Raw genomic sequence first — 57,671 nt, 5'->3', positions numbered from 1 at the left:
CGGGCGGGGCCGTTGATGCGAGTTGCCGAGCTACTACGCTTGCTCATTGCTACCAGTCCTCACGAATCGAGACCGGGTAGCGGGGCGCCCGCCGTGTGTTTCCGCCAAGAATCCATCTCGGCGGGCACCCCACCACCCGGGTGGTCACTTCTGTGCGCGCAACGCGCCGCGCGCCGAATCCAGATGCACGGTCAACACGGCGACGTCGCGGGCGAGGTTGTCGTGGGTGTTCTTGAACCCACCCGTGCGATACGGGATCCCGTGCAGGGACCGGCGCAACTCCCGCATCGCGGCGTCCAACTCCTCGACGGTGCGGTCGACGGCCTTGGACATGTCACTTCCTCCACTCCCGGGAGACCAGTTCGGCCTCCCACTTCTTCGCCGAACTGGCCATCACCTTCAGCGAGCTGTGCGACTTCTTCGCCGCCGCCGAGATCTCGTCCGGGGAGGCGTGCGACCAGTGCTGGCCGTCGCCGCCGGCCTTCGCTGACGTGCCCTTGCCGGCGGTCCGGCCTTGCTTGCCCCTGCCGCTGTCGCCTGCCTTGGCGGCGACCTTCTCTGCGTCGGTCAGGGCGTCGCCGACCAGCTGCAGGGCCCGCCAGAACTCGCCGTACTTGCGCAGCGCGCGCCGGTTGACCTTCGGCAGGGTTTTGATCCGGTCCCGCGGCCCGAGGCTGAGCGCCATGACCTCAGACCCCCTTGCGGATCGCGACCTGGGCCAGCCGGAGGCCCTCGGCGACCCCGGCCTGCCACGCCTGCTCGGTCGGGATCACCGGATGGTCATGACGCGACCAGCGACGCCGCTCGATCTCCAGGCGTCGCACGAGGCGTCCGACACCGGTGGTGGCGCGGGGACGGGTCTTCGTGGTCGTGGTCATCGCAGTACCTCCTCCATCTCGCTGTTCTTGGTTTCGGTGGTCAGGTCGACGTGTCCCCAGCAGTGCGGACACACCCCCGACCCGCCGCATTCGCCGCACTCGTCACCGGCGATCGAATGGCCGTAGCCATCACATTCGTCGCAAGCCCGGCTACCGCTGCATTCCGTGCACGTCATTGGTGCTCACCCCTTGATGTGAGGACACAGGTGTCCCCGTCTTGGAACTGCCATGGAGTCGCCGGAAAGCACTCCGGCCGGAAGGAATGGGCCGGGTCAGGCGGCCGGTCCGCTGATCGCGCGGACCCCGATCTTCTGCTGCTGTTCGGTCAGGTCCTGCTCGGCCTGCTCCAGCACCCCGCGTAGGCGGGTGATCTCCGGACGGTCGAGGAACAGCGTCACCGTGCCGCCCGACCCAGCCGCGTCGACGGTGACTCGGTCGTCGTCCGGGTAGAGGTGCGTGGCGAACGTCGTGGTCTCGTACAAGTGCATCCCGACCGAGACGGTGGAGGAGGGCAGGAAGTCCGGGCGGTCGGTCACGACTCGCCCCCGTCGTCCTTGCCCCGCCGTGCCGGCATCGGGGCCGGGGTGGCGTGCTTGAGCCCCATCGCCTTGAACGCGATCCCGGAGACCGTGCGCCCGTCCGGCGACTCGATCGAGTACGGGTTGATCTTCGCGTCGATCAGCTGCACTCGCGCGTCCTCCGGGAACCCCTCGCCCGGGTCGGCGGTCAGGGTCACCTTGATCTCCTCGCCCTTCGGGGCCCGCTGGCCCGCCTGGACCTGGAGCTTCGCGAACAGCGACACCACGAACTGCGTAACGCCGTCCCGGTCGGTCACCGGCACTTCGGCGCCGTTCGCGTCCTGCCGGGTCTTGGGTGCGGGTGGCTCCACCACCGTGAGCTTGAAGCCGTCGAGCACCACCGGAAGATCCCTCATCACTCACTCCTTCGTTAACCTGACCAGCTTGGCTAGCCATATCAGGGTGACTGGCCTGACTAGTCATGTCAACCGTGGATAAGGAAGATGGCTAGCCGGGCTAGTCAGCAGACCGATACCGTGGTGACATGAGCACGCCAGCCGAGTTCCTCGCGCATCTGGACCCGGAGGATCCGCGCACCCCGTCGCAGCAGATCTCCAACCAGATCCGCGCCGCGATCAAGCTCGGCAAGCTCAAGGCGGGGGAGAAGCTGCCCTCGCAGCCTGACCTCGCCGAGCGCTACGGCGTCGCCCGCGAGACCGTGAAGGCAGCGCTGCGTCCCCTCTATGCCGAGCGGCTGCTCATCAGCCGGCAGGGGAGTGGGGTGTTCGTCCGCGCCCAGACCGAGCTACCGGTGGGGCTGCGCCCGCACATCGAAGCCGCGTTCGAGCGCCCCGACGTGCGCATCGACTTCGCCGGGTTCTCCGGCGAGACCCTCGCGGGCACCCTGTCCGAGGTCCTGGACAAGGTTCGCGCCGGACGACTCACCCCGGAGTCCATCGCTATCCGGATCATGCTGTCCGACCCCGGCGCACCTCTCGCCCTGCCGTGCCGGGCGGACACCGCCGCCGACGACCCCGCCGTCCGCACGCGCGCAGACCGCATCACCCGCCGCGCCGTGGACAGCATCACCGACGGCGTGCAGGAGCTTGCCGGCCTCGGGCTCGTGAAGACCGCGACGGCCCAGGTCCGCGCGCACAGCGCAGCACCCCTGTTCAAGCTCTACCTGCTCAACGACGAGGAAGCGTTCTTCGGCTTCTACCCCGTCCTGGAACACACCGTCACCATCGACAAGGAACAGGTGCCGATCTTCGACCCGATGGGCAAGGACGCGACCCTGTTCCACTTCTCCACCGGTGACGACGCCGAGACCAGCAACGGCCCCCAGTACGTCACCCAGGCACGCACCTGGTTCGACTCCGTGTGGAACACGATCACCCGGGAGTATCCACGGTGACCCTCCCGACCGGAACCCACACACAGCTTGTCGACCTGCTCCGTGGCGCCCGCGTCGTGCTGCTGGATTTCGACGGCCCCGTCGCGCACCTGTTCGCCGGCCATCCGGCACCCGACGTCGCCGCCGCCGTCCGCCAGTTCGCCACCGTCCGTGGCATCGATCTGACCGAGGTCCGCACCGACGACCCGCTCGTCCTGCTCCGCGTCGCATACCGCCACTCGCCCGAGTCCGGTCGCGATGTCGAGGCCCATGTGATCGAGCACGAGACCCGGGCCGCTGCGGTGGCTGAGCCGGCCCCCGGAGCGCACGAGCTCATCCGGACCGTGGTAGCGACCGGCCGCACGGTGCTGGTGGTCAGCAACAACTCAGAGCGGGCCATCCGGACCTACCTCGCCCGCCACGATCTGACCGAGCACGTCGCGCACATCATCGGCCGGCCCTTCGGGCACCCCGAGCAGATGAAACCCGACCCGCACCTTCTCCACGCAGCGCTGGATATCGCCCGAGCGGCACCGGCCGACGCGGTGTTCGTCGGTGACTCAATCACCGATGCACTCGCCGGGGTCGCCGCCGGGGTGCCGTGCATCGGCTACGCCAAGCGGCCCGAGCGCGCCGAAGGGCTCACCGACGCGGATGCCCTGCTCGTCGTCGACGACATGCACACCATCGCGACCGCGCTACGCCCGTGACCACGCTCCGTCCCGACGTCGCCCAGACCGCACACGCGCGATGGCCTGACCTCGCACCCGCGTGGACCGACACCCTGTCCGAGGAGCTGGCCGACGTCTGCGCCGCGCTCGCGGTGACGCCGACCGGCCGGACGTTTCCCGCCAGATCCGCCCACGTGGTCGAGGCGACGTCCAACTCCGGCGCACGCCTGGTCCTGCGATCGAGTCCCGACCCGCATGCCGTCCACCAGGCCGCCGTACTCGACCGACTCGCGCATGCCGGCCTCGCGCCCGTCGTCCACCTGCTGCGAAAGACCGCTACGGGCATGTGGACTGCGATGGACGTCGTCGAACCCGGGACATCGTTCGCCGAGCAGGAGCCGAAGCCCTCGGATCTCGCGGGGGTGGCAACGATGCTGCGCACCCTCTCCGTCGAGGACGGGCTGCCATCGCTGCCCAGCATTGTGCCGTGGCTTCGTGCGCGTCTCACCGATCCGCCGTCTGATGACCAGCCGCCTCACCGAGGTCCCGAGCCCGCCGCCGTCCGTCAGGCAGCGACCGTCGCTCTTGATCAGCTCGCCGCCGACATGTCAGCCGCGTTGTGCCACGCCGACCTGTCACCACCTAACGTGCTCCACGGCGCCTCCCAGCTGTGGTTCATCGACCCTCGCGGGATGAGCGGCGAAGCCGCCTACGACATCGCCGTCCTCGCCTTGAAGCTCAGCGATGACCACTTGGACACCGCCAGAGCGCTCGCCCGCAGCATTGCGCTGTCCAGCGGCAACGACCCCGAGCGTGCCGACTCATGGGTGACTGTCGCCGACGCCGCGACCGTCTGACCCCGGCGGCTGTCCGGACGTCAAGCATCAGGTGAGACCGGAACGTCAAGCATCAGCCGGGACACGACAACGGCGGCAGCGCACGCTGTGTCTAGACCTTCCATTCGGTATCAAGACGGCGCCTCCGGCGCCGTGCCGCTAGCTGGGCTCGCGGCGTGCGGCCTCCGGCCGGTCCCCGAGCCCAGCGCGCCACGTAGGCCTTACCCAGGCCATAGACGGCGGGATGCCACACAAATCCAAGATAGCGACGAGCCAAGATATATGCCGCCCATGCGACTAACGCTCGCTATACTCTACTTGGCCTTGAATGCAGCTAGTCGCCGCCTAATGTTCGAGTCCTGGCCCAGTTTGTCAGGCGACGCCGAAAAACTCCGGATATCGACTAAAAGGTCACGGGACCGCTGACTGACGAGCTTTGGTTCAAGCAATTTCATAAGCTCAACCCACTGGGTTTGTCCGACGCTGGAGCGAAGGACGCTTGCTACTTCAGGTTGGTCGAAGATGCGCAAAGCCCTACTGGCCTGACTCGATGAAAAGCCACGAATCATCTCTTCGTAGTGCGGCAGTGCGCCATGGGCTACACCGTGCCCGTTTCCTAGGAATACCCTTGTCACTGCCTTCGCATACTTCGGCGCCACTCCATCCGGTACGTGGGCACCGTCGCCAACTAGTTCGTGGAGTACACGCGCTGCGCCAGGCTCATTATAGAAGTTGTCAAAGCCTTGGTGCGCGATGAGCAGGGCATCAACCGCTGCGTCGATTTCTGCCTGGCGAGTCACCTCCGGCAGGTATGACTGGCCGCCGACGAAGTCAAGCAGTTCTCGGCTCGCCGAAGCTTGCCCTACATCAGCGTTCGCCGCAAATCGCCCGAATCTGTTCCCAAAGCTATAACGCGAGTCATCGTCAAGTAGGGGCCAAATCTCGGGCCAAAGCAATCGGACATTGTCGGCGACAGTCGGAGTCCTGTCGGGATCAACATACAAGCCAAACAAGCCAGCAGCCAGAGATTGGGCACGCCGATCGTCAAGGTCATCGAAGAAAGCCGTTACCTCTCGAACACGTGAGGGGTCGAGATTTGTCGACCGCACATTTGATAGCAAACGGCGGGTCTCGGCAGTGATCTGGTCATAGGACAAAGTCAAAACATAACGAACGCACGTCTCAAGCCACGCCGAAAGCTGAAGTCCTGTTATTGAAGTCTGATTTGGATGGGCGGCCGACGCATGATTCCGCATGAAACGGATGTGGTCAAGCTCCGTTGCAGCGATTGTATCCAATAGACCGATCTCATTGCATGCACGAATAAGATCGACATCGTTTACCTCAACGAGGTGCTCAGCAGTCGACAACTTCTTGCGCCTGTCGGGCGACGTTACGGCAATGTCGAAAAAGTACTTGAGGTCGAACTCCGTGACTCTGCGCCGAAGTTCCGATACCGTCTCGTCCCAAAGATAGTTCAGTGCCGCATCGAAGAGTCCGACAGCCGCCGCCGCGATCATCTTGCTGACATACGCAGCACGAGCACGATCAGCATCGCTCAGTCCGGCCAAGGCATCGTCAACGTTCTTAAGTATCCGCTGACGCTCCTGTGTACTTACTAGTACACCTTCGGACGGGAGTCCGAGACGTTCAATTTGCCCAAGTAGAATCTCCTGGAAGCGGATCAGGCCATCCCCGACTTCAGCCGCGCCTACAAGGTCTCCGGGCCTGGTTGGCCGCTCAAGCTCGGACATGCTTCCACCTCGCCAAACTTTACGAACAGGCTCAATTGGTCTTCAGGTGTAACTCCGGTCGGAAACAAGCCGCAGATTGCCTCTATCATTAGCTGCTTGCAATGGCGTGACCCCTTCAATGCTGCGAACCTGCGACGTATCGCCGATTACGGTCGGAACTAGGCCAAACACATGGCGATTGAACTCCCGCGTGGTCAGATGCAGATCGTTCGCTATCCGGCGCATCCCGACCCCAGAGGCACGTAGGTGAGCGAAGACCTTTTCCAACATTTGCGACGTCTCAGCCACCAGTTGACTTCCCGGCTCAGATGTACGATATCCTGAGTTCGACAAATCGACGCAGCACGAGCGGTATCCCCATTCTGTGAGCAGACCAAGCTCACGCAGTCGATGAGTTAGAGCCATTGCGGAGACTCGCCAGCGTCGCCGTCCAGCAAGAATTCGCTCTACTGAAGCGTTGCGCATTCTCTGCCCAAGGATGTCCTCGCGGGGCATCAGGAACGCGGCGGCAAAGCGGTCGGCCTGCTTCTCGGCCTCTCGCCCATGAACGCGTTCACTTCCCTGGTGGATAATTAGATGACCTAGCTCGTGCGCAAGGTCGAATCGTTGCCGTTCCGCCGTCTTCCCCGTATCCACGAAGATATACGGAATACCTTGACGGTAGAATGAGAAAGCATCGACATCGCGCACCTCCTGAACAAGCGAGAAGACGCGAACACCACGAGACTCTAACAAATGTAGGAGATTAGTGATAGGTCTTGATCCGAGTTCCCAATGACGACGAACGCGAAGCGCTGCCTCCTCCACGGCGACGAGGCTAGAGCCATCCGGAAGACCAACCGATAAGAGGTTTGGCGACGGAACTCTAAAGTGTGCGTTTATCCAATCTGCGATCTCTACGGCAACTTCGCCACCAGCTAGCGCTTGGTCTCGCCGAAATGCAGGCGTCTTGGTCAACGCTCGAAAGCTGACCGCATCGACCGGGACTCCATCGACCTCTCTTCTGAAAAAGAACCCCTCCGGCAGAGAGAGGGCCGTCGCCAGGCGCTCAACGCTTTCTGCCGACGGTTCTTGCCGACCATTCTCGTAACGGCTTAACGTCTGAACGTTATGGCCTGTTTGCCGACTAAGGTCGGCTAGCGTCAGTCCACGCAGCTTCCGCGCAAGCAAAAGTCGCGAGGGGGAGACAACCACTGTTCCATCCTTCCTCAATGCCGAGCTATTCGAGCGGCTCCACGTCAACCACATGTGAGGTATGCGGGTCGTCATCGGGCGCTTCCACCGGCGGGAGGTCGACGTCCGAGGCCGGCTCGAACGCGACAGGAGGCAGCGGGATCCGCCTTCTGTACTCGACAACTTCGTCCCCTTGCCGAGCCGATGGACAAGACAACTCGGAGTAGATCATCCCGTCGTGATAGTCGGTCAAAAACAGCCACAGTTCGGGCTCGTTGTACTCTTCAACGTCTATCGGCTCACCGCGCCGGTTCATCATCGGAATAGTCAAAGGTCGGCGGTCGATCAGCGCTCGAACGACTGCTCCCAGGCCGTTCTTTGGAGTCGGGCTAGCCGCCTTCAGAGATCCCACTCCTCCCCGACCTGTCGTCACGACCACCTGGAACGCCCCTGACGGGTGGATCGTCTTCGGCAGGCCGTCCTGGTCATCGATCTCCCAGCCTGTGCGTTCTCTGAAGACAACGACTGTCTCGCTCCAGCGATCCTGTCCGGGCGTGGCGCGAGGAGCTAGCGGACTGGCACTCTCCTGACGCCTTCGCCCGGCCTCGGCCGCGGCCTGCAGCAGGACTGTGCTGAGCCCGAGCGGCGCCAGCTGTTCGTCAGCCCAGGCCTGCCAGTCGTCGACGCTGGCTTCGGCGGGCAAGTAGTCGTGCGCGGCCAACAGTCCCCCTAGGGCGAGTCGTCAACTTAACCTACCTCATCTGAGGTCCAAAAAGTTGATGGCACGCTTGGCTCGGGCTGGCCGGTGATCGGGTCGAGAACGTTGCGCGGCCACGGGTCTACCCGCCAACCCGGACCAGGCACGTCAGCGCGATATGATGTTCGTACGCCCTGGCGAGTCTCGGTCTCGCGACGACCGCTGACGCCCTCGCCGGGCGGGCTGGTCTCCGGGATGGCCGGGGTGTGGCATCCCGACGACCTCCCGAAGGGCTACCACACGACGTCCCGGGGGCGAAGCTGGACAAGGTCGGCCGGCGGTTGCGTCGAGGGCCGCCCCCGGGCCGACGCGCGGTTGGGGCGTTGCCCAGGTCGACGGGATGCCACACGAACACCGGGCGCGGGTGCGTGACGAACTGAGTGACGATCGAGGCGAACGAGCCCGGAACCGCCAGGACGTCCACGGACACACGCAGCCTTCTGACCAGCGCGTTCGGGCCGTTCGGCCGGTCGCCCTCGTTGCTTCGGGACGAACGAGTCCCTGCCAGTCCGAATGTCACGAACTCGCGAGCTGTTGGATCACGCAGATAGCCTGCCCCGCGTGGTCGATGCTTCGCAGCCTGTTAGCGAGATGCCGACATGGGACGGCTTCCTGCTCCCTGTCCTGCAGGTCCTCAAGAACGGCGAGACCGTCCAGGCTCGCGAGGTGCAGGATCGTGTCGCTGACCATGTGCAGCTCACCGAAGCTCAACGGGCCGAGGTCCTCGACTCCGGGCAGCAGCGTTTTCGGAACCGCGTCGGTTGGGCGGTCTCGTCGCTGGCGCGAGCGGGAGCGCTGGATCGTCCGCGGCGTGGGTCGTACACCGTGTCCGAGGTTGGGCGGCGCCTACTTGCCAAGCACCCGCACCGCCTGGACGAGGTCCACCTGAGGCAGATCCCGGCGTACCGCGACCACGTCCCGGCCCGGCGTGTGTACGTCCCGGCGACCACCGCGGTGGAAGCGAGCCAGCACAGCACCGAGCTTGACCCGATCGAACAGATCGAAGCCGGTACTGCCCGACTCCGCACGGAGGTCAGCACGCAGCTGCTCGAACGATTGCGCGCCGCGAGCCCGGACTTCCTCGAACAGTCGGTCCTCGACGTGCTGGTCGCGATGGGCTACGGAGGGGCCGAGCAGCGCGCCCGGCGGATCGGTGGCAGTGGGGACGGCGGGGTCGACGGCGTCATCGACCAGGACCCTCTGGGTCTGGCTCGCATTTATGTCCAAGCCAAGCGATATGCCTCAGACACGGTCGTCGGCCGGCCTCAGGTGCAGGGCTTCGTCGGTGCCCTTCATGGTCAACAGGCCACTCAAGGTGTCTTCATCACCACGAGCACCTTTTCGCGTGAGGCCCTCGACTACGCGCGCTCTGTCAACGCGAGGGTGGTCCTGATAGATGGGGAGCGGTTCACGAACCTCATGATTGATCGCGGGGTTGGCGTTCAGGCAGTACAGACGTACACGGTCGTCAAGCTGGACGAGGACTATTTCGAGTAGCCGCCCACGGGCGCCCGTGCGGTCGGTCTGGCGACAGGTCGACGGGATGGCTCTCGGAAGGCGCGGGGGAGCGGCACCGCCCCGGGTTACCCCCGGGGATCACCGGCAGAAGGTGGCAACCGACCGCACTGCGCGGAAGACGTGACCGCGAGTCTGCGCAGCGCACGGGGTGTAACGGCGAACGTTGGGCACCGACCGTGCAAGCCTTCGAGACCCGCCTCAGCAAAACTGCTGAGCATGGTCAGAGGTAGGTAACGCGACATCCGACGGGCCGATGGGTCGGGTAAGAGACACCGGCGCTGAGCCCGGATCCCGCTACCCACACAAGGCAGCCCATGAACACGATCACCCGCACCCTGGCCGGTCTCGTCGTCGGCGTCTCCGTCGTCGCTGGAACGGTGATGGCGACCGTCACGCCTACCCCGGCCACCGCCGAGAGCGTCATCGCCCAGGCTCCGGCCTCGGTGAGCGCAATGAGCGCGGTGTCGATGGTTCCGGCCCTGCGCGGCGTGGCTGCAGAGGCGGTCGCGGACGCGGCCCAGGCGGTGACGGCAGCTGAGGAGGCCAGGAAGGCGGCAGCGGCGGAACAGGTCCGGAAGGTGAAGGCTGCGGAGGAGTCGCAGGCCTCGACTGGTGGGCTGGCCCTTACGTGCGAGCCGCACGCCGCTGCCCGACTCGTTGGCAACCTGATCGTGAACAAGGCTTGCCCGGAGCTGAACGCCGCCAAGGAGCAGGCTCAGCGGGAGTACGCCCAGCAGCAGGCGTGGTCAGGGAACCCTGGCCCTCCCAGCGAAGCCACGCAGCGGCAGCGGATCGCTGACGGCCTCGCCCCGACCGGTGGTGGTTACGCGCCTGGATCGGCGGAGTACAACACGTGCGTGAAGAACCCGGTCGCCTCGGTCTGCGGCGGGTAGGCCCGGTCGCGCTGGTCTGCGACGCGAAGAACGCCCCGCCTCCGGCGCCTGTACGGCGTGGGAGGCGGGGCGATCGTGTTGGGTGGAGGTTGGCTCGACCCCCAGCGGTGCCCGACCCAGGTGAGGTACGTGACTACTTTGTCGGGCCGGGCACCGGGCGGAACCCTAGCCGCACATTCCGGGACGCCGCACCCAGCAGGTCCCGGGTCAATAAATCTGGGTATGTGCAGGTCAGACGGTAACCGCCGCCTCCGATCGGCCGATTGGAGGTACGTGACTACTTCGTACCGCGTTCTCACCTCGGCCGTCCTCGGACTCGTCCTCGCCGGCGGCTTCACCGTCGCCTGCGCCGCACCCCACACCCCCGAGGGGTACGTCTCCGAGATCCGCGGCGTCCTTCCAGAGGCCGACGTCGAGATGATGACCGACCAGCAGATCATCGCCAGCGGTTCTGCGATGTGTGCCTACCCGGAATCGCTGACCACCACCGGTTTCGAGAACGACGCACCGCCGGAGTACGTGGAGTATTCGAAGGTCACCGCAGCCTACTGCGATGTGCTCCCGCCCGAAGCTGCCGACTACGACGGAGGCGCCGCCAACCAGGCGGCGGTCACCACCCCGGAACACGTTGCACTCAACCAGCGCTTCGACGTCTACGACAGCACCGGCGTGAAGATGTTCGACGCCGCGTTCACCGCGATCAATGTCGACGCCGACTGCTCCGAATCGGCCAAGTACCTGTCCGAGGAGTCCCAGCCGGCGCGAGGGCACTTCGTCACAGTCTCGATGGACATCGCCACCACGCCCGACTTCCAGCCCGACAAGATCGGCTACCCCACCGAACACGACTTCACGTTCACCGGCGCCGACGGCTACACCGACAACGCGGTCGACGCCCCCACCGCCTACTGCGTCCCGCAGGACGACACGTTGAGCGTCATGACCCCCGCCAACAAGTACCGGGGCGCTCTGACTCTCGACCTGAAGTCCAGCGACGGATCGTTGACGTACAAGTCGCACTTCGACTCGAACGGCACTGCGGTCACCATCGATCTGCCCTGACACGACGAGAAGCCCCGCCCGAATGGCTCCAACGGTCGATGTCGGATGCCGTCGCAAGTACCTGGCAGGCAAGGGATCAACTGCGGGCCTCCCGGGCGGACAGGATACTCACTGTCTCCAGGATGGCACTCGGCAGGCGCGGGGGAGTGGAGCTGCCCCGGAGTACCCCCGGAGATCAACGGCAGGAGCCGACGACGAACCGGAGCCAGTGGCAAGTGTGCCTGCGGGTCTGCGCAGCGCACGAGGGGTAACGGCAAGTATCGGGCGCTGGCGGAAGTAGTGGATCTTGTCTCCGCGGGTTGAGGGCTCGATGTTGACGATCGCGATGGTCGGTAGACGTGGCCCCTTATAGCTCGCGGACGAGTCGGCCCGGGTTCCCTGCGATAAGGACGCGGTCAGGCACATCGCGCGTCACGACGCTGCCTGCACCGATGACTGTGTTTGCCCCGATGGTCACGCCGGGGCAGACGATGACCCCGGCGCCGAGCCAGGTGTTGCTCCCGACGCTGATGGGCAGGGGGCGTTCCCAGCCCTCGCGCCGACGCTCGTGCTCTTCGACGGGGTGCTGTGCTGTGAGGAGCTGTGTCCGCGGTCCGATCCGGACGTCGTCGTCGATGGCGATCGTGGCGTCGTCCATGAACAAAGCGTCGTGGTTGACGAAGACGCGGTCGCCGAAGGTGATGTGGGTTCCGTAGCTGCACTGGAAGCGGGGCATCACCACGGCGCCGTCGCCGAGCTGTCCGACGAGCCGCCGGAGGAGGGACTCGCGCTCGTCGTCGTCATCGGCACCGGTGGCGTTGAACCGGTCGAGGAGACGCCAGCAGCGGCGCCGGTCCTCGACCAGGTCGTGCTCGTCGAGGTACCACTCGTTCCGAAGCATGAGCTGCTTGTGTTCTCCCACGCGTCCGATCCTGCGTCGCTCCAGCCAGTGGGTACAAATCCGGTACAAACCAGCCCGACCGGCGACGCCCAACGACGACCCGCTCCGACCATTGAACCTGCAGGTCAAAGCCTGGATTCTCAGCGTTTCGAGTGGCTGGCATTTCCCCAGCGGCAGTACATCTCCAAGTGGTCGGTCAGCGGGACTGTCAAGTTTCCGGTGTAACTGAGGTTGGTCGGGTTACGTGCGTCCGGCGGACAGGCGTCCGTCGAAGGCGATGTCGAAGGCGTTCAGGGCGGGCTTCCAGCGGATCGACCACCGGTGCTGCCCGGTGCCGGTGGGGTCGAGACTCATGATCGCCATGTAGACGCACTTGAGCGCGGCGGCCTCGTTCGGGAAGTGCCCGTGGGCCTTGACCGCCCGCCGGATCCGGGCGTTCACGCTCTCGATCGCGTTCGTCGTGCAGATGATCTTGCGGATCTCGACGTCGAACCCCAGGAACGGCACGAACTCGGCCCAGGCGTTCTCCCAGAGCCGCACGATCGCCGGATACCGCTCACCCCAGGCCTCGCAGAACTCCAGGAACCGCTCGGTCGCCGCAGCCTCGGTGGGTGCGGTGTAGACCGGTCGCAGGGCCTTGGCGATCGCGTCGTAGTGCTGGCGGCCGGCGTAGCGGAAGCTGTTGCGCAGCAGGTGCACCACGCAGGTCTGGGTGATAGTGGCGGGCCAGACCGCGCCGATCGCATCCGGCAGCCCCGCCAGGCCGTCACAGACAACCATGAGCACGTCACCGACGCCGCGGTTACGGATCTCGGCGAGTACGTGCAGCCAGTACTTCGCGCCCTCGCCGCCGCTGCTGGGGTCCCCGACCCAGAGCCCGAGGATCTCCCGGCGGCCCTCACAGGTCACCGCGAGCGCGACATAGACGGGCCGGTTCGCGACCTTCCCGTCGCGGATCTTGGCTCTGGCGCACTTCGCGTGATCGGCGGTCCGGCGTGGCTCCCGGTCTCTGGTCCGCGACGGAGCAAGATCACTTGAATGTGATCTTACGCAGCTGCTCCCGCATCTGGACTCGGTCGAGATCCAGACGATTGAGGACGTCGGTGCCGGGGTGGTGGTGCTCGCCCGGATGACCGCGGAGGAGGGGGCCTGTCCGTGGTGCAGGCAGTCGTCAAGGCGGGTGCATTCGCGTTATGAGCGGCTGCTGGCCGACGCCCCGATCGCCGGGCGGGCAGTGCGGGTCCGGCTGCGGGTGCGGCGGTTCTTCTGCGCGAACCCCGAGTGCGCGGCGCGGACGTTCGTCGAGCAGCCGGACGGGCTTGCCGCGCCGCGCGCCCGGATCACCTCGCTGTTACGGGAGATGCTGACCGAAATTGCGCTGATGCTGGCGGGTCGGGCGGGAGCCCGGCTGGCGACCCGATTGGGCATGCCCACCAGCCGTGACCGGCTGTTGAGACTGCTGCACGGCCTGCCCGACCCCGAGCCCGCGACGCCGGCGGTGTTGGGGGTCGACGACTTCGCGCTGCGCCGCGGCCGCATCTACGGCACCGTGCTGATCGACGTACTCACCGGCGCCCCGGTCGACCTGCTCGCAGACCGGGAGACCGAGACCCTCGCGGACTGGCTGCGCACCCGGCCAGGTGTCGAGGTGATCTGCCGGGACCGAGCCGGCGGCTACGCCGACGCCGCCCGACAGGGCGCCCCGCAGGCGATCCAGGTCGCCGACCGGTGGCATCTGTGGCGGAATCTGGGTGAGGCGGTGGAGAAGGTCCTCCTCGCCCGCCGCGGTGTCCTGGCCGCGGCCAACCCTGTCCTACCGCAGGCTCCGGCCTCCGAGCCACGGGTGGTGCAGGCGGTCCCGGAGAAGCGGATCGTGACCCGGCTGCGCGAGAACTACCAGGCCGTCCAGCAGTTGCGGGCGCAAGGTATGTCGAAGGCGGCGATCGGACGCAGGCTCGGACTGCACCCGGCTACGGTCCGCAAGTTCGCCGACGCCACTTCGTCGCACGAGCTGACCGCCAAGACCGAGCAACGTGCACACCTGGTCGACGACTACGTCGAACACCTACACCGGCGCTGGAACGAGGGCGAGCGCAACGCCACAGCCCTGTTCCACGAGATCGCCGCACTCGGCTACCCGGGCGGCGAGCTGGCGGTGCAGCGCTACCTGCGCCGGTTCCGTCACGGTCGTGGCCATGCCCCGAGACCGGGTCCGAAACCCCCGACCGTCCGCGAGGTCACCTCGTGGATCATGACCCACCCCGATCGGCTGGCCACCGATGACGCTGTCCGGCTCGCCCGGCTACGCAAAGCCGACCCCGGCCTGGACAGGCTGACCGGCCACGTCCGCGGATTCGCCACGATGATGACCAGCCGCACCGGCCACGAGCTCGACGCCTGGGTCGACACGGTCGAGCTCGACGACATCGCTCCGATCGCCAGGTTCGCCCGCAACCTGCGCCGCGACCATGACGCCGTCCAAGCCGGGCTGACCCTCGAGCACAGCTCCGGACGGGTCGAGGGCACCGTCAACAAGATCAAAATGCTGAAGCGGCAGATGTTCGGCCGAGCCGGTTTCGACCTGCTCCGCACCCGCGTCCTCCACGCCCGCTGAGTCCAGACTCGCGCACCATCACGCGAAGTGCGCCAGAGCCCGGATCTTGACGTGGATCGCGTCGATGAAGATCACCGGGTAGACCGGGTCGAGTGGCCGGTTCTGCCACTCGACCATCGCCTCGATGACCTTGTCGGGTGATCGTCGAGATCGTCTGCCGGGACACCTGGGCGCCGTAGACCTCGGCCAGGTGAGCCTGGACCTCCCCGGTGGTCAGGCCCTTCGCCGACAGCGACAGCACGAGCTCGTCGACCCCGGACATGCGGCGCTGCCGCTTGGCGACGATCTTCGGGGTGAACGAGCCGTCCCGGTCCCGGGGCACATCGAGCTCGACCGGCCCGGCCTCGGTCAGCACGGTCTTCGACCGGTGACCGTTGCGAGAGTTCCCGCCGTCACGGCCGGCCGGGTCGTGGGACTCGTAGCCGAGGTGATCGGTGATCTCACCTTCCAGAGCGGATTCCAGGACCCGCTTGGTCAGCTGCGCGAGCAGACCATTCTCCCCGGTCAGCTCCAGCCCGTTCGCCCGTGCCCGGCCGGCGAGCTGGGCGATCAGCTGCTCATCGACAGGGTCCAGCCCGGCTGGGCCTGCACCCTCGGCCGGGCCGTCGGTTACCGCGTCGAGGTCAACCACCGGCTCGTCTGCCAGGTCTGTCATCGGGTCCACACTCCTTGATCGGAGTTACACCGATGTTCTTACAGCCCCCGGTCAGCAGCCCGTCGCTGTCGGATACGTGGAGCAGAACTGCTGTAGCTCGCTCGGCCCGCCGGGAGGGCTGGAGGTGAGGGAGGAGAATTGGCCGAGGGGGCTCTCGTCGATCGCTCTCTGGATTTGGTTGATCTTGACCGCTGTCCAGAGAGTGATGATGAGGAACGTGATGGAGGCAAGGCTGGTCAGCACGTAGGTGACCGCTCGGAGAGCCTGCATCGGACGTGACTCGCGAGACAGAGCCACCTGCCCCCGCGCAGGGGTAGCAGGAGGAGCGGGCCGAGGGCCGTACTGGCCCGGCGAGGTTGGATGGGTCACACAGGCTCATCGACGTCCGGTCCGGTAGTGCTACACGTACCGAGGCCGCCCCAACTACCAGACGACACAGGCTGGTCGTGCGTCGACCCCTTCACACTGAAGTGGCCGTGACCAGAGCCGTGCGACCCAGTGCGTGCAATTGGCGTGCAACTATCAGCGGTCAGCCACGGTCACTCGTAGGGTGTGCTGTCCACTGTTTTCGCAGGTCGGGGTCGAAGAGTCCCAGTCTGGCGAGGCCTTCCAAACTGGCTACGCGGGTTCGATTCCCGTCGCCCGCTCCACCATCTGACCAGCGGAAACGCTGATCCGGTCTGATCTTGAGACAGACTTCGTGCATCAAACGTGGTGCGAGTCGGTCCTACCGTTGACTGCATGGCAGGTCGTCAGCCCGCGAGTACAGCTCGCGCACGGGGCAGCATCACCAGGCTTCCGAGCGGCACCATCCGGGTACGGGTGTACGCCGGGATCGACCCGGTGTCCGGTCGCCGGCACTACCTCACCGAGCTGGTCCAGCCGGGCAAGAAGGCACAGCGCGAAGCCGAGGCCGTACGGGCCCGGCTGCTCGCCCAGGTCGAGGAGCGCCGGAACCCGCGGACGAACGCGACGGTCGACGAACTCGTCCGGCGGCACTTGGACCAGTTCGTAGGGGCGCCGAACACTCTGCAGATGTACCGCGGTCACGTGAAGAACCACATCTCGCCGCTGCTCGGAAGGATCAGCATCGGCCGCCTGGATCCGGAGATCCTGGACTCGTTCTACGCTGAGCTGCGCAGGTGCCGCATCCACTGCTCAGGCTCGGGGCTCGTTGACCATCGGACTCGCAAGGACCACGAGTGCGACTACCGATGCCGTCCACATCAGTGCAAGCCGCTGTCGGCGACGACGATCCGGCACATCCACTTCATCCTGTCCGGGGCCTACAAGCGCGCCGTTCGCTGGCGGTGGGTCGCGGTCAACCCTCTCGCTCAGGCCGAGCCGCCGCCGGCCCCGAAGTCGAATCCACGGCCGCCGAGCGCCGAGGAGGCCGCGCAGCTGCTCAACAAGGCGTGGGACGACCCCGACTGGGGCGCTCTGGTCTGGACGGCGATGACGACCGGCGCCCGCCGAGGCGAGCTGTGTGCGGTCCGGTGGGCATGGATCAACTTCGAGGAGGGCCGCGAGACGCTCTGGCTGCAGAGCGGGATTCGCAAGAGCGACGACGGTTGGGTCGAGGGCGACCTCAAGACCCACCAGCAGCGCCGGATCGCGCTCGACGCCGAGACCGTCGAGGTACTCAAGGATCTACGTGAGCGCTGCGTCAAGCGGGCCGAGATGCTCGGGATCGAGCTGGCTCCGGAAGCGTTCGTGTTCAGCACAGCGGCCGACGGCGCGACGTTTCCGACACCGGACAGCGTGACCCAGCGCTATGACCGGATGGCGAAGAAGCTCGAGATCGATACGACACTGCACAAACTTCGGCACTATTCGGCGACGGAGCTGATCGTCGGAGGGGTGGACCCACGGACTGTCGCCGGTCGGCTGGGACACCAGGGGGTCGGCAAAGTCGCGGTGAGTGGGTGCTGAGCTGCGACGACACGCGGTCGAGGTAGGGGTGCGGGCACGACCCTGGTGGTGATCATGGCGGTTCTCACGCCAGCCTTGATCATCGGAAGAGAGCCGTGCCCGCGCCTGCATCATTGTCGATCGCTGCCGTCGCCGATCAGGTGGGCGGGGTGGAGCTACCCGATCCGGTCGCGCTGGCTCCGAGACTGACCGATGCCCTGGCCGGGGTGGTTGACCCGCGCCGGCGTCGGGGGGTTCGACATGGGCTGGTCGTGGTGCTCACGGCCGCGGTGTGCGCGGTCGCGGCCGGGGCGCGCTCGTTCGTCGCGGTTGCCGAGTGGGTCGCCGACCTGCCGGTCGAGGTGGCTGCCGTGCTCGGGACCGACGTCCGATGCCCGTCGGAGTCGACGATTCGCCGGATCCTGGGCCAGGTTGACGCCGACCGGTTCGACGCCGCGATCGGCGCGTTCGTGCAGCGCCTGTGCGCGGCGACCGAGCCGGTCGGGCGGCGCCGGGTGCTGGCGGTGGACGGCAAGACCGTGCGCGGCTCACGAGGCCCCGCCGGTCCGGCTCGTCATCTGTTCGCGGTGATCGACCAGCAGACCCGGGTCGTGCTCGGTCAGCGCCAGGCGAACGCAGTCGCGGGCAAGGGCAGCGAGATCACCGCGTTCGCCCCGCTGCTCGACACCCTGCACGGCCTGGACCTGGCCGGGGTGGTGATCACCGCGGACGCGCTGCACACCCAGCGCGAGCACGTCGAGTACCTCGCCGGCCGTGGAGCGCACTGGGTGCTCACGGTCAAGGGCAACCAGCCCCGGCTACGCCGCCAGCTCGCCGGGCTCCCGTGGCGCGGCGTCGAGCCCGACCACCGCAGCGTCGAGACCGCGCACGGACGCCGGGAGATCCGCACGCTCAGGGTCGTCACCATCGCGGCCGGGATCGAGTTCCCGCACGCCCGTCAAGCCGTGCAGCTCATCCGCAAGACCCGCCCGGCCAACACCCGATCAGGCCGGAGGGCACGCTGGCGCACCGAGACCGTCTATGCGATCACCGACCTCGGTCCGCACCAGGCCCGTCCCGAGGAGCTCACCGGCTGGATCCGCGGACACTGGCAGATCGAGAACGGGCTGCACTGGGTCCGCGACGTGACCTTCGCTGAAGATCTCTCCACCGTGCGCACCGGTGCCGCACCGCAGGTCATGGCTGCGCTACGGAACCTGGCGATCAGCCTGCACCGTCTGGCCGGCGCCACCAACATCGCCGCCGCACTACGACATCACAGCCGCGACGCACTGCGGCCCCTCCAGCTCCTCAAGATCATCTGACTTTGCCGACCCCCTGGCTGGGACACGGTGACGGTGGAACGACGACGTTGAAGACCTATACGGCGTGGGTGTCCGAGGCGGATCAGCGTGCGGCGACCGGGTTGGGCACACGGATGCCGAAGCGACCCACACACGACGAGGAGAAGCGTCGGGCCACTCGCGTGTCGGAACATCCGTATGAGCATCTCGCGGACGCACTCACAGCGAGCGTCGGCTCCGGACAGCTCACCGTGGGTGATGCGCTCCCTCCGGCGGAGCAGATCGCTATCCAAGCCGGTGTCTCGTTGTCTACGGCGCGGCGGGCTGTCCGGCTGCTCAAGGACCGTGGAACCGTGGCTTCGGTCGGTGGTCGACCAGTTCTCACTGCGGCCGCGCAGGCCGAGGCTTTCGACGAGAGGATCGACGCAGCGCCACGGTGGGTGCGCACGGAGGCCGTCGACCCGGCCGGAAACACTTACTGGATGGCGACACTCCGAGGCCCAGGCGGCCTACGGTCTGGCGTGCGTATGATCTGCGGATCGCTCACCAACCCTGACGGTTTCCGCCAACACCTCATCGGGATAGCTCGAATCGAAGACCCGGCCGGGACTGATGCTGGCGATTCGTGGATCGGCCGATACGAGTTGGAGCTTCGCCCCGCAGCAGGTGGAGGCGAGGTTGTGGTGCTGCGCTGGTGACGTAATGTTCGCCTTGGCCGGATGTGGCACCCTGCTTGGGTCGATGCTCGGGCTTCGAAAGAGTGCCCGGGAGCTCGAGATCGACCGCTAAGCGGTAGAGGTTCCCTGTCCGTCGCTGTTGCGCGCGGGTGGCTTGATCATGTGTAAGTGTGCAGTTCCACCTTGGTTCACACAATCTTGGGCGACGTCATAAACGTGCCAGTAGAAGTCAATGTCGGGCTCGCTCGCGTCTACAGTTGACTCCACCGGTGTGAATTGCTGGAGGGGAGTGGAGCCAATGTCGTGAGAGAAGCCGTAGCCATCATCTGTGAGGACGATCAGCGGATTTTCTCCTGTCCACTCGACTCCGACTCGCAAGTCGTATTCACTGTTGCCGGTCTCTCTCGCGGTGGCGCGAATAAGTGCCATGAAGTCCGCGATACCGCATTCGATTGTCCTTGATTCGACTTGGTGGCCGCCCAGGAAGCCATCCCTGATTCGGTGCCCGCCGAGTGCGGCCGCGAGCGTGACCGAGCCGTCGTGGTGGATGCTCAGCCACGCTTCTTTCCAGCGAGCGCGTTCATCGGTTGCGGTGTTCGCGGCGACCCAGCGCCGCAGACCGGGTCGAGGGTTGAGGCGGTCGACGCTGGCGAGCGGGTGAATCCCGCTGCTGCTAGCGAACGTCAGAGCCAAGCCCTCGGTGTGGTTTATGACGTCGCGTGCCTGAGCCCGGCTCAGGCGTGCGCGAATATTGGGGACGCGAGGGTGTCCGACAGCCACCAGCCAGGCTCGCTCGGTGATGTCATGGCCTCTCGTGGACTCTGTGTACAAGTTGTCCAACGCCTCGGTGGCGTGGCGCCTTTCGTCGAACCGCGCCCGATACATCGCTTCGATTTGGCGTTCCTTCGTCCATACTGTGTCTGAATCGTTCCGGATGGGTGCGCCGAAGTATTCTCCTCGATGGATGAGGTGGGGCCCATCAATGCTCGGGGGGATCTGGACAGTGACTGCGCGATTGCCGTGTCCTCCGATCCGCTGTACATCGAGCCCGAACACCGGAGGGGAGATGGGATGGCGGTAATGGCGGCACTGCGCAGTGAGCGCTCGTACGTTTCGTCAAATTCACCGACATCGACCCGCTCTTCTGCGATCTTCTGGGATTCGCGAATGCCAAAGACGATTAGGCCGCCGCCGCTGTTTGCCATAGCGGCGATATCCTTGGGTAAATCTGTTTGGCGTATGCCTTTCGCTGGCGGGAGCTCGGACTTGAAATCCAATTCGCCAGTTTCTCTAACTCGATTTTGGACTGCGGAATCGAGTAGATCGTCGGTCAAGGGTCCAGGTGCTATGCCGAGGATGCGATGCAACGCGGTGAAGGTCATGAGCAGAGCCTAGTACTCCAGCCGCAGTTCGTGATGTTGGTTGCGCTAGGCTTCGATCTTGTGAAGGAAGAGGAGGATCTCGAGGCGTGGGCCGGTGGCCTGGACGGGCTGTTCGGGTTGGTGGCGGGCCGGTTCTTCCGGCCCGAGCCGCGGCGGCGGGCACGGGCGTATGTGCGTGGGTTGCTCGCACCGTTGGCCGGGAAGAACGGGTGGACGCTGGCCGAGGTCGCCGGCGACACGACCCCGGACGGCATGCAGCGGCTGCTCAACTCCGCGACCTGGGACACCGACGGGGTGCGCGATGACCTGCGCGACTACGTCGCAGAGCGTCTCGGTGAGCCCGGCGGGGTACTGATCGTCGATGAGACCGGGTTCCTGAAGAAGGGGACGAAGTCTGCAGGGGTGCAGCGCCAGTACTCGGGCACTGCCGGGCGGGTGGAGAATTGCCAGCTCGGGGTGTTCTGTGCCTATGCCACGAGCAAAGGCCGCACGTTGATCGACCGGGAGCTGTATCTGCCGAAGTCCTGGGTCGGTGACCGCGAGCGCTGCCGGGAAGCGGCGGTACCCGACGAGGTCGAGTTCGCCACCAAGGCGACGCTGGCCAAGAGCATGCTCGCCCGAGCCCTCGACGCCGGTGTCCCCGCGTCCTGGGTGGCCGCCGACGAGGCCTACGGACAGGACTGCAAGTTCCGTTCCTGGTGTGATGAGCTTCCCCCGGTTCGCCGGAGTGCGGGTTACCTGTCGGCGTCGCGCTGGGTGCGACGATAGTCGTCTTCGTACTCGTCGGGTGAGAGCCCGCCGAGGCGGGCCTGGATCCGGCGCGGGTTGTACCAGCCGTCGAGGTAGCGGATCAGGGCGTGCTCGGCGTCGCGGCGGGTTGTGAAGGTGGTGCCGGGCCAGTAGAGCAGCTCGATCTTGAGGGTGGACCACAGGTTCTCGGCGAGGGCGTTGTCGTAGCTGTCCCCTGTGGACCCGGTCGACGGGGCGACACCGGCGTCGACCAGGCGCTGGGTGAGTCGCAGCGCCGTGTACTGGGCTCCCTTGTCGCTGTGAAAGATCAACTGGCCGGGGCGCAGGTCCCGCGAGCGCAGGGCGTGGTTGAGCGCGGTGAGGACCAGCGCGGTCGTCGCACGGGGGTCGGTGGCCCAGCCGACGACCCGGTTGGAGAACGCGTCACGCACCGAGGCCAGCCACAACACGCCCTCGCCGGTGACGATCCGGGTCAGGTCGGCCACCCAGACGCGGTTCGGCGCGGTCGCGGTGAAGTCGCGTTCGAGCAGGTCCGGCGCCGGCCGGTGGGCGGGGTTCTGCCGGGTCGAGCCGCCCTTCCAGCCGCGGCGCAGGTGGGCGCCCTGTAGGCCGTGCTCGCGCATGATCCGCTCGACGCGCTTGCGGCCGACGTGCACGCCCTGGCGGCGCAGCTCGAGCCAGACCCGCGGGGAGCCGTAGGTGGTGGCGAACTCGCTGATCGAGCGGATCTTCACGATTTGCTCGAGCAGGACGGCGTCGTCGAGCTGCCGCTGCGATGGTGACGCGCGGCGGGCGCGCCAGTCGTAGTAGGTCGAGGCCGCGATGTTCAGGACCCGTAGTACGAGACCGACGGGGAAGTCATGGGCGTCGACGAAGCTCATGACCACCTCCGGGTCGGGCCGATCTCGCTGGCGAAATAGGCGCTCGCCGCGCGCAGGACCTCGTTGACCCGCCGCAGCTCGGCGTTCTCCTTCGCCAACCGCCGGTTCTCGGCGAGCATGTCGGTCGACGGCCGATCATCGCGCTCGCCCTTGTCGGCCTCCGCTTGGCGGACCCAGTTGCGCAGGGCCTCGTGATGCACCCCGAGCTGCTGCGCGAGCCCGCGGAACGTCGGGCGGGGGTCGGACTCCCGATACAGCCGGACCGCTCGTTCGCGCAGCTCATCGGGGTACTTCTTCGGTGCGGGCACCAGTGCCTTCCTTCCTGGTTCTCAAGATCGAACCAGTGTTCAGACACTCCGGCAAAGCGGGGGAACCTCACGAGCAGCGCCGGATCGGCTATGTCGTTGCCGTACCGCGTAGCCAGTCCATCCCGCTCTCGCCCGGTGCCGACCTCACAGCTGACATCGCTGGGTTGGTCGGGTCACGACGTGCTGATGACCTGGTCGCACGGGCCCCAGAGCAGGCGTGGAAGCGCCGCTCTGCCGGGCCCGGAGCCAAGGGCGAGCGGCTCTATGACTGGGCGGTGGCCGGCCTGCACCCGCCCCCGGATGCGCCCGCTGGGTGGGGACGCTGGCTCTTGGTCCGGCGCCAGATCCTCACCGACACCCAACTCGAGTCCGGTATGGAGCCGGAGTTGGCCTACTACCTGTGCGCCGGCCCGCCCGGCACCACCGACGACGACCTCATCCGGGTCGCCGGCGCCCGCTGGGCGATCGAGGAGTGCTTCCAGACCGCGAAGAACGAGGTCGGGCTCGACCAGTACCAGGTCCGCCGCTACGACGCCTGGTACCGCCACATCACCCTGGTCATGCTCGCCCACGCCTACCTCTCGGTCACCGCGGCGATCGCCCCAAAAGACCTGGTAACGGGCTCATCCCGCTCACCCTCGCCGAACTCCGACGTCTCCTGGCGCCCCTGATCCACACCCCCGCCCGGGCCGTGGGCTGGGCCTGGTCGATCTGGCGCCGCCGTCACCAACACCGAGCCCGCGAAAGCCACTACCGACGAAGACGGATCAGATAACAAACTGCGGCTGGAGTACTAGTACTGCAACGGCAGATGCGGCGTGTCGTGAGAGGCTGACGGCCGTTCGGCGGTGATGATCACCGCGTGGTTGATCTTGCCGGGTGGGTGGCCTCGTTGGACGCGGTGGTGGAGCTGATCTCGGGCCGTTTCCGCAGGGCCGAGCCGCGTCAGCGGGTCGGGACCTATCTGCGGGGGTTGTTGGCCGGGCTGGAGCGCAAGAACGGCTGGACCCTCGCCGAGCATGCGGGAGCGGTGTCGCCGGACGGGATGCAGCGGCTGCTGCGCACTGCGGGCTGGGACGTCGAGGGTGTCCGGGACGACTTGCGCGGCTATGTCCTCGAGCACCTCGGCTACGCCGCGAGCGGTGTGTTCATCATCGACGAGACCGGGTTCATCAAGAAGGGCGTTCGCTCCGCTGGGGTGCAGCGCCAGTACACCGGCACGAGCGGGAAGATCGACAACTGCCAGCTCGGAGTGTTCCTGGCCTACGCCTCGGACAGGGGCCGGGCGTTGATCGACCGAGAGCTCTACCTGCCGGTCTCCTGGACCGAGGACCGTGAGCGCTGTCGGCGGGGCAGATGTCCCCGACGAGGTCGAGTTCGCGACGAAGCCGCAGCTGGGGACGGCGATGCTGGCCCGCGCCCACGAAGCCGGGGCACTCACGCCGACGTCGTGGGTGAGCGCGGACGAGGCCTACGGGCAGAACCCGGCTTCCGCGACTGGCTGTCCGAGCGGGAGATCCCGTTCGTGCTGGCCACCCGCAACGACGACATGTTGACCAGCCCCGACGGCAACCGCCGGCCCGCGAAGGTCCTGGCGACCATCGCCGGAGCGCGGGACCCCGACACCGGCAACGACGGCTGGGAGCGACGCGCGATCGGCCCGGGCGCACACGGGATGCGGGTCTACGACTGGACCGCGGTCGCGCTCGACACCGACGGCCTCCCGGCAGGCTGGGGGCACTGGCTGCTGGTCCGCCGCCAGACCGAGCCTGCCGAGGGCAAGACCGTCCGTGAGCTGGCGTTCTACCGCTGCGCAGCCCCGGCGACCACGCCGCTGCGGGAGTTGGTCCGGGTCGCCGGGGCGAGGTGGGCCATCGAGGAGTGCTTCCAAACCTCCAAGAACGAAGCCGGGCTCGACCAGTATCAAGTCCGGTCCTGGCGGGCCTGGCACGCCCACATCACCCTCGCCATGCTCGCCGCGGCCTACCTCGCCGTCACCCGCGCCACCGAACACACCCGCGAGCCGGAAAAGGGGGATCCTCAACTGGCCATCGCCGGCTGATCCGGTTGTCGGCCAACGAGATCCGCCGCATCCTCGCTGCACTCTCCTTCGCCCCACAGGCCTGCATCGACCACGTCATGCACTGGTCGACCTGGCGGCGCGAACGCCAACACCAAGCCCGCGCCTGCCACTACCGTCGCCGCGGCGAACGACCACCGGCCTGATCAACTGCCGTTGCAGTACTACCTGCCCAACGCGGCCAACGACTTCATCTTCGCCGTGATCGGTGAGGAGCTCGGCCTGCTCGGCGGCCTCGCGGTGCTGGCCCTGTACGGCGCGCTCGGCCGGATCGGACTGCGCATCGCCGCCCGGACCGGGGACCCGTTCCTCCGCATCGTGTCCGCCGCCACCGCGACCTGGTTCGTGGCACAGGCCGCGATGAACGTCGGCTACGTCGTGGGCCTCCTCCCGGTGACCGGGCAGCAGCTCCCGCTCGTGTCGGCGGGCGGGACCGCGTTGGTCAGCTCGATGTTCCTGCTCGGACTGCTGGCCAACGCCGCCCGCCTCGACGGTGTACCGCCGGTCAGCCCTTGGCCTTGGCGGTCCGGCGCAGCCGGGTGTTGACGAACTCGCCCATCCCCCACCGGCCGAGCTCACGACCGAAGCCGGACCGCTTGACGCCGCCGAAGGGGAGCCCGGGCAGCGTGGTGCCGTGCTCGTTGACGTAGGCCATGCCCACCTCGAGCCGGTCGGCGACCACCTGTGCGCGGTCGATGTCGCTGCCCCACACCGATCCGCTGAGGCCGAAGCTCACGTCGTTGGCGAGCGTGACGGCCTCGTCGACCGAGTCGACGCCGTAGACGACGGCGACCGGGCCGAAGATCTCCTCGGAGTAGGCGTCCATGTCCTGGGTGACGCCGGTCAGCACGGCCGGACGCATGAAGGCGCCGTCGCCGTCGAGCGCGCCGCCGCCGGTGTGGAGGGTGGCACCCTGCTCGACAGCCCGCTCGACCTGCCGGACCACGCCGTCCCGCGCCCCGACCGAGGACAGCGGGCCGACCTGGGTGTCCGGGTCCGTGGGATCGCCCACCTGGACCGACTCGAACGTCCGGACGAGCACGGAGACGAAGTCGTCCACCTTGTCGTTCGGCACGATCATCCGCTTCGGGGAGTTGCAGGCCTGGCCGGCGTTCATCAGCCGGGCCTTGGCGGCGACCGTGGCGGTCCGCTCGAGGTCGCCGTCGTCGAGAACGATCATCGGATCGGAGCCGCCGAGCTCGAGGACGGCCTTCTTCAGGTTCCGCCCGGCGGTCTCGGCCACCGAGGCCCCGGCCCGCTCGCTGCCGGTCAGCGAGATGCCGCGCACGCGCGGGTCGGCGATCATCTCGGCGATCTGCTCGTTCGTCGCGAACACGTTGATGTAGGCGTCGGCCGGCACACCGGCGGTGTGGAAGATCTCCGCCATGACCTCCGAGGAGGCCGCGCAGATCGGGGCGTGCTTCAGGATGATCGTGTTGCCCACCATGAGGTTGGGCGCGGCGAACCGGGCCACCTGGTAGTAGGGGAAGTTCCACGGCATCACCCCGACCAGCAGGCCGACGGCCTCGGTCTCGACCAGGGACTCCGCGGCGCCCTGCGGATCGAGCACCTCCTGCTGGAGCAGGTCCGGCCCGTGCTCGGCGTACCAGCGGTAGATCGCGGCCGCGAGCTTGACCTCGCCCGCGGCCTCCTTCATCGGCTTGCCCATCTCGGTCGCGATCAGGGTGGCCAGCTCGTCCCGGCGGGCCTCGTAGGCCTCGGCGACCCGGGTCAGGATCTGCGCACGCTCGGCCACCGGCGTGCCACGCCATCCGGCGTAGGCCCCGTGCGCGCGGCCCAGGACCTCGGCCACCCCCGCAGCGTCGAGCTCGGGGAACTCCTTCTCGGTCCGGCCGGTCGCCGGGTTCGCCGTCACGTAGGCAGACATGGATACGGTCCCCTTCCTGTCGCGGACACGGGCTGCCGCCGCTGCTGCTGAAGCGGTGGGCTCCGCCCGGACTACGGCACCCGTGCCGGCACCCGGAACGCGCCGCGCACTCCGACGGCGCCCGTCCCCCGCGGATTGCCCGGCCGGGCCGCCGGGCAAACGTCGGCCGGGCCACCGCCGTGACGATCACCGGGGCCCGCACCGCACCCGGGCCGGCGCGCGGCGGCCGACGCCGGCCCGGAGCACCGTCAGGCCTGGACGGTGGGCAGTTCTGCCACTCCCGCGATCGGCTGGTTGTTGCCGCCCTCCAGGACCCGTACCGCCGAGACCCACCCGTCCCCGTGCGCACTACTGATCTTGACCCACCAGAAGTTGACCGCGTTGCCCTCGGTGACCGAGCCACCGGCGCACTGGCCCAGCGCGGTGTAGGAACCCGCCGGGCAACGGCGTCCCGATGATGTTGTTCGGCCCCAGCACCGACACCCCGCGCCTCAGGTTCGTCCCGGCCGCGACCGGCACCGTGCGCGGTGGGGCCGTGGCCGGTGCCGTGGGTGGGGCGGCCTGCGGGTCTGCGCTCATCGTCGTCGTCCTCTCCGACGTACCCGGCGCCGCCCCGGGAGCGGGACGGCGCACACCGTGCGGTGCATCCCGTGGCCTCGTGCCGATCTCCGGATCCGCTACGTGCGACCCGCCGCCACCACCCGTCCGGCGGCGGCCCCGTCCCTGTCCACGGCTCCGGCTCGCGGGGTGCTCACCGCGTCCCGGCCCGAGGCTCGTAAGGCCCCGCGCACGGCCGCGCGCCGCGCCGCGATCTCGGGGTCCGGCCCGGGCGACGGCCCGATCACACCGTCCGGCGGGGCGGGGACACGCGGGGCGGGGAGCCGCCCATTCCTCATGAGCGCTTGTACGGCGTCGGGCGGGCCCCGGAGGCGTGCGTCGTCGGGGGCCGGGTCCACCACAGATCCGCGTACGGCCGCGGCCGGGGCACCCGCACCGTGGTCTCCAGGTCGGACCCCGCCGCCGGTGGCGACCCACGGCGCCGGGGCAGCACGGCGGCCCCGAGTGCGGGCTGCTCGTGGTGCAGGTCCAGCACCGGGATCGCCGCGAGCCGGCGTCCGGCCCGGTCGGCGACCTTCCAGCCTCCGTCGACCACCACCGTGACCAGCACCGGCTCCCGGCGCGCGTCGAACGCGCCGGTGACGATCAGGTGACTCGACCGCCCGGACTCGACGAACACCCGTCGCGGGCGCTCCGGGACCGGCCCCGTCCCGGTGGCCTCGACGATCAACGGCGAGACCCGCATCAGCTCGAGTGCCACGGCACCGAGCAGTTCCAGGTCGACCGGCGGCGGGCCGTCGGAGAAGCCGTCGATCACCAGTCCGCTGGCCGGGTCGACCAGCGCACCGGCCCGCAATCCGATCGACCGCTGCCACGGTCGCGGCGCGAGCAGCGACCGCAGCAGGCGCGCCGACGACGCCCCGGGCACCCGTCCCGGCCCGTCCGGGGGCTATGCCCCGTGCCTCCAGACGCGGTTCACGCCGTGCGGGTCGCCGCGTGCGGGACAGACCCCGGCTCGCCGGCGTCGGTGACGACGGCCGAGCGGGGTGCGCCGTCGTAGAAGTGGTCGACGATCATCCGCAGGTCACGCCGGGCCATCGCCAGGTTGGCCTGGGCGCGGTTAAGCGCCAGGTGGAAGAACAGCGTCTCCCCGTCGCGCGACGCGACCGGCCGGATGACGTGGTACTGGGCGCTCAGGGTGATCAGGATGTCGTCGATCGGGTCCTGGATGCCCAGCCTCGCCAGGACGTCGAGCTCGGTACGCACGAGCTCGGTGTTGCCCGCCGCGGCGACGTCGAGGTCGAACCCGGGACTGCCGCCCCGCGCCCCGAGGGTCAGCCCGCTCTCGTAGTCGATCAGGGCGACGGCGAACGTCCCCGTGATCCTCGACGCGGCATCCAGAGCCCAGTCGATGCTGCTCACGCCTGGCACCCTCCTCGTGCAGTCGCCAGTGGACCGTGAACGGTCACGCGGCGGGATCGGTGTGCGGGACGGAGCCGTTCGCACCCACGGCGCCCGGGGATCGGCGCGGTGACCACGGCTCCACCCTCGATCGTGCATTCCGAACCACCGGACGCAAAGGACTGAACGGCCAAACTTAAAGGTTTGACCACACGACGGTCGAACGTCCACTGACGACAGAGCGTGGTCGGCGCACCGTCCGATGAGGAACTCGCGCGGGCAGGCCGGACCCGCCCTGGCCGGGTGGGTCGGCCCGGGTGGGTCGGTCGGTGGGCTGCGGCGGGGGCTCAGTCGATGGCGTGGGCGATCTCGACGGCCCGGGCCAGGGTGGTGATCTTCTCGTCGAGCGTGTCGCCGGCGGGGTAGAGCCGGACGATGTCGACGCCGGTGTCGCGCCAGGTCTGCAGCCGTTCGCGTACGCGCTGTTCGGTGCCGATCAGCGTGGTCGCCAGCACCATCTCGTCGGGCACGAGCGCGGCGGCGCCGTCACGGTCGCCGTCCTGCCAGCGCTGCCGGACCTCGCCGGCGACCTCGGCCCAGCCCTGGCGGCTGTAGGCGCTGTTGTAGTACTAGGGAGGCTGCGCTCAGCGCACGTCGCTGGCCGCTACCCGATCGGCCATGACCGTGGGTGGTCATGACCCATAGGCTGGCCACATGGACGAGATGCTTACCGTCTCCACGGCGACGCCGACTCGCGACGTCGCCGTCCGGCTCGCCCGATCGGCGATCTCGGCAGGTCTCGCGGCGGGTGGACAGATTGTCGGTCCGGTTGCATCGGTCTTCTGGCACGGTGGCGAGTTCGGCGAAGGTGAGGAGTGGGTGGCTTCTTTCAAGACGACCGCCGCTCGCTACGACGAGCTGGAGGCGCACCTCATCGAGCACCACGAGTGGCAGAACCCCGAGGTGACAGCCGTCCCGCTGGCCCGCGCGTCAGCGGCGTACGTCGAGTGGGTGGAGCGCGTCACCGCGAAGTAGCTCCTGCACTGCGGGGACGTCGCTGTGCCGCTGTCCGAGTCGCTCGGCGACCTCGGTGAGCCGTTGCCGCGGTCGGACCGAGGCGACGTTGCCCATCACGTGCAGGCTCGTCGCCACGGTCTCGGCGGCTTGTTCGACCTCGCCGGCGTCGGCATAGCTCTGCGCGAGCCAGGAGGAGTAGAGCGCCTTGTCTCGCGCGTGCACGTCGCTGTACCGGCCGAGCGCACTCTCCAGGACGGGGACGGCGCGCAGCGGGCGGCGGAGTTCGGACCAGCAGCGGCCGGTCATGATGGCCAGCTCGTCGGCGTCGATCCACGCGGCGTAGTCCGGGGTGCGTGCGTCGGCGACGGCGTGCGCCTCCTCGGCGACCCCGAGGCACCGGGCGGTGGTGTCGGCGTCGCCGTCGAGAGCGAACGTCCACGCCGCTCGGGAGTAGAGCAGCGCTCGGACACCGGGGTCGACGCCGTCCTCGCCGGCGGTTTGGACCGACTTCTCCGAGATCGAGCGGGCCGGCTTGCCGAGCGTGATCAGCTGGTAGGCGTGGAAGGCGAGTGCGTTGCCGGCCAGCCCGGGGTCGCCGGACTCGACCGCGGCGGCGTGGCTGCGGCGGAAGTGCTCTCGGGCGAGGTCGTGCCATCCGGCATCGAAAGCGGCCCAGCCGGCCTGCTGGGACTGTTCGGCGTGCACGGCGAGCAGCGCGCGGTGGACCGCGTCGCGAGCAGTGCCGCCCTGCAGGATGCGCGCGGAGAGTTCCGCCTCGGCGTTGTAGAGCTTGTACGTGTCGGCTCCGCCGAGAGTGTCGTCGAGCCGGCGCAGGCTCGTCAGCCGGTTGGTGAGGTCGGTGGCGACCTCGATCGTCGAAGTGCTCGAGCTGGTGTTGCCGAGCACGCTGCCGAGCAACCCGGAAAGTGCGAGCGATCCGCTCGCCCGCAGGAAGTCACGTCGCAGCACTGAACTGTCACCGTCCCAGCCGTCTGAGTCCCGATCGGACGTCGTCGACGCTAGGGAGATGGGGTCGGCAGCAGCAGGGCATCCACCCGGCATTCCCGTGGCAGGCCGTGTGACGGTCGGCGCACGCCGGGTGGACGGAACGGGAGCGCCTAGCTGGTCGAGCAGGCGGCGGTACACGGCCTGGGGCCGTTGAACGGCTCCGGTTTCCCATCGGCCGACTAGGCGTATGTCGAGTTTGGTCCCGCGCTCCTCGTTCGTCGTGAACGCGAGGCGGATGACCTGGTCGACGAGGTCCTGCTGCGTCCATCGCTGGACCTCGTCGCGCCACCGGCGTAGCTGGTCGCCCCAGGGCTCGTCGCTGTCGTCCGGATACACGCCGGCGGCCACCCCCGATCGGTCGTCGGTCCAGTGTGCCCGCCGAATGCCCTGCGCTACCAGGGTTCTGACCTGCTTTGTTCCGCCGTGCACCGCAATCGTCTACGTCATGAACAGCAGTGCACCACAGCCACGGGACCCCGGGGCCGAGTTCACGGAGCTGCGCGAGCTGACCCGAGAGATGGCCGAGCGGGTCGAGCGGCTCAGGCGTCGTCGGCGTCGGGACCTAGCCGACGCTCGATGGCGTCGATCCGTCGAACGAGCGCAATCACGTCCGCCTTGAGCGAGTCCAGCTCGGCGAGCACGGGGTCGTCGGCGTCGGGGTCGTCGACCTGGTCGCCATCGAGGATCCGGGCAATCTGATCGCCCGGCCAGCCGAGCGCTTCGGAGACCGCGGTGAGGGTGCGAGGGCTCCGCCGGCGCGGCTGAAGGTTGTGCTGCAGCTCCCGGACGGTCATCAGGGCGACACCCGCGCGGGTCGCGAGCTCGGCCTGCGTCATGTCGAGCTCGGCCAGCCGAGTCTTGATCGCCTCGGCGACGGCGTCCCAGTCCTTGGCCACGCGCACCTTCCTGTCGTTCCAGCAGGCGGGACCTGCTGATTTCGGTGCCGAGGCTAGCGGTGACGACTCCGGTCGGGCCATCGAGCCGCAGGATCAACAGCCTAGGACTAGTTTTAGCAGCTAATATTGGTGCTATAGTTAGCGCATGGCGAATCTACGAGAGGGAGGCAGGCGATGAGCAAGCTGGAGCCGGTGGCCGTGACGGCGGCGCCGAGGTTCTACAGCGTCGCGCAGGTCGCGGCGATGTTCGGGATGTCGACGATGACGGTCTACCGGGCGATAGCGGCGGGGGAGTTCCCGGCGGTGAAGGTCCGGGGGCGGCTGATCATCCCGGCGAAGGCGATCGAGGCGATCGCGGACCTGGCGGTCGCCGAGCAAACCGTCGTCGATGCATCCGGCTGGGCGCCGGCGCAGCGGGGGAGTACCGGGTGATGGGCGGCGTCGGTGTGGTGCTGCTGGTCCTGGTCGCGGGGGCGGTCATCTGCGCGAAGGCGCGCTCGGCGGCGGGCGCTGCGGCGTTCACCGTGATTGCTGCGGTCGTGTTCGTGGCGACACCGGTCGGGCAGGGCGTACCGGATGCAGTGGCGACTTTCATCTCGGCGTTCGATCAAGCTGCGACTCCGGCCCTCAACCGGACGCCGGCCGAGCACGCCTCGACCGGGGGCGGTGCCGGATGACGGCCACCGCGGATCGAATCGACGTATCGGCGCTGTCCTGTCCGGGCTGCCAACAGTCGGTGACGGGCGAACCGCCCACTGGCTGGCCAGACCGGGCGGGGCGGCCGCTGGAGTTCTCCCACCGCGACGGATCCGTGCTGTGCCCGGATGACCGAGGCCGGGTACCTGAGCCGGTCGAGGTGCGCCGATGAACGCCGCGGGGGAGCGGGCCTCCAGCGGAGTGCTGCTCGTCGACCTCGATCGACGGCTCGCCGGCTTCACGGCCCGCACCGTCCGGTTGCAGGTCCTCGTCAATCACGACTCCCAGCGCTCGGGCCACTGCCCGACGTGCCGGTGGGCGGTGGACCGGGGCCGGCCGGGGTGCCCGTCCTACGCAGTCGCGCTCTGCCTACTGGAGAACCGCCCACTGCCGTCCTGGCTGGCGCACCTGGCCGACCAGCTACCGGGCGCACGAATCCGAGCCGAGAAGCCAGGCGATGACGCCCGCCGCGCCGAAGAGGACGCAGCGGCCGGTCTCTTCCCGGCACCCCGACGAGTCCGGCCGAGAGGAACCGGGACATGACGAGGCAACTACACGACCACATGAGACGGCCCGGCGACGGGTTCTTGGCGGGACACAGCCGCCGGGCCGCTCTCCCCGCGCATCAGCAGAAGGCAGGAGAGGAACCGATGGTAGAGCGAGACGACGACCGTTGGCGTGCCCGTGCGGCGTGCCGGTCGGTGGACCCCGAGAGGTTCTTTCCTACGGCGGACGTCGGCGCCTTGTACGACCGCGAGGTGGCCCGCGCGAAGCGGGTGTGCCGCCGCTGCCCGGTGCAAGCTGTCTGCAGGGAGTGGGCGATCGCCTATCTCCCGCACGGCGTGGCCGGCGGGATGAGTGAGGAGGAGCGCCGCCGCGCCCGTCGGGCGTCGGCCCGCCGGGTCCGTCGCGCCGAACTGGGTACCAACGGTCCCGCCCCGGTCCTCCGCACCGACCGGGCACACATCATCGCTGCCGGTCGGGCAGCGCTGGCCGAGGGCGTCGACCGCGAGGAGATCGCCCGCACGCTTGGAGTGACTCGCCGGACCGTGGATCGCTGGGCCGCGACCGTCACCGCTTCGATCATCGGTGGTGGTCGGTGATGGGCCTGTTCGACGTGTCCCCGACGACGACCGCTGCCGGCAGGATCCGCGAGCTGGTCCGCCGTATCGCGGTCGACGTGTTCGACGCGACCGAGGTCGAGATCCCGATTCCCGGGTTCACGGTGTTCACCGACCGCAAGCTCGATGACCCTCTGGCCGGTCTTCGCGCCGCGCTGCTGCTGCGCAACGTCGGCGAGGCGCAGCTCTACGAGTACGCACGCACGGCCCGCGCCGCCGGCCGGTCATGGGACGAGGTCGCAAAGGCCCTGGATCTGTCCACCGACGGGCTCGGCTCCGCGGGCGAGACGGCCTTCGACTGGCTGGTCGTCGGACGCGTGCCCGAACCGGCCCCGGAGGAGGTCCGGTCGTTCCGGACTCCCTCGGCGTACTGGCGCTGCGGCGCCTGCGACCAGCTGATCACCGATGACGGGCCGTTCGAGTCGCATCCGGACGACCAAGAGGGCGGTCACTCCCGTGGATGCGCACGACACCTGCAGGACATCGCGGCGTGGTGCGAGCGAACGGGGAGGACCGACTGATGGCGGCGTTGTTCCGTGACCTGCGCGTCAGCGAGCAAGTCCTGTGGCGAGCCCGCCTCCAGCGGCTGATTCGTCGCTGCGCGAAGGAGGGGCTGTGGACGAAGGAGATCCGGGAGCAGCCCGCCGGGTCCGAAATCGGGGTCTGGGCGCTGGACAAGCCCCTGCTGGGGCTGCGCGCTGCACACCTGATCCGTGAGGCGGCGATCGAGCAGGTCACGCTGCACGCCTTGCAGGCGCGCGGCGCAGGCTGGTCGTGGGATGAGATCGGTGCCGCGATGGGCCTGCCGACCGGCGGTGGGGATCCGCGCGAGGACACCGCGTACGAGTGGATCGTCGAGGGCCGTGACCCGGATCGGGCGTCGCGGGAGAAGGTGGGGTTCCCGCAGACCCGCTGGCGCTGCGGCTGCTGCGAGCGCGAGATCGAGGACGCGGGCCCGTTCGGGTCGTCGCCGGTGTGCCATGAGTACGGCCACGCCGACGACTGCGCGCGCTGGGACGAGTCCGTCCGCGAGTGGGGCGCCGCTCGTCACCGCCAGTTCAGTGGGCGGGGTGATCAGCGATGATCGCCATGCTGGCCACGGTCGGGACGACCGTGCTGTTCTTGACCGGGTTCGCCCTGGCTGCCGCGTTCGCTTGGGCACGCGGTGCCCGTCTGCTGGCCGCCGGGCTCGGCCTGCTTGCCGCCCTGCCGGCGGCGACCCTGCTGCAGACCCTGGCGTGGCCGGCGTTCGCCGCCGCCGGGCTGATCGTGGCAGCGATCGTGTGGCATCGGTGGTCGCGGTCTTCGGCGACGGTGTCGCGGTGGGCGTCTCGGTCGCGCCGCAAAGTCGGTGTGGCGTCGTCGCTGGACGTGGTGCGTCACGCGGGGACGCTCGCGGTGCGGCGACGCACGAGCACAGTCCGCCCGTCTCTGGCCGGTCTGCCCTGGATACAGCGGGTGCGGCTGGCGACCAGCGAGGCAGCAGTCGAACTGTGCCGCACCGGGGCGCTACGGGTGTGGGCGCTGGTCGAGGACGTGGTGATCGTCGTCGGCGGCCCGCGGACCGGGAAGACCGGATGGCTGGCCGGGCGGGTCCTCGACGCCCCGGGTGCGGCGTTGGTGACCTCGACCCGGACGGATCTGCTGGATCTGTGCGGGCCGCTGCGTGCGGGCCGGGGGCCGGTGGCGGTGTTCAACCCCGCCGGCCTCGGCGATCGGCCCTCGACGATCACGTTCGACCCGCTGACCGGCTGCGGCGATCCGGTGACGGCCACTGAGCGGGCCACGGACATGCTCGCCGCGGTGGCGTCCGGTGCGGGTGGGGATCGGGAGTTCTGGGACGGCCAGGCCCGCCGCGTGTTGGCTGCGTTGCTGCACGCGGCGGCGTTGGGCGGCAAGGCGATGGCCGAGGTCCTGGGGTGGGTTGCGGATCCGGATACGGCGGGGCGTGAGGTGCCGGCGTTGTTGCGGCGCTCGGGGGTCACGGCGTTCGAGCAGGACGCGATGCAGTTCCTGACCACCAACGAGCGCACCCGTTCGTCGATCACCTCGAGTGTGATGCCCGCGCTGGGGTGGCTGACCCATCCGGCCGCTGCCGCGGCGGCCGAGCGAGGGGAGGGCTTCGACGTCGCCCGCCTACTCGAGGAGCGCGCCACGGTGTTCCTGCTCGGGGCGGAGGAGGCCCAGACCGCACCGCTGGTGTGTGCGCTGACCGGGCACATCGCCCGCGAGGCCCGCCGCCTCGCGGCCGGGCGCCCGGCGGGTCGCCTCGACCCGCCGCTGGGGTTGTTCCTCGACGAGGCCGCGTTGATCTCGCCGGTGCCGTTGGAGTCGTGGACGGCGGACATGGGTGGTCGCGGGGTGACGATCGTGTGTGCGTTCCAGTCCCGTGCGCAGTTGTTGGCGCGGTGGGGCGAGCACAAGGCGGCGACGATCCTGAACAACACCGCCGCGGTGATGATCTTCGGTGGGACGCGGGACAAGTCCGATCTGGAGTTCTGGTCCACCCTCGCAGGCGACCGGGACGAGAAGGTCGCCACGACCGACGAGCACGGCCGGGTCGCCTCGCGCAGCGTGCGGAAGGCGCCGGTGCTGGCGCCGGCGCAGATCGCGAACCTGCCCGCCGGGCGGGTCGTGGTGATCCGGCGCGGGATCGCGCCGGTGATCGGGCGGGCCCGGATGGCGTGGCGCCGTCGCGATGTCCGCCGCCGCGCCTGCGGCCTGGCGCGGGTCGAGGCCGAGTCCCGCCGGCATCACCGCCGTGAGGCGGTCCGGACGTGGGCCGATCTGCAGGTGGAGCGGGTCCTGGTGGTGCTGGCGCGGCGGTGGCCTGACCGGTTCGGGGAGGCCGCGGCGCGGGTGCGGTCGTCGAACGCGATGTTCGCCGAGCTGCGCGCCATCCGCAGCGCCGACCAGCCCGAGGACCGGCCGGCGCTGATCGAGCCCGCCGATGGTCCGTACGAGGGTGACGGACAGGAGCCGCAGCGATGAGCGCCGGGGACTACGAGCTGCTGACCCCGGGTGAGGCCGTGGATCGGCTCGCGGCCGACCTGCCCGGTGGCCGGGCGGACGCCGAGCAGGTCATCGCCTCCTACCTGCGGGACGCCACCGGCAACTACGGACGGCCGTCGGAGGGGTGGCGACTCGATGAGTTCGATCTCGACGACGCCCGGGCGCGGTTCGGGTGGGTCGACTTCCCCGGTGGGGAGACCGTCGCCCGAGCGCGGGCTCGTGCCGAGGGGATCGCGGTCGTTGCGGTGCGGGAGGCCGCCGGGACCTCGGCGATCACCGACCGCGAGCGGCTGGAGGGGCTGCACTCGGATGCCGAGATGTGGGGCTACCGCGCCAATCCGGTCGGACTCGATGAGCTCACCACCACCGCCGGGTGCGAGCCACAGCCACGCCTGGTGGCCGTCGGCCGGGACGGGCGGGAGCGCTCGCACCGCGAGGCCACCGCCGCCCACGACACCCGCATGCGCGCCGCAGAAGCCGCGGCCGAGGCCGCCGCGCTGAGCCAGCACCAGGAGCACGGCGAAGACACCTACGCCGACGACACCGACGAATCCGATTGCGATGACGAGCAGGGCCGAGTGAGCGCCCCGGATCATGCCCGCGACGATGCGCCGGCCGAGGTCGAGACCGATGAGCGCGGGGATCGCGAGCGGGTCCTCGACGAGGGCCCGGGTGCGTTCGTGGGCGGGCTGTGGTTCACCCCGGACGAGGACGCCGATGGCGGGGTGCGGCCGTTGACCGAGGCCGAGATGCGCCACTTCTCCCACCTGGTCCAGCAGTCCCAGGTCGACGCCGTCGCAGGAGAGCTCGACCAGGAACCGGCCACCGGGCGACCTGCAGTCGGGACCACCGACGCTGATGCCGGAGCCGATGCGGCGGGGTGGGAGCGGTGAGCGGGCCCTCGCACCCAGCCCACCCCGACCCGGGTTCCGCCGAGGCCGGCGGGGCCCTGGCCGGGCTGGCGCGGGAGGTCGAGGTGCTGCGCCGGCAGGTCGCCGAGCTCGAGCCGCTACCGGGGCAGGTGGGGGAGCTCGGCCGGTTGGTCGGGCAGCTGTCTGAGGCCCTGGCCGCGGTGACCGCACGGCGCCGGGTCCCGGCGGCGCCGTCGTGGCTGACCGCGCCCACCGACACCGGCGAGATCACCGCGCTGCTCGAGGAGCTGTGCGTGTGGGTGGAGTCGGTGTTCCTGCGCTACCCGGACGGGGCGAAGGTGCTGGCCGAGTGCTGGCTGTGGCATCCCGACGTCGTCGAGGAACTCCTCTGGCTGATGTATGCCTGGTGCGCCGCCTACCAGGGCCCGGCCGCCTCGGTCGGGGCGGCGGGAGACTGGCACGACCGCCAGCGCCCCGGCGTCGTGGCCCGGCTACGCAAGTCGGTCGGGTCCTGCTCGATCGAGACCCACCAGACCCGCCCCGGCTGGAACACCCCACCCGGCACCCCGGTCACGGTCCCCGGCGTCGAGCACACCGAGCTGATCGCCCGCTGGTGGGCAGGGTCCCGCGACTGCGCCCCACCCGAGCCCACCGCACCCACCACCGCGCCCGCCGGGCCGGTCGGGGGTGAGCGGTCGTGACCGGGCAGGGCTACTGGGCCCGGTTGCGGGCGGCGGTGGTGGCGATGCGGGAGGTCAAGCGCGCCTATGACATCGACATCCAGCAGATGCGGGCCCGGGCCGAGGCGTATCTGGACGGTGGTGAGGAGTACCGGGAGCTGGTCGATCAGCGGCGAGGAGATATCGACGTCGCCGACGAACGGGCAGACCGGTTGTTCGCGCTGGTCGACCAGGCCGGGGTCGACGTGCTCGATGCGCTCCGGGGCCGTCTGGTGGACAGCGCCTGGCTGATCGAGCAGGCCCGCGAGGTGGCCGAGACCGCCACCACGGCCTACAGCCTATATCCGGACAGCGACAAGGACGACGACCGCACTCGCCCGGTGCCCGAGCAAGCCCGGGAACTCCCCGAGGACAGCGCTGCGCAGACCGCCATCGAGGAGCCCCACACCGAGCGCACCGACGATGCGGACAACGCTCGTGCGGCCGAGGACCGAGTCGACGACGCCACCGAGGCCGACGTCGGGAGCGGAGCGGAGCCGGTAGTCGCGAGCTCGCCGCCGTGGCAGGACGCCCAGCGACTACGCGACCCGGACCTCGACAGGCTGGCCGAGGTGCTGGAGGAGATCACCGCGGCCGAACGGGAGCGGTGGAAGGCCGCGTTCGATGAGGCCGACGAGCTGGACTGGATCGTCGCCGGTGTCGATGACGAGCGGGACCGCCGGCAGTGGCAGATCGAGACTGACGGTCAGCCCGACGAGCTCGACGACACGCGCTCCGACGACGACCCTCCCGACCCGGGCCCGAGCGACGAGGCCGATCCGACCCGGCCCGACGACGCCGCTGTCAGCGACCGCGGTGACGAGGGCGCCGGTGGTCTGGTGCCGGATCCCCTTGAGCAGGCGCGCCAGGCGCTGGCCGCAGTCCGGCAGGACCTGCTCGACGATGCCGACGAGACCGGGCGTGGCTGGTGCGAGGACCCGTGGCGAGACACGGGGACCGACGACGGACAGGACGATCAGCGGTGAGCGCCCACCCCACAGCGACCTCCACGCGCGGGGCCCGTTCGCGGGTAGCACTGTGGCTGCCTGGCCTGGCGGTGGCGATCGGTGCGGCGGTGGCGACCGCGCACGGCCTGTTCGAGGTCGCCGTCGCCGCCCGGGTCCCGGTCGGGGTCGCCTGGATCTACCCGCTGATCACCGACGGCCTCGCCCTGGTCGCCTACGGCGCCACCGCACGCCTGCGCGGCTCGGGTGCCCGCTACGCCTGGGCGGTCGTGATCGTCTCCGCCGGGCTGTCAGGGCTCGCCCAGGCGGTCTACCTCGCCTCCGACACCGTCACCACCGGCGGCGCGCTGGAGGTGAGCCCCGCCCTGCGGTTCGGGGTCGGGGCCTGGCCCGCGATCGCCGCCGCCGTCGTGGCGCACCTGCTCTACCTCCTCGCCGCCGACCACCCAGCCGACACCGACGAAGAGACAGCGGGGGAGCGGAACGAGGGGAACGGGGCATCCAGGCCACGTGTCCCGATGGCTATCACCGTCCCACGGGACAACGCGGCATCCCCGTCCCACTCGGACTCTGTTGACCCGGGGCCGGGTGTCCCGCCCGCGTTGGACGGGCCGGTGATCCCGGCGCCGCCGCGACCGGTGTCCCAGCCATCGCCGCGCCCGGTGTCCCGTCCCGGGGACGGGGCGGGTGCGGGCGCGCAGGAGCGCGCCCGCACCACCGCCCAGCACCACTGCGACACCCACGGGGCCCTGCCTACGGTGCGCGAGCTCCAGGACCTCGCCCAAGTCGGCCGGGGCACCGCCGCCCGAGCCCTCCAACAGCTCCGCGACCACCCACCACAGGCCACCAGCGGCCTGCACCTGGTCCCCGACGAGCCCCACGACAGGACCCAGCCATGACCACTTCCACCCGACAGAGCCACCCGAGCACGCGCGCACCCGACGCGACCGAGCACAGCACCGGAACCGAGCGCGACTACACCGAACAGACCAAGAGCAGATCAAGATCAAAGCGAGCACACCCTTGCATCACGATCCGCGGGGCCGGGCCGGCCTCCGGCCTCCCGGCAACCCCCACCCCCGCCGCGCAGTCCCGCGCAGCCCGCCCCGTGGCCGTCGCGAGGTGGTCGCGGTGCTGAGGATCGTCAACGGCTACAGCCCGGAGTACTTGTTGAAGGAGGTCGCCACCGGGCGGGAGAACTACTACACCGGAGCGGTCGCCGAGGGCGAGCCGCCGGGGCGCTGGTGGGGCGCCGGGGCGGAGAAGCTCGGCCTGCAGGGCCTGGTCGAGGCCCAGGACATGCGCGCGGTCTACGAGCTGTTCCTCGATCCCCGGGACGCCGCGTTCGGTGACCCGTCCCAGTGGGACACCGCTGGAACGCTGGGACACACCGGACGCAAGTACCAGTCCGAGGACCAGATCTACGCCGCCGCGCTGGAACGCGAGCCGGACGCCTCGCCGGAACGCCGCGCCCAGCTCCGGACAGAGGCCGGACAGAAGGCTCGGCACAACGTTGCGTTCTACGACGCCACGTTCTCCGTGCAGAAGTCGGTCACGCTGCTGCACACCGCGTTCGAGGCCCGCGAGGTCGCCGCCCGCCAGGCCGGGGACGAGGACACCGCCGTGGCGTGGGGCGAGTTCCGCACCGCGGTCGAGGACGCGATCTGGGCGGGGAACAACGCCGCCCTGGAGCTGCTGCAGGACAAGGCCGGCTACACCCGGGTCGGGCACCACGGCGGCGCCGCCGGCCGCTACGCCGACGCCCACGAGTGGACCGTGGCGTCGTTCTTCCAGCACGACTCCCGCGACCGGGACCCGCAGCTGCACATCCACAACACGATCCTCAACCGCGTCGAGGGACCGGACGGGATCTGGCGCACCGTCGACGGCCGGAGCCTGCACCGCTGGCGCCCGGCCGCCGCCGCGGTCGCGGAGCGCACTACCGAGGAACGGCTCACGGCATCGCTCGGACTCGTGATGGCGACCCGCCCGGACGGCAAGGCCCGCGAGGTCGTCGGCGTCTCCGAGCAGGCGATGAGCCTGATCTCCACGCGGCGGCACAAGGTGACCGCGAAGACCGCCGAGCTGGTCGAGGCGTTCGAGGCCCGCTACGGCCACGCGCCGAACGGCTACCAGCTCGAACGCCTCGCCCAGCAGGCCACCCTCGCCACCCGCGCCCGCAAGTCCCACCACGGCGAGACCCGGGAGGACCTGCTGGACCGGGTCGCGGCCCGGATGGACGCCGAGATCGCCGGTGGCCTGGCCGGGATCGCCGACGCCGCCTTGGCCGCCCGTCCGGGCGAGGTCGCGCCGATGCAGTGGTCCCCGGCCGAGGTCGTCTCGGTCGCGCTCGCCGAGGTCCAGAACTCCCGGACCGTGTGGACCCGCCCGGACCTCATCCGCGCGCTGAACAGCGCGCTGCCCGACCACCTCGGGATCAGCGACGGCGGCCAGATCGCGAAGTTGCTCGACATCCTCGCCGACGAGGCCATGACCGCCGACCTCACCAGCGTGCAGACCCAGCGCCCCGCGGCCGACGTCCTGCCCGATGAGTACAAGCTCGCCAACGGCGACTCCGCATTCGAAGCCCCCGGCGCCACTCTCTACGCGACGACCGGGCACGTGCACACCGAGCGGATCCTCGCCGGTGCCGCCGGCCGCCACGACGGCGAGCGCCTGCCCGACGCGGCGATCGATCGGTTCCTGGCCGGGCTGGCCGTCGAGGGCACCCGGCTCGGGGCCGCGCAGGAGGCCGCCGTCCGCGGCGTTCTCGGTTCCGGGGCGCGGGTCGAGACCCTGGTCGGCCCGCCCGGGACGGGGAAGTCGTTCACCGTCGGGATGATGGCCCGCGCCTGGACCGACCCCGACCTGACCGGCAGGCCGGAGCGGCGGGTGTTCGGGCTGGCGACCGCCCAAGCGGCGACGTCGGTGCTGGCGGAGCAGGGTCTCACCGCTCGCAACATCGCCGCCTGGCTCGCCACGCAAGACCGGCTCACCGCCGGTCGGCCCCGCGACGACACCGATCTGGGGTTCCGGCTGCACGCCGGGGACATCGTCGTGGTGGACGAGTCAGCGATGACCGACACCCCCGCCCTGGCCGCGATCCACGGTCACGTGGACGCGGCGGGGGCGAAGCTGCTGCTGGTCGGGGACCCGCGTCAGCTCGCCGCGATCGGCGCCGGCGGCGGCATGGACCTGATCGCCCGGGCGGGCGGGGCCCGCTACGAGCTCAACGAGGCCCGCCGCTTCACCCACGAGTGGGAGCGCGAGGCGTCGCTACGGCTGCGCGAGGGCGACACCGAGGTCCTGGACGAGTACCACTGCCACGGCCGATTGATCGACTGCGGCGACGTCACCGCCGCCGAGACCGCCGCCGCCCGCGCCTGGCTCGCCGACACCCTGGATGGCACCCCGTCGCTGCTGCTGGTCGACACCAACGACCAGGCCGACCGACTGTCCTCAGAGCTGCGCGCACAGCTCGTCAACCTGGGCCTGGTCGCCGAGCAGGGTGTGCGGCTGGGCCGGACCGGTGCCTACGCCGGGGTTGGGGACGTCGTCGAGGCCCGCGCGATCGGCCACGACCTCGCAGGCTACGAGGGCAACACCCGCGCCCCGCACACCCGCGAGCGGTTCCGCGTCCTCGGGGTGCGCGACGACGGCGGCCTGGACGTCACCACGGACCTGACCCGCGACGGCAACGAGGACAGCGTGGGGGAGCGGATGGTGCTCTCGCCGCGGTTCGTCGCCGACGACTTGGCCCTGGGCTACGCCGGGACCCGCTACTGCGGGCAGGGCGCCACGGTGACGACCTGCCATTCGGTCGTCACCGACCGGACCGACCACGCCGCCGCCCTGGTCGGGTTGACTCGCGGGACCGACGCCAACACTGCCTACGTCGCCACGGTGACCGAGCTGCCCGACGCCGCCGACGGCAGCCGGGACCACCAGCTGCACCGCTCCCCGAAGGCCGTCCTGACGACCGCACTGGAGCTGGCCGAGCCCGACCGCTCCGCGCTGACCATCGCCGAGGACTCCGCCCAGTGGGCCGAGTCGATCCCCGTCGCGGCCGAGCTGTTCGCCGACGCCGCCCATCAGGCGTCGGTCCGACGCACGAGCGCATGGCTGGACCGGCTCACCGACACCGGAGTCCTGACGGTCGAGCAGCGGGACCAGCTCGCCGCCGAGGACGCCTCCACATCGCTGACCCGCGTGCTGCGCCGGGCCGAGGTCTCCGGCACCGACCCCTACGCCACGCTGCACGCCACAATCACCGGCCAGCCACTCACCGGCGCCCGCAACCTCACCAACGTCATCCACGCCCGTCTCCGCGACCGGCAGCGGTTCGAACCCGACGTCGGCACCTGGGCCGACCGGGTCCCGCACCTCCACGACCCGCAGATGACCCGCTACCTCGACCGTCTCGCCGAGCACATGGACCAGCGCACCGCCGACCTGGGGGCCGAGGCCGCGGCCGAGCCGCCGCGCTGGGCGACCGACCTGCTCGGCGAGGTCCCCGACCGGGATGACGACGAGGCCCGCGCGGAGTGGGAGCGCAAGGCCGGTGCCGTCGCCGCCTGCCGCGCGTTGACCGGCCGCGAGGACACCGACGTGGCCGAGGCCGGCCGTGCCGAGGCGCTCGACCTGCTCGGCGCCGCGCCGAAGCCGGGGATGGTGGAGCACCACGCCGCGTACTGCGCGGGGTGGGAGGCGATGGGTCGGCCGCGGGCGGACCGGGAGGAGTTCGAGCTGTCCGACGGCGCGTTGCGGATGCGGGTGCGGGCCTACGAGCGGCAGCAGGCGTGGGCGCCCCGCTACGTCGCCAACGAACTCGCCGGAACCCGCCAGGCCGCCGAACACCACCGCGGCGCCGCCACCCTGCACCGCGCCGAAGCCAACGCCGCCACGGACCCGGCACGCGCCGCCGAGCTGCACCAGGCCGCTGACGGCGCCGCCGCCCTGGCCGCCGAGCTGGACCAGCGCACCGGCGAGCTGGAGGAGGTCGAGGCCGCCCGCGGACGCTGGCTGCTGCGCACCACCGTCGACCGGGACAAGCACGACCGCGCCGTGATTGCGCTCGCGCACCGCAACAGCGACCGCGACGCCCCCGACGATCGAGTCACCGCCGACGAGTGGCTCACCGCCCACGACGAGGCCATGCGCGCCGATGACGAGCACCGCCCGATCACCGAGCACGACCTCAACGACGCCGTCGACGAGCCCCAGACGCTCAACGACGGCCCGGTCCTGGAGACCGCGGTCTCCGACCTGCGCGAGTCCGCCGCGACCGAGCCGCAGGAACGGAACGAGGACGACGTCCGCGTACCGACCACCGCCGAGTCCGAGGACGCGGTCACCCGCGCCCGCCGGGCACTGGACGAGATCCAGGCCCAGGAGGCCTACGAGGCCGGCCTCGACACACCCGAGGCCCGCGACGTCGACCACGCCCACGAGGACCCGTATGCCGACGAGTCCCTGGACGGCGAGGACGACTACGCCGACCGCTGGGGCTGACCTGGATCGGTCACGATCGCCTCGACGACGGCCCGCCACAGCGGCCACCGCTGCGGCGGCTCGTCGTCGGGGCGCACTGGCCACGCCATGTGGTAGCCGTCGTCCTCCATGCCGAGGTACGCCTCGGCGATCTCCATCGCGGACCACGTCCGAGGTGACCGCCACAGCTCCAACGCCGCGGCCACCGGCGCTGGCAACAAGCCGCCCGGGATCCGCTGGGCCGGGCCCCACGACGCCTCCACGACTGGACAGCCGTCCGCGCGGGTCCCGGTCTGCACAAGCTCGGCCGGATTCCACCGCACGATGTGCTCACCGACCCGCGGCACGTCGACCAGGAGGAGCCCCGTTGGTAGCAGCTCGCCGGGTCGCTGCAACGCGATCTGTAGGTCGGCCTGCTCCCAGGTCAGCACCAGCCGCGAGGCGTTCACGAACGACGCGAGGAAGCCGAAGGTCTCCACGGCCGTGTGCGCGTCGTCGCCCGGGTAGAACAGCCGCGAGCGGACGTAACCCGCGTACGGCTGGCGCCCCAGGTCCTCACAGAACATGTGCATGGTCGGAGGCTGGACGAACCCGCCCTCGGCCAGCATCGCGTTGGTCGTCGCGATGGCGATGCTCTCCAGCTCGTCCACCACATCGCTCTCTGTCATGTGCCAAGCATGCAGGTGACCCCTGACATTCTGGTGCGCACGGAGGAGGAGCGCATGAGTTTCAGCTCTGTTCGAATCCAGAGTCGGAGAAATTCAGGACGGTTGCATTCTCTCGGATTGTCCGCATTTTGGATTCATCGAAACCGCTGGGAGTGCGCGCACTGATCTCTACCCGGACTTCCAGTTCGACATCGGCGACAGCGGCGAGTTGCGCTATAATCTCCTGCGCAATCTTGGCGAAATCGCCCGCATATCGTTCGGAACTGAGTTCTTTAGCTCCAAAGTATCGAGTCATGGGAGTTGGATTCGAAGTGAGGTGCGGGCCTGACGGGCCATCGCCAGCTGTATGGGAACTGGCGGGACTCGAAGCACGGTCCATCATTTCAGGTCGTTCTGTGGCGGCGATCGTATCGTCAGGATTTCCCGTCGCGGTTGCGGCCGAGCGACGAGCACGGTCGTCGCGGACTTGCGCCAGTGCCCGGGCTGGCTGCACTATCAGCAACGAATCCGTGATCTCAGGCGGGCGTGACTCTGTGCCGGGGACCACGAGACCTGTATAGCGCTCGCCGTCCCAACCCGTGGCGACCGCAAAGCCCGTCTGCTCCCAGATAAGTTCGCTGTCCACGACGGATGCGATCCCGTCGGCAAGAACTGAGCGGTCGCGCAATCGTGCCAGGTACGGATACGTCGTATAGTAGCCCCAGAGCTCCCCGAAAGAGATGTGCCCCAGCTTGTCCCAAGCAGGGCGAAGCGGGCCGTCCAGGTCGAGGCGGATGACATTCGCTGCCCGCTGAAGAGACAGGTCGTCGCCCGCGCGCAACTTGGCCGCCGTTCGCTCGGCGACGTCGTCCGTTGTCCCATCGGCTTTGATGGCCTTGATCGTGACCGGCTGGTCCTGCGGCAGGAGTGCCCAATGGAACGTAGCCGGGAGCCGGTCCTTGACCGTCTGGTCGGCGCGGTCTCTCCGATCCTCGGCTTGGGCGCGCTGCGCAGCGGTCAGGCCGAGAGCTTTGTCAGCGTTGTCCCGAACGTACTTCCACGCCAGGTACTGCCGGATGGACTCGTCGAGCTCTCGGTATCGAGCCGCATCGGCGGCCAGGAAGACGACCATGTTCTGATGTACTCGGGCCGAGGAGCCGCGCCGTTGAGCGACGTTCAGAGCCCAGACTGCGGCGGGTGATTCGTCCTTCTGCTTGCGGTCGTACGTCTCCTTGCACGGCACGATCACCAACCGCACGTCCGGGGTGTCGGGAACGTCGGCCGAGCTGTCCGGCGTCACGTGCACCGCGGCGAAGCCACGTGGAGAGCTCTTCTTGATCGGGTCCAGCCTGCGCTTGACCTCAGCCCACGTGTCCTCGGGGTGCAGGCGCTCGGCGTAGTCGCGAGCAGTCCGGGTGGTGTTGGCCTGGGTGTCGTACCAGTAGGCAGCCCCAGAGCTGTAGAAGTAGGTCGCCCGGTTAGCCAGGTGGTTGAGGGCGGAGTGAAAGTTTCCGGGCACGTCGCCAGGGAGCGCGGTGCCTAGGAAGAGCCGCGCTCGGTCAAGACCTTTATGAGCTGTGCTGAGAGTCGGGGTTGCGCCTACGAAGACGGTTCGGGCGAGTCGCTGGGTGGTGTGGCGGGCTCCGAGCAACGGCTGTTCGTTGTCCACCTGAGCCGGGGCAGAGGTAGGGCCGTCCACGTCGGCGTCGACGATTGGCTTCCACCTGTCGTCGAGGTACTGGGAGATCTCAGTCAGCACTTGATCGGTATCCAGCGGGACGGAGCCGGGCATGATGAGCGGGGCCGTGTCGCCCTCGCGCCACAGCTGGCCGACGACCGTGTTCATCAGGCGCAGCACGCCGCGAGTGCGTTGGAAGCGGTCAAGTGTGGACCAGTCCTCGTAGAGACGGTCGAAGAGCTCCGGGTGCACGGGGTAGGAACGTCGGATGCGATCACCGTAGGCCGAGTCCGAGACAGACTTGGGAAAGTCCCCGGAATGTTTGCGGTAGAAGGCGATCATGGCATCGGCTGTTGCCGAGATCTGGCCCAGCTGTGTGCCGTCCGGTGTGGCAAACAACCGGCGTCGCACGATCTCGAAGCTTTCGTCCGCGCTGGCCGCCCGCCACTGATCTGCTGTCCGACGCACTACGTTCTGAAGACGTCGAAGTGCCTCCCGCCCATTATCGCCGCCCACTTCCTCGTCGCTCACCCCGTCGGCACCCGTCGTCGTCGCCGCGTCGGAGGAAGCCGGAATGGAGATCACTACAAGGACACCGGGGACGGCCTTCGCGGTCTCGGTGAGGGACTGGGCGAAGGTGAACTGTGTGTCGAAGCTGCCGCCCGCGAGGTCGTCGCGGCCATAGAGTCCGCGCGCGTAGGCAACCCACTCGTCGATGAGGATGACGGCGGGGCCGTAGCGGGCGAACAGCTTGCGCAGGGCCTCGCCAGGGTTGGTCGAGGTTCGATCGGCGTCTGCGACGAGAGCGAAGCCCTCTCGGCCGCCGAGCTGCCAAGCGAGCTCGCCCCAAAGCGTGCGGATAAGAGTGCCGTCGGCCTTGGGCTGGAGACCCGACGGAGCAATCTGGTTGCCCACAAGCGCCACTCGCCGAACGGAACTGGGGAGTTCCTGGCCTGACAGGAGGTCCTGGAGCTCCTGCGGGTAGTCAACGAGTGGGCGTCCGGAGGCAAGGTGCCACAGCGACAACATCGAGTGGGTCTTGCCACCACCGAAGTTTGTCTGCAGGTTTATGACCGGCGAGGCATTGAGGTCTCCAGCGAGCCGGCGTGTTGCCCGCTTGATCAGGTCCTTGAGGCCTGCCGTGAGATAGGTCCGGCGGAAGAACTCGACGGGGTCGGTGTACTCGGCGTCGCCCTCACCGCGAGCGACCATCGAGAGATCGGCGGCGAACTCGGCGGCGTGGAAGTTCCCACTGGCTACGTCATCGTGCGGGCGTAGAACCTCGCGCCAGGGGGCGAGCCCGTTTGACCGAAGGTCTGAGGAGCTCCCGTTGCGGACCGCCTTCCGGTCCTCTTGCTCGGCCGACAACCGCCGGAGGTCGATGCGCTGACGTTTGACTTCTTCGGCCTGTTTAGGGGTGCCCGCTGCTCGGAGCAACCGTTCGACTGAGTCGAGCGCTCGGTAGGCGTCGTCCGACGAGAAGGATGCGTTGTGCGCCCACTTGTTCCTGGTCTCGCGGAGCTCGCTTGCCAGGGACTGTTCGGAGCGGGAGAGATGAGCGTTGAACGGGTACCACCCGTCCTTCACCGCTCCGGTGACATTCTCGCTGAGCATTCGAAGGCTGCACTGCGGGTCGAGTCGGCTGTAGGTGCCGGGTCGCCCACCTCGTTGAGCGTCCTTTGCCGCCAGCACGAGAGTCCAGTCCGAACCGTCGGCGAGCTCAGGAGCGAGCACACGTGTGATGAACTCGTCGAGCCCGACCGCCAACTGCTCGAAAGCCTGGCCTACACGGTCACGGTTGCTCAGCGCCATCGTTCATGCCTCCTCGTCCGCGGTGGTCTCGTCTGCGCCGTCCTCGACGTCGTCGGGCTCCTCGGCGAACTGGTCTGGTGTCTCGAATCCGCCTACGAGCTCGTCGGCCTCGACGTCGCGCTGGGCGGGCTTCCCCATTGCCTCTTCGACGAGCTCGAGGAGCGCCCGGCGCCGGCGCAGGAAGTAGGACTCGAAGTCGGCGGTACGGAGCGTTGCCGGGTCGATCAGATGGGCCGCGACTACCTCGTCCAACTCCTCCGGCTTTAGCCCAGCGGTCTTCTCAAGCTTCGGCATGTAGGACGCCGGCGACGCGCCGCCCACCATCTGGTTCGTCTTCCGCGCCAGCGGAGTCTTGTTCACGATGCTCTCGCGCATCCAACTCTCGACGTTGTTTGTGATGCACCACTTCCGCGGGAACACGTGATGGATGTCCACCCGGAGCGCAACAAACTGGTTGTGGTCGAAGGTCTTTTGGAAGCGCCAGTCCTTGCAGCCGCGCGCCATGAGAAGCGCGTGGATCCCCTTGTAGGCGGCGGACTGTCGAGAACGAAGCGTCAACAGACGCGACTCGGTAAAGCTGGCTCCTGCGACAGTGCTCGGGATGCCCCGGTCTCGTTCTCCAGCCGTCGCACCCACTCCGGCCAAGGCCCACGAGGGAACCTGGTCGAGGTCACGGGCGAAGCGAGTTTCAGTTGCGCCCCCGTACTGCTCGCCTAGCACGCCGCTCCAGTACCAGCGACGGAGACGTGCGCGGACTGCGTACACGTCCGCCTCCTCGCCGAGGACGACGCGCATTGCAGCCAATGGAATTAGCTGGGTTTGGTACGGCACGTCGTCCTGCCGGTGGATGTGCTCGTCGTGCAGAAACTGTGCGACCCACACCAGAGCCTGCCGAACTGGCTCGGCCCACCGCAGGTAGTCGACGAGGTCGAGCTTAAGAATGTCTTCCTTACGGGCGTACGTCGCGCCAATCCCGTGGCTGGTGGCAAGCAGCGTCACCGCTTGTAGGAAGGCCGTGCTGTCGAACTTCTTCAACACGGGGTGCGTGTCGATCACGGCTTGGGTGAGGGCCCAGTCGTCGTTCAGACGGAAGTCGACGCCATGCTCGGCGTAGTACCGCGCGTCGCCAGCGAAGATCGATGTCAGTAGCTCGAAGACGTTGAGCGGCAGCCCACCGGTGTTGACCTTTTCGAACACGGTGGCGACTGCAGCTTTCGTCGTCGCCTTGTCCAACTCGATCGCGGGAATCTCGTAACTCTGCAGCGGGGTGAGCACCTCCCCCTGGAACCGCTGGATCAGAGCAGTCCGCTCTGCGAGATGACCAGTGGCGGACGGGAACTTCCACAACCAGTCCAGCAGGTTCGGCTGATCATAGACGAGCCGAAACGGAAACAGACCGTGCACGCGCTCGAGCTCCGGTGTGGACACGTCGAGCGTGACGTCCCGGCCGAAGTTGGTCCGCTCGATCCCGTCGCCAGGCAGTGTGCGGAGGGCGTCTTCGAGGCGCAGCGGATCGACCATCGCACGCTCGATGTCGATGTAGAAGCGGCGTCGTACCTGCTTCTTCCGAACATCTTCGGTGTCGACCACGCCGTCACCGGTGAGCGACTGAACGAGCGACGTGAGCCGCTGCTGGCCATCGAGCAGCAGGTGCTCCGGCGCAGCCACAGCTGCGCCTACGGGCGTTCCTTCGAGCGGCTTGGGCTTGAATCGGACCTGGTCGTTGCCCGTCTGCAGCAGCATGATCACGCCAAGCGGGTGGCCGAGAGTGATGGTGGCTAGGAGCGCGCGGATGCGCTCCTCGTCCCACTTGTAACTACGCTGAAAATCCGGTAGCTGGATTCTCCCGTTGTTAACTCTATCCAATAGGGTCGACAGTTTATGCTGCGGGGTCAAGAAGCCCACGAGTCTAGCCTCTCGTATAGTCGAACGTGCCCTGCTTGCTCGGCCGCACTACTCCGGAAACGATGTCATTCCAAGCGGTTCCTAAAGCGTTGAATTCGATGGCGACCTTGGTGCGCTTTGAGTCCTCAGCAAGTGCGAACAGGAGAAAGCCGAGCTCTTTACATAAGTCGCGATCAATTGAATCTGGTACTTCTGAAAGCAGGGATGAAGTCGCGACGATCCCGCTTTCGGTGAGAGTACGGGATAGATGCATGACAACCTCCCATACGCTGATATACGCATCGGTTTGAGGGTTCCATGCGGGATCGAGGGTTGCTGGCGCGAGCAAGCTGACTTTGCCGCGTGTACCACGAAGACTAAGGATCCCAGATCGTTCAAGGTGCTCCAGAGATGCGTTACGCGCGCGAGCGAGGTTGTCCGCATCGCCAAAATCTCCTGCTTCGAATCCGTGCTGGCGGAACCAGGCTAGGGCGAAACGTGTATCTGAGTCAAAGTCACCTTCCTGCTCAGACAGGACCTCATCGAGTACCTCATTAATGAGTGATAGTGCCGCTCGAACGCTCATCGGCGAGCCGTCATCGTTTAGAACCGCTGAGTAGCGACTGAATACGGCCATTCCGGGTCCAATGGCCGCTTGTGGAAGATCGACTGGGGCGATGGCTCCCTGTTGTAGTTCGCGAAGCGCCTGGGGTAGTTCGCCCTTCAAGGCGCTGATAAACCCTCTTCGTGGAGTCTGCGATGCGCTCGCAGGCCGAGGACGGAGAGCTAGTACAATTGAGGATGCGAGTGCATTGCTTCCAATGTCTCGCATCCTGCCGCCTCGCTCACTTCGCATTGGCCATGTTGCAGTTATCGACCATCCGGCGCTGAGCATGCCATCGAGCAGGGTTTCCCACCCGGTAGACGCTTCGCCATGCATGTTTGTCTCCACCTGCTTAAAGGCATAATATACAGTTATAGGGAAGTTGGGGATAGCATGTTCACGGGCTCTGCGGAAGATTCCGTTGAATCCTGATTCGAAGAACTGATGCGCTCCGCTCTTGCCGTCATGCCGATATGGGTTGGCAACTAGTTCGTTCTCTTTTGGCGTGAGCAGGGTTGATAACAACTCAGGATGGATGGTCCTAAGGGCTCTCCTTAGCCAAACATAGAAGAAGTCACTTAGATCAGAATAGCCGATATTGTCGTAGTACGGTGGATCTGTCGAGATGAGTAGGCCTTGTAGCTGACGCGTCTGTGCGTCGAGCTGGGATACGGTACCCGGCTCGCCCCCTGGAAGTGCTGCAAAAGCCTCGCCAGAAGTCCTTAGCGCGACGCCGAGATCACCCGCTGCTCCTCCAAACGGGGATACTTCGACAAAGTCCCATGTCATTGGTATTGCTTGACGGGCGAAGAGATTACGAGCCTGATCCCTTGAACTCGACCACGTGACCAGCGAGTTGTTGAGATCTGCCCCTCGACTTACGGCGGCGCCGAGATACAATGCCACCGCGTCTGCGTAGGATGCGCTCCATTTCTCTGTCTCCGACCGTTCTGCGGTCGAGTCGCAACGTGCGATGGCATCAGAGTAGACGCGCTCGCGCGCCTCGACTACGAGGTCGCTGAAGGTTGTCAAAGCCACTAGTTGTCGAGCGGTGAATAAATCCGAAATAGTTTCCAGGCCATAATTTGGTGCAGTTATGGCACGTGGGTCGTATCCGAGCCGACCATCAGGTGCGTCCTCCGGTCGAGCAAGAGATGCAGCCTCTATCTGCTCCGTGCTGGGCGGAAGGTAATGTCTGGTGCGTTTTCCCTCCGCAACGATACTTAGTAAGTCAGTGCCGAGACGACCCGCTTTGCCTTCTGCTCGAATGTATTTTAGGTCGACGGCCGCTGAACAATTTATGCATGTGGCTCCGGTGCGGGTGACTGTCCCTGAATCAGCTGTAGTAGAACCATTCGGCGAAGGGGAAGTGTAGCTAATCCGATATGTGACTATTCCGTTCACGGTGGATGGAATTACCCAAGCTTCGCGCCCCTTCTTTCCCCCGATTTGCCAAGACCGAACGAGAGGCATTCGGATGCCGCAGGCGGGGTTTGGACAGGTTACGGTTCTGGCCCATATCCAGGCGATCACCGAAGCTTTCGATCCGTCGGACAACGTCGCTTTCGGGTAGTTGCTGCCGATTCTCTTTTCAGCTTCGTCTCGAATCCAGTTTCCGTAGAACTGGACATCGTCGGCGAGGCCGGTGTTACTAGGCCAGCTGCCTTGACGAAGAACGGATGCTTCAGGGTTGACAGGAGACCGGCCTGCAAACTTTGGTGGAATCTCGATTAATGCTTTGTTGATGAGGACGGCGACCGGGTTCAGATCACTTGCGTGCGCTTCGAGGCCAAGGCGTTGCGCTTCAAGGGGAATTGCTCCTCCGCCAGCGAATAGGTCTAGAATTGGTGGCGGTGCGCCATCTGTGGAGTCGAGGATCTCCTGACGAGCCTGCATAAAGACCTCGTCGTCATGCAGGTTCTCCCACGTCACCATGCGCTCGATGAGTCGATGGAGTCGTTTTCGCTCGTTGATCAGATCGGCGTCGCTGGGGAAGCGTTCAGGGTGAGAAGATGGATCGTCAACGAGCTGGGCGAACAGCACCGCCCGAGCAGCGGCAAGCGGCCTGCGTGCCCACCACAAATGGAATGTAGATGGATGACCGCGGCGGATAGATTTTTCTCGCGCTGACTCACGATTGATGACTTCAAGGGGCAATGCAACCTCGATGAGCTTGCGCTTCATTGGGGTCGGTCGTGGCTCGGTCATTGCGGGAGTCCCCCTTGGTTCCACATGGCGTCCCAGTCCCCGCGAATACCAGTGGCAGTAAATCCGCCGAGGTCCGTACTGCGGAACGGGTTGGCGAGGTAGCGCAGCTCGTCATGTTCTGGCCCGTCTGGGCTGACGGAGACGAGTGCGAGGCGGTGGTTATCGCCTGCGTTCTTGCCGAACAACACTTCGTTGTAGGTCACGAAAAAGTCGTCTGCTCCCGCTACACGGCCCTTTACTTCGATGAAGACGGTCGGTTGTCCTGGCGCAGTTGAGCGGATATCGTAGCCGGGGTTGTTGTGGGGCATCTCCTCGGCGTCTCGGCCGAGGGCCCTCTCGGCGGCGAGGACCGCGTCGACGGCCCGCCGCTCGCTGATGGTCGTGTCCGCTGGATGCCGACCGTCATGTGTCGACACTAGCCCGGCCGGAATGATCAAGGCCGCGCCGACTACGGTCGGGGCCTTCGCCGCGAGTTGGGCTTCGGCTATCAACGCCGCGGTGCGGACGTCGAGGCGTGCCTCCAGCTCACGCGCTCTCGACTCAAGCCGATCGGGGCTTTGCCGGATCTTGCCGCCCTTTCCTGCAGCGATCTCGTCGCGAATGCGGGCTGCCTCGCTGTGGTGCCAGTTGACCTGCTGCAGGAGTCGCTGTCGGACGGCGGCTGTGGTCTTCTCCAGCAGGGGCAGCATCCGCGCTCGGACCTGTTCTAGATGCTCAGGCTGTTGATCGGTGACAGCCCACGTGCTGGCAAGCGTCTCGACACCGTCGTTGAGCCACGCCTGAGTCAAGACCTTCTTCGCGGCGGCCTGCGCGCGAGCAGGGAGCGGCTCCGCGTCCAGGTAGGGCGCCGGGCCGGCTGTCGATGCGCGTCCGTCGGGTGTCAGGGTGACGAACGCGAATCGCTTGCTGACCACCCGGCCCGTCCCGTCGACGATCTCGCCGGTCAACGCAACGACGAGCTGAGGGACGGTGCCGAAGTCGTGGGGATCGAAGAGTACGGCGCCCCGGTCCAGCGCTGAGCGGTGCGCCTCAACTGTGGCATCGAGGACTGTGTCCATCAGCGGGTGTCCGGGTGCCAGCAGCTCTGCTCGTCTGCCGAAGCCCTCGACGCGGCTCGGCTCGAAGGTCACGCGCTCGTACCGGGTCGTAAGTGGCGTGCGAGAGCCGGGCCGCTGCCTGGCGCGCAGGGTTGCGGGCACGTTGCTGATCTGGTGGCGGCCTACCTCACGCCGGGAGATCCGGCCGCCGAGACGGGTGAACGCGTCACGGAAGAACAGCTCGACGTAGTGAGGCTGCAACCTTCTGGCAGCGGCCTCGTCCATTTCCTTGCGCAGCTGTTCGAGCTCGTGGGGGCTGAGCGCCTCCTGGGCCAGCGCTCGTTCGATGAGCAACTCGTTGAGTCCGCTGGAGACCTCGGCGTCGACGACATCAAACATCTCTGCCCGGCGTTCCGGGTCATCGCCGTATCGGATGGCCTTCATCAGCAGGTCGCGGAGGGACGTCTCGGTAAACGCGTCGCCCAGGACGTCGAACAAACGTCCTCCGTAGGCCCTGCGCTGCTCCTCCATCTTCGTCAACAGCCTGGTGAAGACCTGTCCCTCCCGCGTGTCCTCGGCGACCAGGTTCCAGAGTCGGCAGACGCTCTCCTGCCCGATGCGGTGGATGCGTCCGAAGCGTTGCTCTAGCCGATTGGGATTCCACGGCAGATCGTAGTTGATCATAAGGTGGGCGGCCTGCAGGTTCATGCCCTCGCCCGCCGCGTCAGTAGCCACCAGCACCGCGCGCGCCGGGTCGTGCGTGAACTCTTCTCGGGCACGTCGACGGTCGTCGCGTTTGGTGCCCCCGTGGATAACGAGGACCCCGTCGTCGCGGCCGAGGACGTTGCGGATCTGCTCGGCGAGGTAGTTCAGCGTGTCCTTGTGCTCCGTGAACACGATCAGCTTGCGTGGAGTTCCGTCGGGGGCTCGAAGAATGTCTTCGTCGAGAAGCAGTCTGCGCAGCTCTGCCCACTTCCGGTCCTGCCCTGAGTCCCGGACATCTGTGGCGAGTGCGACGAGCTCGTCGAGCTGCGAGATCTCGTAAGCGAGCTCCACAGCCGACTGGGCCGCGGTCGCTGCGTCGACGACGTTCTCTTCGAGAGCCTCAGCCTGCTCGGCGTCGAGCTCGTCAGACTCGAAATCCTCGATCTCGGTGATGCGCACCCTGTAGGAGAGCTGCTCGTCGCGACTGGACGCCTGCGTCGCGCTGAGCATCTCCTGGCGCTTTACTTGAAGACGATGTCGGCGGCGCTCGAGAGAGCGAAGGATCGCATGAGTGCTGGACGCGAGCCGGCGCTGGAGGACGGTGAGAGCGAAACCCACTGTCCGGACACGTCCGGCGTCCAGGGACTCCGCGCGATTCATCTCCTCGCGCACGTACTGCGTGACCCGCTCGTACAGGAGCTGCTCGCCGCCCGAGAGCTCGTAGGGCACCGTCTCGGCGATCCGCTCGGGGAACAGCGGACGGCCCTCGAAGGTGAGGAGGTCCTCCTTCACCATGCGCCGCATCAGCCCGGTGGTGTCCGTAGAGTGCACGCCGTCGCGAAAGCGTCCTTCGAAGCGGTCCGGGTCGAGGAGGGCGAGGAAGAGCTGGTAGTTCTCCTCGCTACCTGCGTGCGGTGTAGCCGTCATCAGAAGCAGGTGGCGGGCGACGTTGCCAAGTTCCTGACCGAGTTCGTATCGCTTGGTGGTCCGCAGCTCGCCCGTCCACCACCGGGCTGACATCCGGTGAGCCTCGTCGACGACGACCAAGTCCCACTCGCTCGTGGCTAGATGCGCTCGTAGGGGTTCCGAGCGGGCGAGCTGGTCCATGCGCGCGATCAGCAGAGGGTGCCTGGTGAAGGGGTTGCCGTCCGCAGCGCTGGCTGCCATGTCGGGGGAAAGGATCTCGGCGTCGATCCCGAACTTCGCCGCCAGCTCGTCCTGCCACTGTTCGACCAGGCTTCCGGGCGCCACGATCAGCATCCGGGCTAGGTCCCCGCGGAGCATGAGCTCCTTGGCGTACAGGCCGGCCATGATGGTCTTTCCCGCGCCGGGGTCGTCGGCGAGGAGAAACCGCAGAGGGGTCTTCGGCAGCAGCTCCCCGTAGACGGCCCGGATCTGGTGCGGTAGCGGCCTCACATCGGACGAGGACACGGCGAGCATCGGATCGTGAAGGCCCGCCATGCGGATGCGTAGTGCCTCAGCGGCCAGTCGGAACTCGGCTCCGTCGGCGTCGAAGCTCCATCGGCTGCCGGGCTGCTCGACCGTGAGGCGTGCGAGATCGGCGGGATACAGCAACTGGGTGTTCGGCACGCCCGAGCTGTCCTGGAAGACCAAATTGATCGTGTCAGGGCCGTGTGGGATGGCCGCAAGCACAGACACGGGGCCCGGACGCAGCCCGTGCACCGTGACGCCGGCGGTCAGGTCCTCAGCGCGCACGGGACTCGATGACGAGGAGGGTGGAGCCACGAACGGACACTAATGCAGCGTCTGTTGGGGAGGACGAGGCACGGCACGCTTGGGTGTCCGACCGGCTCAGGCTTGGGCATGCCCTCGACGTGCTCAAGTCCGTCACTCGTCAAGCAGGAGGCTGTCTGTCTGCCTGGCCTGCTTCCCCGTAGTCCAGACCAGGATGTCGAACGTTCGGATCACGCTGATTTGGTCGGGCAACTCTGCATGGTCGCGGATGGCGGCCAGCTCCTGTGCCAGCCGGCCGTCGTCCTCACGCAAGGCATGCTGCAGGTCGCGCCAGTACCCGACGCCGGGGTGGTTGAGCTCCGCCAGCACGATCCTGTCGCGGATCGGTACCAGCCGAGGTCGCTTGCGCGCTATGAGCTTCCCCCGGTTCGCCGGAGTGCGGGTTACCTGTCGGCGTCGCGCTGGGTGCGACGATAGTCGTCTTCGTACTCGTCGGGTGAGAGCCCGCCGAGGCGGGCCTGGATCCGGCGCGGGTTGTACCAGCCGTCGAGGTAGCGGATCAGGGCGTGCTCGGCGTCGCGGCGGGTTGTGAAGGTGGTGCCGGGCCAGTAGAGCAGCTCGATCTTGAGGGTGGACCACAGGTTCTCGGCGAGGGCGTTGTCGTAGCTGTCCCCTGTGGACCCGGTCGACGGGGCGACACCGGCGTCGACCAGGCGCTGGGTGAGTCGCAGCGCCGTGTACTGGGCTCCCTTGTCGCTGTGAAAGATCAACTGGCCGGGGCGCAGGTCCCGCGAGCGCAGGGCGTGGTTGAGCGCGGTGAGGACCAGCGCGGTCGTCGCACGGGGGTCGGTGGCCCAGCCGAC

The 57,671-nt window shown here is 68.0% G+C and carries 51 protein-coding genes and 6 pseudogenes (2 of these 57 cut by a window edge); 27 read left to right on the top strand and 30 right to left on the bottom strand.

Annotated elements, in window-relative coordinates:
* From Pdca_RS25580 to Pdca_RS25555, 6 genes are all read right to left on the bottom strand, one after another.
* Positions 1-47 carry the 5' end (the start) of an FtsK/SpoIIIE domain-containing protein gene (locus tag Pdca_RS25580; RefSeq protein ID WP_085916658.1) on the bottom strand. 1,393 nt of this gene lie to the left of the window's left edge, so 47 of the gene's 1,440 nt are visible here — the first part of the coding sequence; the start codon lies at positions 45-47; its stop codon lies beyond the left edge, outside the window.
* Positions 48-144: 97 nt separating this feature from the next.
* On the bottom strand, positions 145-333 hold the full coding sequence (locus tag Pdca_RS25575) for a hypothetical protein (protein WP_010228072.1): 189 nt from the start codon (positions 331-333) through the stop codon (positions 145-147).
* A gap of 1 nt (position 334) precedes the next feature.
* A complete protein-coding gene (locus tag Pdca_RS25570) occupies positions 335-685 on the bottom strand; it encodes a hypothetical protein (RefSeq protein ID WP_010228070.1) in 351 nt (116 codons plus the stop codon).
* 4 nt (positions 686-689) lie between these two features.
* Positions 690-878, bottom strand: a complete 189-nt coding sequence (locus tag Pdca_RS25565) for a hypothetical protein (RefSeq protein WP_085916657.1) — start codon at positions 876-878, stop codon at positions 690-692.
* A 272-nt stretch (positions 879-1,150) separates the two neighbouring features.
* A complete protein-coding gene (locus Pdca_RS25560; RefSeq protein ID WP_085916656.1) occupies positions 1,151-1,414 on the bottom strand; it encodes a hypothetical protein in 264 nt (87 codons plus the stop codon).
* Entirely contained in the window at positions 1,411-1,812 is a 402-nt protein-coding gene (locus Pdca_RS25555; RefSeq protein WP_050802327.1) for a hypothetical protein, read from the bottom strand. Before Pdca_RS25555 ends, Pdca_RS25560 begins: the two co-directional genes overlap by 4 nt.
* 128 nt (positions 1,813-1,940) lie before the next feature.
* On the opposite strand from Pdca_RS25555, the gene Pdca_RS25550 reads away from it, so the two are divergent.
* The 3 genes from Pdca_RS25550 to Pdca_RS25540 are packed head-to-tail and all read left to right on the top strand — an operon-like array spanning position 1,941 to position 4,317.
* A complete protein-coding gene (locus Pdca_RS25550; RefSeq protein ID WP_010228062.1) occupies positions 1,941-2,810 on the top strand; it encodes a winged helix-turn-helix domain-containing protein in 870 nt (289 codons plus the stop codon).
* The gene (locus tag Pdca_RS25545) at positions 2,807-3,499 is read left to right on the top strand and encodes an HAD family hydrolase (RefSeq protein WP_010228060.1); all 693 of its coding nucleotides are present in this window, start codon (positions 2,807-2,809) and stop codon (positions 3,497-3,499) included. Before Pdca_RS25550 ends, Pdca_RS25545 begins: the two co-directional genes overlap by 4 nt.
* The gene (locus tag Pdca_RS25540; protein ID WP_010228058.1) at positions 3,496-4,317 is read left to right on the top strand and encodes a phosphotransferase; all 822 of its coding nucleotides are present in this window, start codon (positions 3,496-3,498) and stop codon (positions 4,315-4,317) included. Before Pdca_RS25545 ends, Pdca_RS25540 begins: the two co-directional genes overlap by 4 nt.
* 293 nt (positions 4,318-4,610) lie before the next feature.
* On the opposite strand, the gene Pdca_RS25535 is transcribed toward Pdca_RS25540, so the two are convergent.
* The 4 genes and pseudogenes from Pdca_RS25535 to Pdca_RS25525 form a co-directional block, all read right to left on the bottom strand.
* Entirely contained in the window at positions 4,611-6,050 is a 1,440-nt protein-coding gene (locus Pdca_RS25535; RefSeq protein WP_085916655.1) for a hypothetical protein, read from the bottom strand.
* 42 nt (positions 6,051-6,092) lie between these two features.
* Positions 6,093-6,857: an ImmA/IrrE family metallo-endopeptidase gene (locus Pdca_RS25530; protein ID WP_232021193.1), complete on the bottom strand. Its 765-nt coding sequence runs from the start codon at positions 6,855-6,857 to the stop codon at positions 6,093-6,095.
* Positions 6,858-7,079: 222 nt separating this feature from the next.
* Positions 7,080-7,298, bottom strand: a pseudogene (locus Pdca_RS38115) (helix-turn-helix domain-containing protein); the annotation flags it as partial.
* The gene (locus Pdca_RS25525) at positions 7,270-7,944 is read right to left on the bottom strand and encodes a hypothetical protein (RefSeq protein ID WP_125911564.1); all 675 of its coding nucleotides are present in this window, start codon (positions 7,942-7,944) and stop codon (positions 7,270-7,272) included. The gene Pdca_RS25525 and the pseudogene Pdca_RS38115, both read right to left, overlap by 29 nt.
* Positions 7,945-8,541: 597 nt before the next feature.
* Here Pdca_RS25525 and Pdca_RS25520 point away from each other — a divergent pair.
* From Pdca_RS25520 to Pdca_RS25510, 3 genes are all read left to right on the top strand, one after another.
* Positions 8,542-9,477 (top strand): restriction endonuclease, encoded by a 936-nt coding sequence (locus tag Pdca_RS25520; RefSeq protein WP_197719825.1) that lies wholly within the window; start codon positions 8,542-8,544, stop codon positions 9,475-9,477.
* Between the two features lie 335 nt (positions 9,478-9,812).
* Positions 9,813-10,391 carry a hypothetical protein gene (locus Pdca_RS25515; RefSeq protein ID WP_085916652.1) on the top strand — a complete coding sequence of 193 codons (579 nt, stop codon included), beginning with the start codon at positions 9,813-9,815 and terminating at the stop codon, positions 10,389-10,391.
* Positions 10,392-10,811: 420 nt separating this feature from the next.
* Positions 10,812-11,453, top strand: a complete 642-nt coding sequence (locus Pdca_RS25510) for a hypothetical protein (RefSeq protein WP_125911563.1) — start codon at positions 10,812-10,814, stop codon at positions 11,451-11,453.
* A gap of 346 nt (positions 11,454-11,799) precedes the next feature.
* On the opposite strand, the gene Pdca_RS25505 is transcribed toward Pdca_RS25510, so the two are convergent.
* Positions 11,800-12,354 (bottom strand): sugar O-acetyltransferase, encoded by a 555-nt coding sequence (locus tag Pdca_RS25505; protein ID WP_085916650.1) that lies wholly within the window; start codon positions 12,352-12,354, stop codon positions 11,800-11,802.
* A gap of 219 nt (positions 12,355-12,573) precedes the next feature.
* Positions 12,574-13,293 (bottom strand): annotated as a pseudogene (locus Pdca_RS25500) (IS256 family transposase); the annotation flags it as partial.
* Positions 13,294-13,462: 169 nt separating this feature from the next.
* On the opposite strand from Pdca_RS25500, the gene Pdca_RS25495 reads away from it, so the two are divergent.
* Positions 13,463-14,947: an ISL3 family transposase gene (locus Pdca_RS25495; RefSeq protein WP_125911562.1), complete on the top strand. Its 1,485-nt coding sequence runs from the start codon at positions 13,463-13,465 to the stop codon at positions 14,945-14,947.
* Positions 14,948-14,986: 39 nt separating this feature from the next.
* On the opposite strand, the pseudogene Pdca_RS25490 reads toward Pdca_RS25495, so the two are convergent.
* Positions 14,987-15,521, bottom strand: a pseudogene (locus Pdca_RS25490) (transposase); the annotation flags it as partial.
* 1,131 nt (positions 15,522-16,652) lie between these two features.
* Here Pdca_RS25490 and Pdca_RS25485 point away from each other — a divergent pair.
* The 3 genes from Pdca_RS25485 to Pdca_RS38110 all read left to right on the top strand — a co-directional run bounded on the left by Pdca_RS25485 (position 16,653) and on the right by Pdca_RS38110 (position 19,515).
* Positions 16,653-17,534, top strand: coding sequence for a tyrosine-type recombinase/integrase (locus tag Pdca_RS25485; protein ID WP_232021191.1), 882 nt, complete (start codon positions 16,653-16,655; stop codon positions 17,532-17,534).
* Positions 17,535-17,629: 95 nt separating this feature from the next.
* Positions 17,630-18,838, top strand: coding sequence for an ISAs1 family transposase (locus Pdca_RS25480; RefSeq protein WP_197719823.1), 1,209 nt, complete (start codon positions 17,630-17,632; stop codon positions 18,836-18,838).
* Positions 18,839-18,951: 113 nt separating this feature from the next.
* The gene (locus tag Pdca_RS38110) at positions 18,952-19,515 is read left to right on the top strand and encodes a GntR family transcriptional regulator (protein ID WP_408635074.1); all 564 of its coding nucleotides are present in this window, start codon (positions 18,952-18,954) and stop codon (positions 19,513-19,515) included.
* A gap of 87 nt (positions 19,516-19,602) precedes the next feature.
* Here the strand turns inward: Pdca_RS38110 and Pdca_RS36485 are convergent, their stop codons facing one another.
* Both Pdca_RS36485 and Pdca_RS38105 read right to left on the bottom strand, forming a co-directional pair.
* Positions 19,603-20,187: a hypothetical protein gene (locus tag Pdca_RS36485; RefSeq protein WP_197719822.1), complete on the bottom strand. Its 585-nt coding sequence runs from the start codon at positions 20,185-20,187 to the stop codon at positions 19,603-19,605.
* Between the two features lie 41 nt (positions 20,188-20,228).
* Positions 20,229-20,876, bottom strand: a complete 648-nt coding sequence (locus Pdca_RS38105; protein ID WP_197719821.1) for an AlbA family DNA-binding domain-containing protein — start codon at positions 20,874-20,876, stop codon at positions 20,229-20,231.
* A gap of 33 nt (positions 20,877-20,909) precedes the next feature.
* Here Pdca_RS38105 and Pdca_RS25465 point away from each other — a divergent pair.
* Positions 20,910-21,629 (top strand): annotated as a pseudogene (locus Pdca_RS25465) (IS701 family transposase); the annotation flags it as partial.
* On the opposite strand, the gene Pdca_RS25460 reads toward Pdca_RS25465, so the two are convergent.
* Positions 21,611-22,507, bottom strand: a complete 897-nt coding sequence (locus tag Pdca_RS25460; protein WP_125911301.1) for an IS3 family transposase — start codon at positions 22,505-22,507, stop codon at positions 21,611-21,613. The pseudogene Pdca_RS25465 and the gene Pdca_RS25460 sit on opposite strands and share 19 nt — an antisense overlap.
* Entirely contained in the window at positions 22,504-22,815 is a 312-nt protein-coding gene (locus Pdca_RS25455) for a transposase (protein WP_166665856.1), read from the bottom strand. Before Pdca_RS25455 ends, Pdca_RS25460 begins: the two co-directional genes overlap by 4 nt.
* A gap of 71 nt (positions 22,816-22,886) precedes the next feature.
* Between Pdca_RS25455 and Pdca_RS25450 the strand changes: the two are divergent.
* The 3 genes and pseudogenes from Pdca_RS25450 to Pdca_RS25440 form a co-directional block, all read left to right on the top strand.
* A pseudogene (locus Pdca_RS25450) lies at positions 22,887-23,486 on the top strand (IS701 family transposase); the annotation flags it as partial.
* 191 nt (positions 23,487-23,677) lie between these two features.
* Positions 23,678-24,877 (top strand): IS701 family transposase, encoded by a 1,200-nt coding sequence (locus Pdca_RS25445; protein ID WP_085916441.1) that lies wholly within the window; start codon positions 23,678-23,680, stop codon positions 24,875-24,877.
* Between the two features lie 174 nt (positions 24,878-25,051).
* Positions 25,052-25,441 carry an FtsW/RodA/SpoVE family cell cycle protein gene (locus tag Pdca_RS25440; RefSeq protein ID WP_373865538.1) on the top strand — a complete coding sequence of 130 codons (390 nt, stop codon included), beginning with the start codon at positions 25,052-25,054 and terminating at the stop codon, positions 25,439-25,441.
* Here Pdca_RS25440 and Pdca_RS25435 read toward each other — a convergent pair.
* The 4 genes and pseudogenes from Pdca_RS25435 to Pdca_RS25420 form a co-directional block, all read right to left on the bottom strand.
* Positions 25,401-26,783: an NAD-dependent succinate-semialdehyde dehydrogenase gene (locus tag Pdca_RS25435; RefSeq protein WP_085916440.1), complete on the bottom strand. Its 1,383-nt coding sequence runs from the start codon at positions 26,781-26,783 to the stop codon at positions 25,401-25,403. The two genes, Pdca_RS25440 and Pdca_RS25435, sit on opposite strands and share 41 nt — an antisense overlap.
* Positions 26,784-27,675: 892 nt before the next feature.
* Complete coding sequence (locus Pdca_RS25430) at positions 27,676-28,269, bottom strand: hypothetical protein (RefSeq protein WP_085916439.1); 594 nt, start codon at positions 28,267-28,269, stop codon at positions 27,676-27,678.
* Between the two features lie 47 nt (positions 28,270-28,316).
* Positions 28,317-28,763, bottom strand: coding sequence for a hypothetical protein (locus Pdca_RS25425; protein WP_166665857.1), 447 nt, complete (start codon positions 28,761-28,763; stop codon positions 28,317-28,319).
* 326 nt (positions 28,764-29,089) lie between these two features.
* Positions 29,090-29,371, bottom strand: a pseudogene (locus Pdca_RS25420) (LLM class flavin-dependent oxidoreductase); the annotation flags it as partial.
* An 85-nt stretch (positions 29,372-29,456) separates the two neighbouring features.
* Here Pdca_RS25420 and cutA point away from each other — a divergent pair.
* Positions 29,457-29,777 (top strand): divalent-cation tolerance protein CutA, encoded by a 321-nt coding sequence (cutA, locus tag Pdca_RS25415; RefSeq protein WP_085916438.1) that lies wholly within the window; start codon positions 29,457-29,459, stop codon positions 29,775-29,777.
* Here the strand turns inward: cutA and Pdca_RS25410 are convergent.
* Together Pdca_RS25410 and Pdca_RS25405 are read right to left on the bottom strand one after the other, a co-directional pair.
* The gene (locus Pdca_RS25410; protein ID WP_125911559.1) at positions 29,733-30,728 is read right to left on the bottom strand and encodes an NsdA family TPR-like regulatory protein; all 996 of its coding nucleotides are present in this window, start codon (positions 30,726-30,728) and stop codon (positions 29,733-29,735) included. The two genes, cutA and Pdca_RS25410, sit on opposite strands and share 45 nt — an antisense overlap.
* Before the next feature lie 578 nt (positions 30,729-31,306).
* Positions 31,307-31,663, bottom strand: coding sequence for a hypothetical protein (locus Pdca_RS25405; protein ID WP_085916436.1), 357 nt, complete (start codon positions 31,661-31,663; stop codon positions 31,307-31,309).
* A gap of 174 nt (positions 31,664-31,837) precedes the next feature.
* On the opposite strand from Pdca_RS25405, the gene Pdca_RS25400 reads away from it, so the two are divergent.
* The 12 genes from Pdca_RS25400 to mobF all read left to right on the top strand — a co-directional run bounded on the left by Pdca_RS25400 (position 31,838) and on the right by mobF (position 44,559).
* Positions 31,838-32,095 carry a helix-turn-helix domain-containing protein gene (locus Pdca_RS25400; protein ID WP_085916435.1) on the top strand — a complete coding sequence of 86 codons (258 nt, stop codon included), beginning with the start codon at positions 31,838-31,840 and terminating at the stop codon, positions 32,093-32,095.
* A gap of 14 nt (positions 32,096-32,109) precedes the next feature.
* Positions 32,110-32,340: a hypothetical protein gene (locus tag Pdca_RS25395; protein WP_232021190.1), complete on the top strand. Its 231-nt coding sequence runs from the start codon at positions 32,110-32,112 to the stop codon at positions 32,338-32,340.
* Positions 32,341-32,527: 187 nt separating this feature from the next.
* Complete coding sequence (locus tag Pdca_RS25390) at positions 32,528-32,902, top strand: hypothetical protein (protein WP_125911558.1); 375 nt, start codon at positions 32,528-32,530, stop codon at positions 32,900-32,902.
* Entirely contained in the window at positions 32,899-33,462 is a 564-nt protein-coding gene (locus Pdca_RS38100; RefSeq protein WP_085916433.1) for a WhiB family transcriptional regulator, read from the top strand. The genes Pdca_RS25390 and Pdca_RS38100 overlap by 4 nt, the downstream gene beginning before the upstream one ends.
* Positions 33,462-34,001, top strand: coding sequence for a hypothetical protein (locus Pdca_RS25380; RefSeq protein ID WP_085916432.1), 540 nt, complete (start codon positions 33,462-33,464; stop codon positions 33,999-34,001). The genes Pdca_RS38100 and Pdca_RS25380 overlap by 1 nt, the downstream gene beginning before the upstream one ends.
* A complete protein-coding gene (locus tag Pdca_RS36125; RefSeq protein ID WP_085916431.1) occupies positions 34,001-34,564 on the top strand; it encodes a hypothetical protein in 564 nt (187 codons plus the stop codon). The genes Pdca_RS25380 and Pdca_RS36125 overlap by 1 nt, the downstream gene beginning before the upstream one ends.
* The gene (locus tag Pdca_RS25370) at positions 34,561-36,471 is read left to right on the top strand and encodes a type IV secretory system conjugative DNA transfer family protein (protein WP_232021189.1); all 1,911 of its coding nucleotides are present in this window, start codon (positions 34,561-34,563) and stop codon (positions 36,469-36,471) included. Before Pdca_RS36125 ends, Pdca_RS25370 begins: the two co-directional genes overlap by 4 nt.
* On the top strand, positions 36,468-37,385 hold the full coding sequence (locus tag Pdca_RS25365) for a hypothetical protein (protein WP_085916429.1): 918 nt from the start codon (positions 36,468-36,470) through the stop codon (positions 37,383-37,385). Before Pdca_RS25370 ends, Pdca_RS25365 begins: the two co-directional genes overlap by 4 nt.
* Complete coding sequence (locus Pdca_RS25360) at positions 37,382-38,065, top strand: hypothetical protein (protein ID WP_085916443.1); 684 nt, start codon at positions 37,382-37,384, stop codon at positions 38,063-38,065. The genes Pdca_RS25365 and Pdca_RS25360 overlap by 4 nt, the downstream gene beginning before the upstream one ends.
* On the top strand, positions 38,062-39,069 hold the full coding sequence (locus Pdca_RS25355; protein WP_085916428.1) for a hypothetical protein: 1,008 nt from the start codon (positions 38,062-38,064) through the stop codon (positions 39,067-39,069). Before Pdca_RS25360 ends, Pdca_RS25355 begins: the two co-directional genes overlap by 4 nt.
* Positions 39,066-39,947 (top strand): hypothetical protein, encoded by an 882-nt coding sequence (locus tag Pdca_RS25350; protein WP_125911556.1) that lies wholly within the window; start codon positions 39,066-39,068, stop codon positions 39,945-39,947. Before Pdca_RS25355 ends, Pdca_RS25350 begins: the two co-directional genes overlap by 4 nt.
* Positions 39,948-40,179: 232 nt before the next feature.
* Positions 40,180-44,559 (top strand): MobF family relaxase, encoded by a 4,380-nt coding sequence (gene mobF, locus Pdca_RS25345; RefSeq protein ID WP_232021188.1) that lies wholly within the window; start codon positions 40,180-40,182, stop codon positions 44,557-44,559.
* On the opposite strand, the gene Pdca_RS25340 is transcribed toward mobF, so the two are convergent.
* The 7 genes from Pdca_RS25340 to Pdca_RS25310 all read right to left on the bottom strand — a co-directional run.
* On the bottom strand, positions 44,538-45,206 hold the full coding sequence (locus Pdca_RS25340) for a hypothetical protein (RefSeq protein ID WP_085916425.1): 669 nt from the start codon (positions 45,204-45,206) through the stop codon (positions 44,538-44,540). The genes mobF and Pdca_RS25340 overlap by 22 nt on opposite strands.
* A 61-nt stretch (positions 45,207-45,267) precedes the next feature.
* A complete protein-coding gene (locus Pdca_RS25335; protein ID WP_085916424.1) occupies positions 45,268-48,675 on the bottom strand; it encodes a Swt1 family HEPN domain-containing protein in 3,408 nt (1,135 codons plus the stop codon).
* Between the two features lie 3 nt (positions 48,676-48,678).
* Positions 48,679-50,580, bottom strand: coding sequence for a DUF262 domain-containing protein (locus Pdca_RS25330; protein WP_085916423.1), 1,902 nt, complete (start codon positions 50,578-50,580; stop codon positions 48,679-48,681).
* A gap of 4 nt (positions 50,581-50,584) precedes the next feature.
* Positions 50,585-53,347: a DUF1156 domain-containing protein gene (locus tag Pdca_RS25325; RefSeq protein WP_197719820.1), complete on the bottom strand. Its 2,763-nt coding sequence runs from the start codon at positions 53,345-53,347 to the stop codon at positions 50,585-50,587.
* Positions 53,348-53,367: 20 nt separating this feature from the next.
* Positions 53,368-56,829 (bottom strand): helicase-related protein, encoded by a 3,462-nt coding sequence (locus Pdca_RS25320; RefSeq protein WP_085916422.1) that lies wholly within the window; start codon positions 56,827-56,829, stop codon positions 53,368-53,370.
* Between the two features lie 132 nt (positions 56,830-56,961).
* Positions 56,962-57,351, bottom strand: a complete 390-nt coding sequence (locus tag Pdca_RS37120; RefSeq protein WP_232021727.1) for a DUF6308 family protein — start codon at positions 57,349-57,351, stop codon at positions 56,962-56,964.
* Positions 57,252-57,671 carry the end of an IS3 family transposase gene (locus Pdca_RS25310; RefSeq protein ID WP_125911301.1) on the bottom strand. 477 nt of this gene lie beyond the right edge of the window, so 420 of the gene's 897 nt are visible here — the last part of the coding sequence; the start codon falls outside the window, past its right edge; the stop codon is at positions 57,252-57,254. Before Pdca_RS25310 ends, Pdca_RS37120 begins: the two co-directional genes overlap by 100 nt.

The organism is Pseudonocardia autotrophica (genome assembly GCF_003945385.1).
In the GTDB taxonomy this organism is placed as follows: Bacteria; Actinomycetota; Actinomycetes; order Mycobacteriales; family Pseudonocardiaceae; genus Pseudonocardia; species Pseudonocardia autotrophica.
This window is presented reverse-complemented; position numbering and strand designations above follow the sequence as displayed.

Bases quoted from the DNA above. Each gene is read 5' to 3' on its own strand.
- Pdca_RS25555 (WP_050802327.1), bottom strand. From the start codon at position 1,812: ATGAGGGATCTTCCGGTGGTGCTCGACGGCTTCAAGCTCACGGTGGTG.
- Pdca_RS25575 (WP_010228072.1), bottom strand. From the start codon at position 333: ATGTCCAAGGCCGTCGACCGCACCGTCGAGGAGTTGGACGCCGCGATG.
- Pdca_RS25400 (WP_085916435.1), top strand. From the start codon at position 31,838: ATGAGCAAGCTGGAGCCGGTGGCCGTGACGGCGGCGCCGAGGTTCTAC.
- Pdca_RS25390 (WP_125911558.1), top strand. From the start codon at position 32,528: ATGAACGCCGCGGGGGAGCGGGCCTCCAGCGGAGTGCTGCTCGTCGAC.
- Pdca_RS25570 (WP_010228070.1), bottom strand. From the start codon at position 685: ATGGCGCTCAGCCTCGGGCCGCGGGACCGGATCAAAACCCTGCCGAAG.
- Pdca_RS25340 (WP_085916425.1), bottom strand. From the start codon at position 45,206: ATGACAGAGAGCGATGTGGTGGACGAGCTGGAGAGCATCGCCATCGCG.
- Pdca_RS25495 (WP_125911562.1), top strand. From the start codon at position 13,463: ATGACCGCGGAGGAGGGGGCCTGTCCGTGGTGCAGGCAGTCGTCAAGG.
- Pdca_RS25515 (WP_085916652.1), top strand. From the start codon at position 9,813: ATGAACACGATCACCCGCACCCTGGCCGGTCTCGTCGTCGGCGTCTCC.
- Pdca_RS38110 (WP_408635074.1), top strand. From the start codon at position 18,952: ATGCCGAAGCGACCCACACACGACGAGGAGAAGCGTCGGGCCACTCGC.
- Pdca_RS38100 (WP_085916433.1), top strand. From the start codon at position 32,899: ATGACGAGGCAACTACACGACCACATGAGACGGCCCGGCGACGGGTTC.
- Pdca_RS25535 (WP_085916655.1), bottom strand. From the start codon at position 6,050: ATGTCCGAGCTTGAGCGGCCAACCAGGCCCGGAGACCTTGTAGGCGCG.
- Pdca_RS25335 (WP_085916424.1), bottom strand. From the start codon at position 48,675: ATGGCGCTGAGCAACCGTGACCGTGTAGGCCAGGCTTTCGAGCAGTTG.
- Pdca_RS36125 (WP_085916431.1), top strand. From the start codon at position 34,001: ATGGCGGCGTTGTTCCGTGACCTGCGCGTCAGCGAGCAAGTCCTGTGG.
- Pdca_RS25370 (WP_232021189.1), top strand. From the start codon at position 34,561: ATGATCGCCATGCTGGCCACGGTCGGGACGACCGTGCTGTTCTTGACC.
- Pdca_RS25365 (WP_085916429.1), top strand. From the start codon at position 36,468: ATGAGCGCCGGGGACTACGAGCTGCTGACCCCGGGTGAGGCCGTGGAT.
- Pdca_RS25565 (WP_085916657.1), bottom strand. From the start codon at position 878: ATGACCACGACCACGAAGACCCGTCCCCGCGCCACCACCGGTGTCGGA.
- Pdca_RS25460 (WP_125911301.1), bottom strand. From the start codon at position 22,507: ATGAGCTTCGTCGACGCCCATGACTTCCCCGTCGGTCTCGTACTACGG.
- Pdca_RS25435 (WP_085916440.1), bottom strand. From the start codon at position 26,783: ATGTCTGCCTACGTGACGGCGAACCCGGCGACCGGCCGGACCGAGAAG.
- Pdca_RS25510 (WP_125911563.1), top strand. From the start codon at position 10,812: ATGACCGACCAGCAGATCATCGCCAGCGGTTCTGCGATGTGTGCCTAC.
- Pdca_RS25380 (WP_085916432.1), top strand. From the start codon at position 33,462: ATGGGCCTGTTCGACGTGTCCCCGACGACGACCGCTGCCGGCAGGATC.
- cutA (WP_085916438.1), top strand. From the start codon at position 29,457: ATGGACGAGATGCTTACCGTCTCCACGGCGACGCCGACTCGCGACGTC.
- Pdca_RS25325 (WP_197719820.1), bottom strand. From the start codon at position 53,347: ATGAAGCGCAAGCTCATCGAGGTTGCATTGCCCCTTGAAGTCATCAAT.
- Pdca_RS38105 (WP_197719821.1), bottom strand. From the start codon at position 20,876: ATGACCTTCACCGCGTTGCATCGCATCCTCGGCATAGCACCTGGACCC.
- Pdca_RS25550 (WP_010228062.1), top strand. From the start codon at position 1,941: ATGAGCACGCCAGCCGAGTTCCTCGCGCATCTGGACCCGGAGGATCCG.